We start from the raw sequence: 57,671 nt of genomic DNA, 5'->3' as shown, positions 1-57,671 counted from the left end.
CTCCTCAGCCCCGGTATACAAAGGCTAGGTTGTTAAACATCATTTGTGATCACCACCCCTCCGCCCCGCCTCAAGGCGGGGAACGCAGGGTGTTTTCATCCCCCTGCACCCCCTAAAGTGCAATTTGTGGAGTTAAACTTGGTATCATTGCAAATATCAAATTCTTGGAGAGGTCTATACTTATGTCAAATAATTTATCAGTAACTATGTTAAAACGTCGTTTAAATTCAGCATTACGTCTTTTAGTTAAAGAAGACCTTTATTTATTTAACCAAGGACTTCATGAACGGACAATTGTGCATAAATTTGCTACATATCTACAAATTAAATTTTCTAAGTGGGATGTTGATGTAGAATATAATCGAAATATTACTGATATTAAAGAAATTGTTACGGATTCAGAGGAGAAAAAAAGAATTATTCCTGATATTATCATTCATCATCGTGGAATGTCTGAGAATTTACTTGCAATTGAAGTTAAATCATTACAAAAACCTAATCGTAAATCTATAGAGAAAGATAAGATAAAACTTAATCGCTATAAAGAGCAATTAGGCTATCGTTATGCTTGTTTTATCTTATTTATCATAAAAAATCCAATGAATCATGACCCTTATAGGCTTGAAACGAACCCTGAGCCTTATAAGATTGAATGGATCTAATCATCCAGCACCTTGCGGACTGTTTGCGCCAAGGTTGCTAATGAAAATGGCTTGCTTAGCAACAAAGGCTGCTGATTTAATTGCTGATGTTGGGCCAAGCTATGCTCGGAATAGCCTGAGATAAACAAAATTTTAAGCTGGGGATCAAGCTCGCCAACCCGCTGGCTCAGCTCAAAACCACCCATTTGCGGCATAACCATATCGCTAATTAAGAGCTGAATTGTGCCAGTGGCCTGGGATTGTAGCAAGGCTAAGGCCTCGGAGCCATGCGCTGCTTCGAGCACGCTATAGCCCAAACCTTGAAGCATCCGCACCAAAACCGCCCGCACCTGCGGCTCATCCTCGCTCACCAAAATCGTTTCAGTGCCACGTGGTAAAGTTTGAATGAGGATTGAAGCCTCAGCAACCAGCGCTTGCTCTGAGCGTGGCAAATAAATTTTAATCGTTGTGCCATGATTAACTTCACTATACAAACCAATGTGGCCGCCATGTTGCTTGATAATGCCATAACAGGTCGCTAAGCCCAAACCAGTGCCTTCGTGATCGCTTTTAGTGGTAAAAAATGGCTCAAATGCTCGACTTTGGACTTCTTGGGTCATACCAACGCCAGTATCGCTCACCGCAAATAAAACATAATTACCAATTGGCACATCAACATGAGTTCGCGTATAATTTGCATCGACTAAAATATTATTTGTTTCAACTAATAAATTTCCACCATTGGGCATAGCATCACGTGCATTGACCACTAAATTCAATAATACTTGCTCAATCTGGCCAATATCAGCCAAAATCAAATCAATCTCAGCATTAAGCACAGTTCGCCATTGAATTGATTCTGGTAAAACGCGTTTAATCAATTTCTCCATCGACATAATTAAATCATTGATATTGACAATTTTTGGTTGTAGTTGCTGCTTACGAGCAAAGGTTAATAATTGACTAGTCAGCAATGCCGCCCGATCAGTGGCATGCTGAATTTCGGTTAATTCTTCAATCACCGGAAAGCCTTGCTGAGCACTATCAATCGCCAAGGTGGTATAGCCACTAATTGCAGTTAACAAGTTATTGAAATCGTGGGCTACCCCACCAGCCAAACGCCCGATACTTTCCATTTTCTGCGCACGAATTAATTGCATTTGCAACTGATTGCGATCAGTTCGATCTTCGGTATGCACCATAATTAAATCTGGCTCGATAAACACATAGCTTACATATAAATCCTTAACTTGACTGATAAATTTAAATTCATAGCGGGTTTCTTGATGAATTGTCGTTTTCTCACGTTGACAACGCTCAAAATGGCGTAAAATCTCTGGCTCGCTACGATACACAATTCGAGCTGATTGATTGACAAGTTTCGTAATTTGCCCTTGGGTAATCAGCATTGCCGCATCGTTAAAACCTTCAAGAATAAAATCATCGTTTACACAGCGCCATGTATAAGTTGGAATTGGAATGCCACGATATTGTGCCCGAAATTGTTTTTCACTGGCAGCCAATTGCGCCACCGCCAAGCGCTGCAAGCCCAACAAGCGATAGACAACTCCAGCAATAATCACCAAGAAAATTAGCCAACCAACCAACATCAACGAATAGCGCTCGGCTTGCCGCTTGATCGATAGTTCTAAATCAAGATATAAACGATTCTCCAACTGCTCAGCCTCGGATTCCAACTCCGAGAAGGCAATTCGACGATCAATCGTGGTTTGGGCTTGATCTTGCGGGCGATTGAGATGTTGCAGCAATAAAGCCCGAAAGCTGACTAAATGCTGGCGATAATCAGTGAGCGCTTGCTGCATTGGTGGTGTTGGCGGCAACAATTGATCAAACGCCACAACCGGATTTTTACCTTGCTGCCAGTCATCAACCGCCAAAATCGCCCGATCAAGATAGGCAATCGCATCTTGGGGCAGCAGGGTTTGGTTGCCATTCAGCACTTGTTCGACAATCAAATAGCCACGTTTCATATTCAAACGGGCTTGAGTCATCCCATTAAATGCCGTGATTTGCGATTGAATCATCGAGCGCATTTGGTAATAATTCCATTGCAACAGGGCAATCGAAACCAACGCCACGCTCAACAAAGCGATTAATGGGCGTAATTCTTTGCGCCGCAACCAAGCAAAACGCTTCATGAGTCATTCTCACAACCTTGGAGCAAACTAGCAGTCGAACGATTGGGCAATTGCTCGCGCGAGAAACCAAAGGGCGCAATTAAGCCATAATGTTCGTCACTGCCAATAAATCCAATCAACTGCTGATCAATTGCTATGCGCAAATGTGCATCTTCATGACGCATCGCAAAGGCTCCATAGCCAATACTTAAATTTCCATCAATAATTGGTGGCACAAACGGGATGGCTCGTTCAACCTGATCTGGCGCTTGCTGCACCAACAAATCAATGCTGATATCGGTCAAGGCTAAGGCATCAGCGCGGCCAGCTAGCACTGCGGCTAGTCCAGTTTGCACATCGGGCACAAATAATAATTGTTCTGGAACAATCCCAAGGGCTTGGGCAATTTCGGCTTCACGGGCACCGCGCATTACTGCCAAACGCCGATCGGGTCGCCGAAAATCAGCAAAACTACGAATTTGCAGTGGGTTGGTTTTTGCAACAAGCATGGCTGGGCTAAGGGCAAAGGTTGGTTGACTAAACGCTAGCAGTTCGGCTCGCTCGCAGGTAATAAACATTCCGCTGGCAATCAAATCAAAACGTCCAGCCTGTAAGCCAGGAATTAAATCGGCCCATTCGGTTTGCACCCATTCAAGCTGAGAAACTCCTAGGCGCTGCATAACCCACGTAATTACCGCCGCCTCTTCGCCAACTACCTTGCCAGTTGGATCACGATAGGAGAAAGGCGCTTCGGGGGCGTAGCCAATGCGGATCATGCGAGTGCGTTGGGCACGTTCTAAGGTTGTTTCAAGCGGTTTTGCGAGCCACCAAATCAAAGCCGTGATCATTCCAATCAGGGCTAAGCCAGCGACACCCCACCAAACACGACGCATGCCAGTACCTCCGTTGGAAGAGGTTGTACAAAGCTAGCCAATCGGCTTTATTGTTCTAAGAATCAGGCTAAAAAGTGTTAAATGGTATGGGCTATAGTATAACGCAGCTAATCGAGGATAGCACTAGTACTACGCCGTGATCCGTACTAAAGAACTAGCCTGAGGTTGGGAGGATCATAAAAAAACCGCCGCTCTTTAGAAAGAGCGGCGGTTTTGCTTATAAGAATGAGGATTGATTCCCCAAGAATCTTACCAGCGGTTCGAGCGTGATGATGATTGTTGGCTTTGGAAACAGTCGCGGCAGTAGACTGGTTTGTCGCCACGTGGTACGAATGGCACTTGTGCAGGGCCACCACATGATGAACAGGTAGTGGTGTGCATTTCGCGTTGACCACGATCTGAACTGTAACCACCACGATCTGAACTGTAACCGCCACGATCTGAGCTATAGCTGTTGCGGCTATAACCACCACCGCCACCGCCACGGCTTGAGCTTTCGTAGCCACCGCCACCGCGATTTTGTTTGCGGGCTTGGCGGCAGTTTGAACAGCGAGTTGGCTCGTTGTCAAAGCCTTTTTGTGAGTAAAATTCTTGTTCGCCAGCAGTAAATACGAACTCGTTGCCACAATCGCGGCAGTTCAACGTCTTGTCGGTAAAGCTCATTAGCTTGTTTCTCCAACTATGGTAATGTATCCAATTGTTTCAGGTTGGAGTCACGAAGCTCAGGGAAGAGATTGCATATCCACTCAGTCCGAGGTAATGTGAGGAACCAAACCATGTCAACGCATCTATTGTACCAAAACAATTCACGAGTTACAAGAGGCAAAATCGACTTTTTGCCCATGAATTTAATCGTGAGTAGTAGTAATGGGTGAAAAAGTGGTTAAACCAAAGGTGCAAAGGGTAGGTAGCTAGTTAGCCCACCCTACCCCTTAACCAAAATGGTTTAACTACCGAAGATTTTGCTCCAGAAGCCGCGTTCTTTTTGCTCAAAATGGTCCATACCCATAGTTTCGCCTAGTTTTTGAAAAAGTTCGCGTTGCTCATCATTAAGTTTGGTTGGGACACGCACTTTAACCACAACCATTTGATCACCACGGCGACCTAAATTACGCCCCGCTGAATCAATATAGGGCACGCCTTTGCCACGCAAGGTAAAGACTGTCCCATCCTGCGTGCCTGCTGGCACATTCAACGGCTCATCGCCATCAACAGTCGGCACATTCAATTGTGCACCCAACGCTGCTTGCACCAGATTAATCGGCAGTTGTAACAAGATATTGTTATCTTCGCGCACAAAGAAATCGTGTGGTTGCACACGTAAGTTGACATACAGATCACCAGCTGAACCACCACTTGGCCCGCTATCGCCAGCGCCGCCAATCCGAATCCGCATGCCATCGTCTACGCCCGCTGGTACGGTTAGTTTGCGCTTGACGGTTTCACGAACACGGCCTTCGCCACGGCAGGTTTTACAGGGAATCGGAATAATCACGCCGCGACCGTTACATTGATCACAGGTGGTTACCGTAACCATATTGAGGAAAGTCCGAACGCGCATTTCGCCCGAACCTTGGCATTTGGGACAACGAGTTGGTTCAGTGCCAGGCTCTGCACCATTGCCACCACAAGGCCCACACGATTCGAGCCGACGATAATCAAGCTCTTTTTCGGTACCGAAAATTGCCTCTTCAAAACTAATGACTAAATCGGCGCGTAAATCGGCTCCTTGGCGTGTGCCACCACGGCTACCACCGCGTGCACCTTGGCCAAAAAAGGCATCGAAGATTGTACTGAATGGATCGCCGCCAGCACCGCCAAAGCCCGCAAATGGGTCGAAGCCTTGGCCGCTGCTACCTGCATGGCCAAATTGATCGTACATGCGGCGCTTTTGATCGTTGGAAAGCACTTCGTAGGCTTCAGTCGCCTCTTTGAATTTATTCTCGGCTTCGACGTTGCCTGGGTTGCGGTCGGGGTGATATTGCATGGCCAACTTGCGGTAGGCCTTCTTGATCTCATCAGGTGAGGCACTTTTGCCCACACCCAAAACCTCGTAGTAATCGCGCTTTGCCTCGGTTGCCATACATATCCCTTATGTAGAAGGATGAAGGATGAGGGATGAATTATGAAATTATCCCTCATTCATTCACGCCTTAGGTTTGTAATGTAAGTTCTGCTATTAATGTCTAAAATAGATATTCAATGATGAAGAATCAAACTACCTTGCTAATTAATAATTCGTATGTTTCATCCCTCATAATTCATCCTTCATCCTTCTATTACAGTTCCACCTCGTCGGCAGAGCCGTGTTCTTGGCTGGGCGTTTCTGGCTCGATGCCAAAATCGGGCGCTGGCTTGAGCCGTTGCATTGCCACGCTCAATTCAGCAGTGCGATTGTTGATCGTTTCCATATCATCGCCATCAAGCACCGCCCGTAGCGCCGCAATCCGATCTTCGACCGTATTGCGAGCAGTGTAATCAACATTATCATCAGCTTCGCGCAACATGCGATCGGCAGCGTAGATCACGCCATCGGCTTTGTTGCGAGTCGCAATTTGATCACGACGGCGGGCATCACTATCGGCATGATCTTCGGCATCGCGAATCATCGATGCAATTTCATCATCATTCAAACCCGATGAAGGCGTGATCGTGATTTTTTGCTCTTTGTTAGTGGCTTTATCGGTTGCGCTGACGTTAACAATCCCATTGGCATCAATATCAAAAATAACTTCAATTTGTGGCACACCACGCGGCGCAGCTGGAATGCCATCGAGGGTAAAACGCGCCAAGGATTTGTTATGTCGAGCTTCAGCCCGTTCGCCTTGCAACACATGAATTTCAACGCTATTTTGGTTGTCGCTAGCAGTTGAGAAAATTTGCGAGCGCTTGGTTGGAATCGTGGTGTTGCGATCAATCAACGGTGTCATCACGCCGCCATAAGTTTCGATGCCCAAGGTTAATGGCGTTACGTCAAGCAACAACACATCGGTCACATCGCCAGCCAACACGCCAGCCTGAATTGCCGCGCCAATCGCTACCACTTCATCGGGGTTTACGCCCTTATGTGGCTCTTTGCCAAAGAATTTTTTGACTGCGGCCTGAACAGCGGGCATACGGGTTTGGCCGCCAACCAAAATCACTTCATCAACTTCGCCTGGCTTCAAACCAGCATCTTGCAACGCCAGTTTGATTGGTTTGAGCGTGCGTTCGACCAAATCGGCGGTCAATTGCTCAAGTTTGGCACGGGTCAAGGTAGTATTCAAGTGTTTGGGGCCACTGGCATCGGCACTGATAAATGGCAGCGAAATATCGGTTTGCAGCACGCTCGAAAGTTCTTGTTTGGCTTTTTCCGAAGCTTCTTTCAAACGTTGCAAGGCCATGCGGTCACTACGCAAATCGATATTATTTTCGCGTTGAAACTCGCTTGCCAGCCAGTCGATAATTTTTTGATCAAAATCATCGCCGCCGAGGTGGGTATCGCCGTTGGTGGCCCGAACCTCAAACACGCCATCGCCAAGCTCTAAAATTGAAACGTCGAAGGTGCCACCACCCAGGTCATAGACGACGATTAATTCGTTTGTGTTGCGATCTAAGCCATAGGCCAAGGCGCTGGCGGTTGGCTCGTTGATAATCCGCAATACTTCGAGGCCAGCAATTTTGCCAGCATCTTTAGTTGCTTGGCGCTGCGAATCATCAAAATAGGCCGGAACCGTAATCACCGCTTGCGTAACCGGCTCGCCCAAATAGGCTTCGGCATCGGCTTTGAGTTTTTGCAAAATCATGGCCGAAACTTCTTGCGGCGAATAATCACGACCACCCATCAAGACCCGCGCATCGCCATTGGGAGCGCTAGTCATGCGGTAGGGAATCAGATCTTTATCACGTTGGACGCTGGGATGATCCAATTTACGGCCAATAAAACGCTTGACCGAATAAATTGTATTTTCGGGATTGGTGACCGATTGGCGCTTGGCCACCAAGCCAACCGTGCGTTCACCGTTTTTGCTCAAGGCAACAATTGAAGGAGTGGTGCGAGCGCCTTCGGCGTTGGGAATTACTACCGCCTCGCCACCTTCCATGACCGCAACCACTGAATTGGTTGTTCCAAGGTCAATACCGATCACTTTACCCATATAGCTCGTGCTCCACAGACAGCGACAAAGCATCGCTAAGCGACGGCCAATCACGGCAGCAATGCCACTTAAAACGATGCTTTGATCTAGTTGCTCCTACTTGCCGACTTTGACGACCGTTGGACGCAAGACCCGTTCGCCAAGCTTATAGCCACGGCGTAATTCGGCCACAACTTTGTTTGATTGGGCTTCGTCGCCCTCTTCAAACATAATTGCTTCGTGAACATTCGGATCAAATTCTTCATCAACGGCGGGAATTGGTTGCAGGCCAGCGCCTTCAAGCACCGTTTCAAATTTACGTTGTACTTGTTTAACGCCGCCAATCCACTGATTGTTTTCAATTTCAGCGGGAATTTGACCCATCGCCAAGAGCAGGTCATCGAGCACTGGAAGCAATTTCAACATCAAACCAGCGCTAGCATTGCGAATCAACTCCTCGCGTTCGCTTTCGGTGCGGCGTTTGTAATTTTTGAAATCAGCAATTGCTCGCATCCAGTTGGTTTTGTGTTCTTCAACTTCGCGTTCGAGCGTGGCGATCCGTTCGTTCAGGCTTTCGGTTTCGCCTTGAGGATTGGTATCGTCAGTTGATTGTGCTTGCACTTCTTCCGTCATGAGAACTCCGTACCTCCGTAAAGATCAAACTTGTATGATCACAGAATTAGGTTCCCTCACCCCCAACCCCTCTCCCACTGTGGCGGGCGAGGGGAGTTTAGGTTTCTCGCGTAAACAGGGTAGCAGGTGAAATCCTATTCTGATGGTTCTATTTTGCGTTCGCCGTATAAATCGCCCATCAAATCGCTCATCACCCCAGCGATATAACGCACGCTAGAGATTGAACGAGGATAGGCCATACGGCGCGGCCCTAAAACCCCAACCACCCCAGCAACATCGCCATTAACTCCGTAGCGCGACAAAATCACGCTATAGTCGCGCAGTTCATCGCGGCTATGTTCACCACCAATGATCACCTGCACACCATCCGAAGCCAAGGCTTGGGGAATCAACGATTCAAGCATGGTGCCGCCTTCGAGAATCGAAAGCACCTCACGCACGCGGGTCACCTGGCCAAACTCTGGCTGATGCAACATCTCCAGCAGGCCATCGTGATGAATTAATTCGTTGACATGCTCCTCGAATTGTTGCATTGCCCGCGCCACGCTCTCGATCACCAGCACTTCAAAATTGCTGAGTGGCTGCTGGTTGGCAGGCTGGTTGTGGGCGATGGTGGCAATAGCCTTGGCCGAGGCTTCATGACATAGCTCATTAATTCGTCCGGCGATACGGCTTAGTTGCTCTTGGGTTGTATTGGGGTCGGCGGGGAGGGTTTGCTGCTTGACCGAGCCTTCATGCAACACCAACACCAACAAGACCAAGGCATCGTTGATTGAAATTAACTCGATATGTTTGAAGCGGCTCTCATAGGCTCGCGGCGGCGTAACCACCGCCGCAGTTTGGGCAGTTCGTGCCAAAACCGCTGCTGCCAAATGAATCCATTGGTTCAATTCGGAGCGGATTTGATAAAACTGATGTTGGATCATGCGCTGTTCTTGAGTTGAAAGCGCTGCCCGATCCATCAGATTTTCGACAAAAAAGCGATAGCCAGCATCAGTTGGCAAACGCCCAGCCGAGGTATGCAAATGCGTCAACAGGCCAGCATCTTCTAACGCCGCCATTTCGTTGCGGACAGTCGCTGAGCTAACTCCCAAACTCCTAGCAAGGTCTTGCGAGGCTACTGGCGTTGCCGTATCGATGTATTGTTGAATAACCGCCTTAAGAACCCGTCGTCGCCGCTCATTGAGTTCGAGATTCATCGCTCACCTCGCTTTAGCACTCTTGGCCGATGAGTGCTAACTCGGTAAGTTATAAGATTGGCGTGCTCGCCGCACGCCGCTGAATATTGTAACACGCCGCGATAGAGCAAGCAACGGGGCAGCGCTAGCTCTTATATCGCTCTAACATTTAGCCAAATCAGCAACTAATTGCGACTAAATCTCAAAAAATGGGCTAATTTTGGCGGTAACTCGATCTTAAGATCTATGCACATTTTTGCCAGAATGCGCTATAATCGCCAAACGCTATTGCAGATATGATCATCTAGTGCTCTTGGGAGGTTGACAAAACGGGTCGGAGAGAAACTCTGGTGAGCGAGGATGAAGTAGCATCGGGAGGGGTCTGGCAACTCTTCCTTATAGCGTGATGCTGAGCGTTATTCGTTTAGTGTGTAAGGAAAGATTTATGCGTTCAATGCGAATGCTGCGTTTGCTAGCAGCATTAATTGTTGTGAGCATGCTGCCGTTAAGCCGGAGCAATGCCCAAACACCCACCACCAATTCACCAATCAATCGCTTGCTCAGCCAAGGAGCCAATGTTGCCCGCCACAGCCAAACTGGCTATGTGCGCTGGATTGGCGCAGCCGCTGGCACAACCCTCGATCAGCCAGTTGGCTTGAATCGGGCTGATACGCTGAACATTGCCAACACCTATTTGGCTGAATATGGCAATTTGTTTGGCTTAGCTCAAGCCAGCGATGCCACGATTGCCAAAACCAGCACCACCCAAGATGGTCGCCAGGTTGTGCGCTATCAACAGCGCTACCAAGGCGTACCAGTCATTGCTGGTGAATTGCAAGTTCAAGTCAATCAAACTGGCGAATTGCTAAGCATCAACGGCGAAGTGCTGCCAAATCTCAATTTGAGCACCAACGCCAACATTAGCCAAGCCAAGGCAATTAACACTGCCCAAAACTTGGTTGCCACCAAATACGATGTCAATTTGGCAGCGTTGAACGTGAGCAAAAGCGAATTGGCAATTTATAACCCAGCTTTGTTGGGCGGCACAGGCCTGCAAAAGAGCAGCTTGGTTTGGTTTGTGACGGTTGAATCAACCGGCAGCGAACCGATTCGCGAATATGTATTTGTGAATGCTCAATCGGGCGACGTAAGTTTAAGCTTCAATCAAATTGGCTTTGCCAAAAATCGCTTCGTTTGTAACGATAACAACGTTGTCGATAACGACGATAATCCCAATAACAACTGTGATCAACCAAGCGAATATGTACGCACCGAAGGTTCGGCTGCTAGTGGCGATGCCGATATCGATGCCGCCTACGATTATTCGGGCGATACCTACGATTTCTTCAACTTGTTCTTTGGCCGTAACAGTATCGACAACAACGGCATGAACTTGATCTCACTGGTCAAGCACTGCCCACCTGGTGCGGGCTGCCCGTATGGCAACGCCTTCTGGAATGGTCGCCAAATGACCTACGGCCAAGGTTTTGCTGCTGCCGACGACGTAGTAGCCCACGAATTGTCGCACGGGGTAACTGAATATACCTCGAACCTGTTCTACTACTTCCAATCAGGCGCGATCAACGAAGCCATGTCGGATATCTTCGGCGAGTTCATGGATCAAACCAATGGTAGCGCCGACGATGATGAAACCACGCGCTGGATTATGGGCGAAGATTTGGGCGGGATTCGCAATATGCAAGACCCAACCCAAGGCGATCAGCCTGACCGCATGTTGAGCGAATTGTATGTGCTCGACCCTAATTTGCTTGATAGCGGTGGAGTCCATAGCAACAGCGGTGTCGCTAATAAAGCTGCCTATCTTTTGACCGATGGTGATACATTCAATGGCCAAACGATTGCTTCAATTGGCATCACCAAAACTGCCCATTTATTCTACGAAACCCAAATTAGCTCGTTGACCTCGGGCAGCGATTATGCCGACCTTGCTTCGGCCATGCGCCAAGCTTGTACCAGCCTGACGGGCAGTCATGGGATTACCGCCGCCGATTGTGTTGAAGTCAATAAAACCATTTTGGCAACCGAAATGGATCTTCAGCCAACCAACGCGCCAGCCCCTGACATGAAAGCTTGTAGCCCTGGTCAAACCCAAGTTAATGCCTTCCAAGACGATTTTGAGGCTTTGCCCAATAACAACTGGACGGCAAGTGCCTTGAGTGGCAGCGCCGAAACTTGGACGACCAATCCAGCGCCAATCGTTGGGGCATATGCAACTAGCGGTAGTGGCTCAGCAACCAACTATAACGGTGTGTATGGGTGGAATCAAGCAGTTGAAGAATCGGCCTTTACCCAAAATGCGAGTGTCACGGTTCCTGCCAATGGCTTTGCCTACTTCCGCCATGCCTATGATTTCTATGCGCCAATCGATGCAGGTGTCGTGGAATATAGCACCAACAATGGTAGTACATGGCAGTCAGCTGCTGGTTTGTTTAGCTTCAACGGCCCAACCAATATCGCCGAAGATGGCGCGTTTGGGGGCGAACAAGCGTATGTTGGCAATAGCAATGGCTACAACGCCAGCCGCTTGAACTTAGCAAGTTTAGCTGGGCAATCAATCCGCTTTCGCTTCAAGGTCGCGCTTGGCGATACCCCAACGCCAAATCGCTCAGCCACTTGGTCAATTGACGATTTTGCGATTTACAGCTGTAATGGCCCAACTACCCCAGCTGCACCAAGTCTGTTCCTCACCAGCGATGTGTTGGTACAACAAGGCAAGCCAACCAGCGCCACGATCGGCACGGCCTCGGACGATCTTGATTTGGCGGGTGCGTTGACTGTTAGCACTGCTGGTGCACCAGTTGGCTTAAACGTAAGCATCAGCAACCAAGCTGGGATTTTGAAGGCTAATGTCAATTGTGCTTGTAGCAACGCAGTTGGCACATACCCGATCACCGTAACCGTGCGTGATAGCGGCAACCTAACGGCCAGCCAAGTATTTAATATCGAGGTTGAGCCAGCCGGCCAAAGCATTGTCGATGGTGGTTTTGAGCGTGGCCTGAATTGGCAAGCCTTCTCAAATTCATTTAGTGATGTTTCGCCACCATTGTGCTACACCTCAAGTTGTGCTGGTACGCCCCGTACTGGTACAAGTTGGTTGCGGTTTGGCGCACGTGCAGGCACAACTGAAACAGCTTATGCCCAACAAACCTTCACCACAACCGCTGGCGATGCGACGCTTGAGTTCTACCTCTCGATTTACGCTCACAACGGGCGTGGAACCCAAGATTACGTCAAATTCAGCCTTGATGGTGAGGAAATTTTCCGAGCTAGCGATGCCAACACCGAATATGACAATGGCTATGCCAAGGTCACGATTCCATTGACCGATTTGAGTGCAGGTGAGCATGTTTTGCGGATTGATTCGGTCAGCAATTCGACTGCTAATATTGTGCGCTTTAGCATTGATGACATCAGCTTCATGGCTGAAAATAACCAATGCCGTGGCTCAAATATCTATCTACCAATGATTACCAAGTAGATATTTAAACATTCGCCCCACCTTGGTGCTGCCAAGGTGGGGCATTTATTTTAGCTATTCAGGGTAGAAACCCGTAGAGCAATCCTCACGAGCCAGTGCTGCCATAATGTTTGAGGCCAAACACCCAAAAGCGATAGGCGATTGTTATACAGACTAATGCCACCAACGGAGCCAGCCATGCCATCCAGCCAATCGAGTGGCCTAGCAAATAGCTAGCTGGATAATACGAGGCAAAGCCATATGGTAGCAACCATGTCAATAAAATACCGACCGATCGATGATAAAAGGTTAGCGGATATTGCGCAAATTCATTGGTGCTGAACACCAGATTGGTCACCGGAATTGAATCCATAATCCAAAAAGCGGTTGCCGCAGTGATTAAATTCAGAGCAATAAAAATAATGCCACCACTAATGACCATTAATATAATAAAACCAATGCTTGCCAAAGTTATTGGTAATTGCAACTTGACCATTGCATAACCAACTAAGCTAAAACCGACAATAAAATCACCAATCGCATCATGACAAATTCGATCAGCTAATAGATGGAATAATGGATTAATTGGGCGCACTAAGAAACGATCAAATTGACCTGGCCGAATATAATCGCGCCCAATCACCCAAAGATTATCGGCAAAAATATGATTAATGCCTTTGGATAAGGTTAGTAAGCCGTAAATTAATAGAATTTGTTCAAGTGTCCAGCCTTGAATACTCGGAACTTGGCGCAAGACTGCCCACAATGCCACAATGCTCGCAGCTTGAAACAGTATAGTTGAAATCGAACCAATAAAAAAATTCAGCCGATATTCCATCAAAATCTTGAAACGTTGAATGACGAAATACCAATAGAGTTTGCTATAACGTCGCATTATTAGCCACCTTGTACCGTGATTTTGCGCACACTGAATTGAAACATCAAGCGTGAAAGCATTAACATTGCCGCTAACCAAGCCAATTGTTGCAACCAAATTGATCCAAGCTGATCCAATGGCGTGATCCCGCTCAATAACGATACAGGAATCGAAACACTTTGGGCAAAGGGCATCCATTGGGCAACTGTTTGTAAGGATGAAGGTAGCATGGTTAATGGCAAAAGCACGCCACTAAATAGCATTAAAATTGAGCCTCGAACCACTTGTAAACCCCAAACTTCAGTTGAATAAAAAGCGACACAACCAAAGATCCAATCGAAGCAAAACAAAATACTACAACCAAGTAACAACGAAATTAAGAAGCTTAGCCAAATTAATGGATCAGTTGGTAAACGAATATCAAACACTAAAACTGCAAAACTCCCAGTTACTAAAAGTTGTTGGGCCAATGCAATAAATGTTCTGGTAAGATGCCCAACAAAAATTCGTTCTTGAAAATCAACTGGTCGCAATAATTCGCTAGAAATGGTGCCTTCACGAATCCAATAGCCAAATTCTTGGGTATAGCCCCATTGCACCAATGGCGCAATCATACGGGCCAAGATGATATACGTGAGGGTTTGTTGCATAGTTAAGCCAGCAATTGTTTCACGTTCGCTATACAGCGCCTTCCAAAACGAAACATACACAATTGTGAGGAAGAGATGCGCTCCAAGTTGCGACCAAAACCATAAATTATAGGCTAGCATTTCTTTAATATTCATGCCAACCACACTGCGATAGGTGCGCAAACGGTAAGCAAGTTTATTCATTAACCGCCACCTCGTTATAGGCCGTGGGATTTTGGTATAAATGCTTGATGATGCTCTCAAGATCAGGCTCGTTGAGCGTAAAATCGGCCACATCAAGCTGTTGCATCAAGGCTGTGGCTACTTGGCTGGCACTTAATTGGGTGCGATCAAACTTCAATTCAAGGCTATATTCGCTCAAACTTAATTGCTCACAGGCTGGTGGTAATTGCACATTGGTTATTGGTTGGTTGGTTTCAAACGTAATTGTGCGATATTTGCCAAATTGTTGCTTGATTGCATGCAACGGCCCATCGTAGACTTTGCTGCCTGCATCAATGATGATCACCCGCGAACAAAGCTGCTCAATATCGCCTAAATCGTGGGTTGTAAGCATCACTGTGGTATTATGAGTTTGGTTGTAATCTTTAATAAATTCGCGAATCCGCTGTTTAACCATGACATCAAGCCCGATCGTCGGCTCATCAAGGTATACAATTTTGGGTTCGTGAATGAAGGCTGCCGCTAGTTCGGCCCGCATTTTCTGGCCGAGTGACATCGAGCGAATCGGTGTTTTCAAAATTTCATCAAGCTCTAAAACTTCACTGAAATGGCTGAGCAATTGCTTGTAGCGGCTTGGCTCAACTTCATAAATATTGGCAACCAAATTGAGCGATTCGATCAGCGCTAAATCCCACCATAACTGGCTGCGCTGCCCAAACACAACCCCAATATTGCGAGCATTGGCCACGCGCTCACGCTGCGGATCGTGACCCAATACTGAAACTGAGCCAGTCGTAGGGTAGAGAATCCCGGTCAACATTTTGATTGTGGTCGATTTGCCAGCGCCATTGACTCCGATATAGCCCACAATCTCGCCAGCATCGATCTGAAAATTTAAATCGTGAACTGCTACTTTTTCGCGATATTGAGGCCGAAAGAGCGCCTTGACTGCCCCTTTGACCCCACCTTCTTTTTCAATTGTGCGGTAGGTTTTGCCCAAATTACGAACATCAATAACTGACACCGTGGTCTCCTCGTTGGCATGGATGTGAGTACAGGCTCAGTTTAAGCCGCTTGGCCCCAAAGCTAGCCCATCGCATGACTGAGTAAGCATCAGCCCCAAGACTGATTGGGTGCACACAACTTGCATTGGCTGAATCCAAGGATTGTGAACTGAAGGAAGGAGCATTATCATGGATTTAAGCAATACAGTGGCATTAATAACGGGGGCTGGTTCAGGTATTGGTAAAGCCGCAGCCTTGTATTTGGCAGCCAATGGCGCAAAAATCGCTGCGCTTGGCCGCACCGAGGATGAACTTAGCCAAACCGTCGATACAATTAAACGGGCTGGGGGTAAAGCTTTGGCGTTAATTGCCGATATTACTCAGCCTGACGAAATGCAACAAGCAGTCGATCAAACACTTAAGACATGGGGTAAGCTTAATTGTGTTTTTGCCAATGCTGGGATTAACGGGGTTTGGGCACCGATTGAGCAATTGACCCTCGAAGAATGGCAAAATACATTAAACATCAATTTAACTGGCACTTTTTTGACCTTGCAAAAAACTGTACCAGCCCTCAAAAAACAGGGTGGCGCAATTATCATTACCTCATCGATCAATGGCACTCGTACTTTTAGCAATGCTGGGGCAACTGCCTATTCAACCACTAAGGCAGGCCAAGTGGCTATGGCCAAAATGCTGGCCTTGGAGTTGGGTCAATTTAACATTCGGGTCAATGTGATTTGCCCCGGAGCGATTGAAACCAGCATCGAAGCCAGTACCGAAAAACGGGCAATTGAAACGGTGGCCGTGCCCGCCGAATTTCCTGAGGGCGATATTCCTTTAACCCACGGTCAACCTGGTACAGCTGAACAAGTTGCCCAATTGGTTGGTTTTTTGGCTTCCGAAGCGGCCAGCCATATCACAGGCACCGAAATTTGGATCGATGGTGGCCAATCATTATTGCGGGGCTAGCTGAAGTGCATGCCTTCACCCCCTTCCCATCATGACGGTTGGAACTCCCATCGCTCGCCGCAGTGGGAGAGGGGGCAGGGGTGAGGGCATGAAATCAACAATGAATCCAACCCTATCGTTGTTAAAAACCTATCTTTGTAAGTGAAAAGGTTGGGAATGCGGGCATAAACCAATTAGATCGCTTGCAGTAAATATTGTTCGCTATTATCTTCATTAGAGCGAAAAGCCCAAACCCGCCCCGCTTCGACGTTGCCTGCTAAATAATCAAGCAAGGGCAGGCGGGTGCTGGGCCAGCGCAGCGATTGCACCATCTTGGGAATATCGTGCAGATCAAACCAAGCACACTCTTCGATCTCATTATCGGGGTCGTTGATCGCGATTTCGCCTTCGGTTGTACCTTCAAAGGCACAAAAAACCACAGTTTGCTCTTTGCCGACCAAATAGACTTGTGACATATAGGCCAAGGTGCTAGCAGCCGCAACCAAGCCAGTTTCCTCGCGCACCTCACGTGCAAAGGCTTCGAGCCAATGTTCGCCAAGCTCAACTTTGCCCCCAGGAATGCCCCAATAACTGCCATTTTGGCCCTGTTGACGCACCAATAACACCTGATTTTCACGCCGCAGCAGCGCTAAAACAATATGTACAATCGATTCCATAATTCCTCCGTGGGCTAGCGCAACGCCTGCCATAACCCGCGTACCGAAAATTTACTGCCGCGTAACAAAATAGTGGCACGAAATAAACGGGCAGTTAAACTGAGGGTTGCCACGACGGCTAACGCTAGCAAACCAATACTTAATCCTATTTGCCAAGGTGGGACAACCGTCATCACTGAACGAAGCATCATCGTTGATGGGGCGGTAAAAGGGATAACGCTCAGGGTGAGAGCTAAAGCGCCGTTGGGTTTGCTCAGCAACGAGGTAATAAACATCAGCGGAATCATCGCTGGCACACTCACCAGAATAATTAATTGCGATAATTCGCGCATTGATGGACTAATTGCCCCGATGCCCGCAGTTAAGCTAGCATAAAAAAGGTAGCCCAACAGAAAAAAGATTCCCAACAGCAGCCAAGTCATTGGGTCAATTTGCACTTGATTGAGCGCATTGCGAATGGCTTGGCCGCGCAAAACCCCAAGCGCGAGAATTGCCCAAAATCCCAATTGAATAAAGGCCACAATGCCTAAACCAAGCATTTTGCCCGTCAGCAATTGGCGTGGTGAGATCGAGGTCAGCAACACTTCGAGCGTGCGATTTTCTTTCTCCTCTAAAATTCCCTGCATCAACAAACTTGCGCCCATAAAAATTGAGATATAGATCGCCATTGCAAAGCCAATTGGCACCATTGAGCCTGCAAAATTTTGATTTAAATTGCCAGCAACCCGCACATTTTGGCCAATTGCCTCAGCTTTGCTCAGGCTAATTGGTTCAAATAATAGTGGTACAAAATCGATATGTGGTGAACGTAGTTGATTCACCGCCAACAATGTGCGCAAGGCATTCGTATCTGCCTGATCGAAAATGCTGGCCGTCCGAGTGGTGCGGGTTACAACCCCCGATTGATGATAATCTGCTGGAATGATAAACAGGGTTTCAATCGTTGATTGGCGCAAAGCCTCCTCAGCGACGGCTCGATTATCAAATTGCAGCACTGTTGTTGGCGAAACAACCTCGAAATGTTGTTTGAGCACCGCTGCTTGGTCAACCACACCAATACTATGATCGCGGGTGCTGCTTGGGATAAACAGATTGGCGGTGGTTTGGCCCGACGGATCGCCGCCAAACACTTGGGCAAACAGATAAATCGCGCCAATTAGCAAGGGCACACCCAAGGTTGACCAATAAAAGTCTTTTTTGCGCAGGTGATAGAGCAGATCGCGCCGAGCAACAAACCAAATTTTAGCCACGCCCTACCTCCGTTCGCTCAAGATGATTGACATGAATGCGAAAAGAACTTGACTGAGGAAAGCGCCAAACGCCCAAAACTTTCCAAAGATCGTTGGTGGTTAACCCAAGATTGACCGCCCCCCACAAGGCCAAGTAGGCCGAAAGTGGCTCAATTAGCAAACCAAACAGCAACAAGCCATTCAAGGCTAAAGGTGCTAATAAATAGCCAATAACCTGGCGACGAGTAAGCGCTTGGCTGGGGCGAACGCGTGGATAGATTAAACGGCGCTGAAGTTGCCATGGTTGTTGTTGCACGATTAAGCCCAAGCTATGGCTTAGTGTGTGGCCTAATGGTGCGATAATCAGCACAATAATTGCATCAATAATTAACCAAGCCTGAACCCCTTCAAAATCCAGTTGCTGAGCACTCGCATGGAATATATACCGAATCCGCATCAATAAGACCAAGCTAAAAAAACCAACTAATCCACCAATCAAAAATGGTAAACGCCCAGTTAATCCTTCAACAATGCGGGATTGAGATTGCGCTTCGTTTGACATGCTGATCCCCATCTGGCAGCGACACAGCGAACAAACTACCACGCTGCGTCGTTTTAATTAATGCTAGCTTATTATAATCAGTTCCTTGCAAAATTGGCAGGCAGCCAAAAGCGCCGTTAATCAGCATGACGGCGCTTTTCGCAGAATGGGTGATTTAAGCTAAACGTTGGAGTTTGGCTTGAGCTAAAATAGTTTGAACAGTTCGCCCAAAATAGCTAAGCCAAAAGACAATCCCAACAAATTTGAGGCTATCTTCAGTAAAGGTGGCTAACTCATGAAATGGCATAATTACATCGAAAATCATCGATAAAGCCATAAAGCCAACTGCAAACATAAACAATCCATAATCTGTGCTTAACATTCGTGGCAAAAAATAAAAAAGATAGGCCATCCCCAAGCCTAAATAGCCCGCCAACACCAGATTTTCGGGAATATGCAGATGCTTCGGAAAAACCCGTTCGTGTAGCAAAATGGCATCATCAAGCGCCAAAAGCAACGATAAGAGTGCTGATGCCCCTAAAAAGCGTCGCTGTTGATGGCTGGGTTCCAGCAACAACCAACCAACCCCACAAATCCCAGTCGTAGCCGACCACAGCATTACCCCCAAGGTCGAGAGGATGCCAAAATAGAACGGCATGCCCGTAATATCGGCAGGATCACGGGTGAGCGTGCTCAGCGGAATATGATCGAGTTGGCTAAAACTATAAAGAATCAGCAACAAACAAACTACAAACAGGCCGATCCAGCCGATCATGCGGCGGGTTAATGAGTGATGCTGCGGTGCATCGCTATGCAGTTGTTGGCTGCCAAACGCAAAAAATCGTGGCTTCATGCGGAAACCCTTTCTTGAGGCAAGTTGCTTTTGGCGAAATCTACTCTTGAGTATACGCAATCGCCTAGTAGCTGCCAAGGGTGAATTAATCGGCCACGAACCAATTGAAGGTATTGCAAATTGAGGACTATTGGTGCAATTGAGCGCCAACAAGCCTTGCTGCAAGGTACAACCCTCACAGCAAGGCTTGGTTAATGTTTTGGCCAGAGCAATGCGCCCAGTGCGGCAAATGCTGCCACAACGCTAACCAATTGGGCTACATCGCGCCCAAGCACAACCAAAACTGTCACAGTGATACACATAATCACCATTGTTAGCATAAACATCAGCCGCAATGGCCGATTCTGCTGCTGTTGATCAGGTTGTTGACTCATTCGCAATACCTCCTTCATCCAAAACTTGCATTTGATATAGAACACAAGTTCTGTTTAACTATAGCGGATACTGCGGCTGGCTGTCAATCAACGACATTAAATAGTTTTAATTCTCTCATTTTAGCCACTTATTGAGATGGCTGATCCCACACGCGGCTGGCGTTTTTGCGTAATTTGGCTCGCACTGCTTCAACCAAATTGACGTTGGTGGTATCAGCTAATTGCACCAAATAGAGCAATACATCGGCCAACTCGCCCTGCCATTCAGTTTGATCGACAATTTCTTCACGCCATTGCAGGTGTTCAAGCACTTCAGCCGCTTCAAGCGTCAACGAAATTGCTAAATTACGCGGAGTTTGTGGGCGTTTTGAATTGGCCTCGTACCAACCCTTGGAGCGCACAAAGCTATGCATCTCTTGGGTTAACGTAGCCACACTGGCATCAGCGGGGTGTTGGAGTTGGGCTAAAACCAAGGCATCGTGGTTGAAAGCCAGTGGTGGTAGTTGATCGAGTGCGAAAAATTGGGCCAAATCAGCATCGCCACCTGCTTGCAAATTACCGCCGCTGACCGTTGCCCGTAGCCAAACACCAAGCGGGTAGGGCGGCTCGCGATCAAGATTGGAATGAACAGCGATCACTTCGCCAATCTCGGCTTGCAAACCAGTTTCTTCAAGCACCTCACGGGCTAAGCCTTGACGCATTTCTTCATCATGCTCAAGGTAACCACAAGGCAAACACCATAAACCTGCCCGAAATGAGCCAGCTCGGCGAACCAACAGCACTTCACCAAAATCATTTTGAATAACGGCGGCCACTCCAGCCGGAGCACTGGTAAAATGCACCCAACCACATTCAGGGCAGGTCAAGCGCTCGCGGCCACCACGTAAACGCAGCTCCAAACGTTGCCGACAGTGTAAACAATACATCCCAACGTGCTCCTAAACTAGAACAAGTACCATCTTCAGTGTGGGCCATTCTAGGGCTACAGCCCGATTGTCAATTTACCAAAACCATGTATACTACAGCGTAACACATGGCAGCGTGGCCATACGACAGGGCAATGATCGCCTACTCCTCTAACCGGGGGTGGGATTTTTTAATTCCGCCACTTCCGGACACACCACCCACACAAGGAGGCCCGTCATGGAAAATCGTTCGCTCGAAGAACGCCGCTGCCCCGATTGCGGTGCTCGATTGGAACTTGTTGATGATGGCTCGTATCGCTGCGTCGCAGATGAAAGTGTTTGGATGGCTTATGGTCCTAAGCTGTTGCTCAAGCCTGCTTTAATCACCGCCCCCCGTTTAGCTCTTGAGTTGCCTTGGGAATCGCATAAGGTCGCTGCTTAACTTAAAAAGCCCATGGTTACCGCTGCGGGAGCAGAAACCATGGGCTTTGTCATGCGAGTTCACTTCGGCGGGTTATACCGCGCATAGCGTTCAAACAGCCAAATTCCAACTGCTGCAATCCCAATCAACAACGCCGCCAAGGCATAGGCTTCTTGTACATCGGCTTTGCTCAACATGGTCGCGGTAATGCCACAGCCAACGCCTAGCATATAGCAAATCAAGACTGCTTCGCGCCGCGACGAACCCAGCGCCACAAATCGATGCGAAATGTGGTCTTTGCCTGGGGTATTGAAGGGATTGACGCGCCGCCGCAAACGGGCCACGATCACCATCGATGTATCAAAAATTGGCACGCCCAAGACCACAATCGGAATCATCCATGTGACGATGATGCTATTGCTCGGAAAGCGCAGTTTGATGCCGAGCACCGCCAAAATAAAGCCTAAAAACAGGCTGCCAGTGTCGCCCATAAAGATTTTGGTAGGCACAAAGTTATGGCGTAAAAAGCCGATACACGCACCCATTGTTGCTGCCGACAAGGCCGCAACCAAAAACTGACCATTCAAAACGGCTAGTTGCAAAAAGAAGGCTGAGGCAACCGCAGTCAAACCAGCCGACAAGCCATCCATGTTATCCAAGAAATTAATCGCATTCGAGATACCCGCCACCCAAGCAATCGTGATTAGGGCGTTGAGCCATGGCGAGGCAAATAATTGCACCTGAATGCCAGCGTAAATCAGCACAAAGCAGGCGATAATTTGGCCTAACAATTTCAATGAGGCCGATAAGCCCCATTTATCGTCGAGCATGCCACACACAACCACAATCGTCGCGCCGCCCAAAATCGCCGCCAATTCACGCAGAATAAATTGGTCATCCCAAATCAGCAGCGTAACCACGACCCCGCCATAAATTGCCAAGCCACCCAGCAACGGCACAGGGTTAGTATGCACTTTGCGGGCATTTGGTTGATCAATAATCCCAACCGCGATCGCCAAACGGCGAACTAAGGGCGTGCTGACAATCGACATGGTTAGCGCCGAAAGAAAGATTAGAAAGATTTGGGCTAGCGAAACACTCATAAGGATTCTCTTGATGAAAATTAAGGATGGACTAAGTGCCCTCACCCCCGACCCCTCTCCCACAGAGGCGGGCGAGGGGAGTTCCAACCGTCATGGTGGGCTGATTCCCCCTCGCTCGCTAGGCGGGCGAGGGGGCTAGGGGGTGAGGGCACTTAATTATGGTTTACTTTGGCCAAGTTGGCTCTGAAAAAAGCTGACCAGCTTTTCAAAGGCCGTTCGGGTATCAGCATAGGTGGTGTTGAACGTCGGATCAACTGCACCCATTTTGTCCATTTCAGCCAAGGCTAGTTGGGCTTGGGTCAAGCCAGCATCATAGCGTTGGCTATCGCTCAGCACTTGGGTATAAATCTGGCGATACGACATATCACCTGGTTTGCTGGCAATCGCTCGCTCGAAGCCTGTCAAGAAGCTATCAAACACCACAGGATCGCTTTGCATCGAGGCAAAGGTTGCTTGTACCCGTGCAGTGCGTTCAGCTGGCAATTCAGCTACGTCAACCAAGCCACTGCTGCTGAGCGCTCGTGGATCAAGCGCCAAGGCATTGGCAAAGGCTAAAGCTGCATTGGGCAAATCGCCCTTGCGGCGGTAGGCCTCGCCCAAGCGAATGAAATTGAGCGACCATAATGGATCAAGTGTGGTCGCTTTGGTTAATTCGGCAATCGCTGTATCGTATTCTTGGCGATACAAATACAACATGGCCCATTGACCAGTCAATTCAACATCCTGGGGCGCGACCGTGTGCGCTTGTTTGTAGGCCTCAATCGCTGCATCAAGGTGCATCCGTGCGCCTTCAGAGTCGCTTTGCTCGGTGTTGCGGAACCACGATGAATGCAAGCGGCCTAAATTAGCCGGATGATCTTTGTTCTGGGGATTGAGCCGCTGGGCTTCTTCCAAGGCCAAGCGTGCGTAATCCAACACTTGCAATGGCCCAAACTTGGTCAAGAAATCGCGGGCAACGGTTTGCAACCCAGCCACGCTATATTCAGCGTCGGGCAAATCGGCTAGCTCAGCATCAGGCCGTGGACGGCTATTCAGCACTTGGGCGATCGCTGCATTTTGATTTTCGCTGACCAACTTGTTTTGCTCAATGCTCAAATCGGTGGCCAAAGTCATCAAGGCTCGCCCATACATCAAGAAATACAAATCTTCGTTGGGTGCATGTTCGACCGCATCCTGAATCGCAGCAAAGCCCAAAAGATGTTGATCAAGGCCTTGGCCTTGGTCGATAAATTGTTTGCCTTGCAAATAGCGCATATCAGCAAAAATATTATCGAGGTTGAGAAACCAAACCAACAGCAAGACAATTGGCACAACGACTGCATACAAAATCCGTGCAGGAGCCGCGCCAGTTACGCCGCTGCTGGTGCGGCCACCACGGCCAGCAGGGTTACGGCGAGCATTTTGGGCAGCTTGGCGTTTGGTGCCAGCTTTGGCTGGGGTTGATTCGGCGGCTTCTTCAGCGACTGGTGCAGCCACAACCGCTGGCTTTGTGCCAAGTTGATAGGCTCCAGCGTGTGCCCCAGCAAGTACGCCAACCGCCATAATCACCCAGGTATAGAGCAACGACGAAACAATTGGAATCCCAAACAGGTTTTCGACAAAATTGGCCGCAACTGCCGAAAGCACCGTAATAATCAGTAATTGCCACGTAAAGCTCAGCGATGCTTCGAGCGGCTTGGCATAGCCCAACCATGTGGCGAGGCCAACTACCAACAAGCCCACGCCGCCAGCGATCAAGCCAAGTGCGAGGCTCTTCAAAAACACTGCGAAGAAGATGCCAATTCCCAGCATAAAGAGCGTGGTTAGGCCTAAATTGATCAGCCGTGGAATGCGTAGCAGCCGCAGCATAATAATTAAGAATGAGCCAAATAAGAACAAATGGCTAAACAAGCCAATCGCGCCTTTGGTGACCAATTCGTCCAACAAGGCTTGGTGCGAACGGTCAGGCGAAGCCCCGCGCGATTCATAATTAGCCAAACGCGGTGGGTAAAATGGGTTGTAGGCCACAAACATCGATTCTGGCCCCCACCCAATTACCGTGCGCAACGGATCGCTCAAGGCCAAACCAACTGCGCCTTGGGTATGCTCATCGCCGCGCCAAATCAACACCCGCACCAAACCAGTCCCGCCCTCAGTTTCAAGCAAGTTGCCCAAACGATTGATATAACGGTTACTTTGGCGTAGCCCACTAAAACTGCTTGGATCAGTGTTGAGCACAACTAAGAAGGCGGCTCCAGCCAGCGAAAGTACAACCCATGCACTCAGCGCCGCGCCAAAAATTCGTTTGAAGTTGGTGCTACGGAGGCCTTGCAATAAAAAGAGGGTGAAGAAGACGAAGATGCTGACGAACATGCCGATTTGCGGGCCACGGCTTTGGGTAAAGAAGATAATTACCACAGTGAAGAGGCTTAGTCCAGCATAGATTGCTGCACTGAACCATTGCACAATTGCATGAGCAACAGCTTCGCTGCGGCGTGGCAAGGCTACCACCAAGCCATAGAAGCCAAAATAGGCCGCCATCGCCAACAAGAACCATGTACGGAAGTCGCTAGCACGCTCAGCGGTTGCCATATCAAGGTTATAGCAGGTTTGGTTGATTTGACCTTGGCATTGATCGGCAGTTAAATAACCACCCAACACCAAACTCAGCATATACAGCAAAATCAAGCCACCAGGCAGATATAAGCGCCAATCGGTGCGGCTACGCGTGCTAGTTACCCACGAAATTAATGGCAACGTACTACCAGCAACAATCACCGACATTGGGAAAATCCACCAATGGCCGATACCCAGCAAGGGTGCTTGTAGTAATGCTCCCAACTTGAGTGTGGCATACAAAAGGCTTAATTGACCAAGCGGAATCAAGCCCAAGGTGACAAACCAAGCAGCATCTAAACCAACTGAGTTTGAGCCATCACCATCAGCCCGTTTGGTCGCCATCAAACTAGTAATTAAGCGATACAACATAAAGGGCAGGGTTAAAATCAAATAAGCAGCCACGAAAATCGAGTTGCCCATGCTTGAGGCCACCCGTGCTGCGGTATCGCCAGCCCATGGCAAGGGGTCGCTACGCTGATATTGCACCCAACCATAGCCCAAGGTTGGCAAGGTCGTGGCAATAATCACGGTAATGATCCGCTCAAGTTGCTCGCGGCGGCGCACATGAGCCAACATCGCCCCAAAGACAACGACATACGAGAAATTGGTGTAAAAGCCTTGAAGTCGATTATAGCCCCCAAAAAAGCTGGTAAACACCAATACCGAGGTGAGCGTGGTAAAGAAAAAGACCCCAACATAAACGATAGCCGGAGCAACCAACGGCGAGCGCCACCAATCGCGCCAACGCGGCCACGAACGAAAAACTTGGCCGCGTTCAAGCCAATTGATAATCCACGCACCGCCAAGGATCATCACGATTGAGCGCAAGGCCACCGCTTTATCTGGCTCAAAGTGGCGGTCACTGAGCAAACTAAAATAGACCGGGATCATTGCTAAAGCCAATAGCCAGCAGGCTTCCATCACCCGCCGCGACCATAGGCTGATCGTTGTCTCGCGTGAATCCAAGGCAGACTCCTTCAAAGGCATGGGTATCTGAATTTCAAGTTATGGGTTGCTGGTTGCCAGTTTGTAGTTGGCAGCCCGTTCGAGCATGGCGCTGGCCGAGCGACGGCTGGCTTCGCTCACAGGTGTTCCATCAAGCATCGCCGCTAGTTCTTCGATGCGTTCTTGTTCGCTGAGTGGTTGCACAAAGGTTTGGGTGCGTTGGTTGATAACTTGTTTGGCAATCGCAAAATGGCAATCACCAAAAGCAGCAACTTGAGGCAAGTGGGTAATACACAATACTTGATGGGCATCGCTAATGCCCCATAATTTTTCGCCGACCACATGGCCAGCCCGTCCCCCAACTCCCACATCAACTTCATCAAAAACCAAGGTTGGCACACTATCAACTGCTGAAAGAATCGATTTCATCGCCAAGAGCAAGCGTGCCGATTCACCACCAGAGGCGATTTTAGCCAATGGTTTGAGCGGCTCACCAGGATTGGGGCTGAGTAAAAACTCAATCTGATCAATCCCCGTGCGATCAAAGGCGAGATATTGATCATCAATTAATACGCCTTGTGGATCGCTGCGCTGTGATAATTGAACATGAAATTTAACATGCGGCATGGCCAAATCGCTCATAGCAGCGGCAATCCGCTCAGCCAATTCATCGCCTGCTTGGCGACGGCGGCGGCTCAGTTCAGCAGCGGCCAGTCCAATGCTTGCCAGCAATTGCTGTTCTTGTTGCACCAATTCGGCAATATGTTCAGCGCTGTAGTGCAAGGTTTCGAGTTCGTCGCTGGCACTGGTCAAGCGTTCGAGCAATTCGGCAGCATCAGCAGCGCGATATTTTTTAGCCAAATCGCGCAACTCAGCCAAACGATCTTCGATCACTTCGAGGCGGCCTGGCTCAAACTCCAGCCGATCGCGATAAACCCGAACGCCTTCAATCACATCGTCAAGCCGATAGCGCACTTCAAGGATTTGCTCGTTCAATCCAGCCAAACTTGGGTCTAACCGCAGCAATTCGCTCAACAGATTGGCGACATCATCAAGGCTATCGACGATTGAGCGGGTGGCTGAACGCCGTTCGCTGGCTGGTGTGCCAGTTCGCAACAAACGATAGATCGTATCAACCGTGCCCGTGATTTTAGCACTATTTTGTAATAAGCCGCGTTCGTTAGTTAAAGTGGCCTCTTCGCCAGCGATCAACTTGGCGTTGGTCAATTCCTCAACCAAAAAGGTCAATTCTTCGATCCGTTCAAGGCGACGCGCTTCGGCGTTACGTAAGGTGCTAATTTGGCTGCGCACTGCTTCAATTGCGATCACCAGTTGACTAAGCTGTTCGCGATCAGCAACAACTCCAGCATAGCGATCGAGCAACTCAGCGTGCATGCGCACATTGAACAAAGTTTGGCTATCGTTTTGGCCGTGAATATCGACTAAGCGCCCACCAATATCGCGCAGCACGGCACTACTCACGGCGCGGCCATTAATCCGGGCAACGCTACGCCCGCTGGCTCCATGAATTTCACGGGTCAGAATAATCTGATCATCGTCAGCACCATCAAGGCCATATTCGGCTAAAATAGGTAGAATATCAGGGCGATCAGCCAGTGTGAAGATGCCTTCAACCCGGGCTTGATTGCTTCCAGCTCGCACAAAACTGGGATCGCTTCGTTCGCCCCGTAACATGCCGAGTGCATCAATCATAATTGACTTACCGGCTCCGGTTTCACCCGTCAGCACATTAAAGGCAGGGGTAAAGTGCAGGCGTACTTGGTCAATAATTGCGAAATCGGCAATAAATAATTCTAGCAGCATAGACTCTCGTGTTTGCCCTAAAAAAAACAGCCGTTTGCGAACACCACAACGAGCTGCATGTAGATCAATTGTACCATATTCGCTTTGGATAGCCCATTTGATTCAATTGCCAACCTTGGCTAATCAGTCGAGATTTGCTGGTCACGAACCTGCTGTAGATATTTGATGTTGCTTTCTCTGGTACAATGCCAAGGTTGTGAGTGCCTTGAGCAATTGCAACCACATCCTTATTATTAATATGCTTATTCGAGATTAGATGATATGACTGATCAATTACCACCAGCACAGCCACGCCAACCCCAACCATCACAGGCGCGGCCCGAAGCAGCCCCACCACAGGTTGCCGATGCCCAATTACGTCAATTGGTCGTAGCTTTAGATAACACCAACGATCCCAATCATGAACGGGCTGAGGATGATCTGATTCGTTTAGGTGCGCAGGCTGTGCCATTGCTGATCGATGCGCTTGATCCACGCTATCCATGGTTGCGGGCGTATCGAGCTGCTGAAGCCCTCGGCCAAATTGGCGATGGCCGCGCAAGTCGTCCCTTGAGCCAAGCCTTAAATCACCCCAACAGCAATGTGCGCTGGGCTGCGGTACGAGCGTTGGGCAAAGTTGGCGATGGTCGAGCCTTGTTGGCCTTACGCCGCACTGCCCGCGACGATCGCAGCCGTACCAGTTGGGGTGAGCCTGTGGCTGCTAGTGCCGCCGCAACGTTGCGCGAAATGCAACGGACGAGCACAATCCTGCGACTTTCCGACCCAATCCGAATTGCCTTGTTGGTTGCAGTAGCCTTCTTTGCCTTATTTTGGGCAAATGATCGAATTACCACCGTGCGCGGTGCCATCAACGAGTCAAATCATGCAGTTTGGGGCACTGCCGTCACGCCAATTTTGCCAACCGCAACCCCAGTCAGCGAAGATCTCAGCAGCGAAGACGATCCTGAAGAGGATTTGGTTGAGGAAACGCCCACGCTTGATCCTGCGGCGACCCCAACCTTGGCTCCGGCAACTGCCACTGTGGTTGCCCCAACCGCCAATGTTCGGCCAGCGCCAAACACCAACAATGACCCAATCGCCCAGTTGAAGGCTGGCGATAATGTGCAAGTGCTTGGTCAATCTGGCGACTGGTATGAAATTCAGTTGCCCGATGGGACTGGTCGTGGTTGGGTTGCCTCAAGTGTGCTCGGCCCACCAAGCGGTCCTGTGCCAACGGTTACCAATTAAGGAGCATAGAACATATGGATCGGGCTTGCGATAGCTCGATCCTCATTTGTTAACCCAGCGACGCAGAGTATTCGAGGGATCAGGATTCAGGGGCTAGGGGTCAGGCAAAATAGCGAGAATCCAATTACCACATTAGGTCTAGCAAAATTAAGCTAATCATAGCAATCGGTGCTTATTTGTGGCTAGCATAATCATCATCCGTGCGCTTCGTCCAATTCGTGGCTAAAAAACGCTCTTCGCAGTTTCAGCCCTTCATGGTTTCATGTAAACTTGCCAACTTCGAGTATGATAGCCTTATGCTGATCAACATTGATCTGTATGTTCTATGTTCTATGTTCTAAATCTATGACACAACCCTATTTTTCAACCACACCCATCCACGATCCGCGCGACTTTGTTGGGCGCGAACGTGAGATTGTTCAAATTAACGAAGCGCTGGCGGCTGGTCGCTCATGTGCAGTGATCGGCCCGTCAGGCAGCGGCAAAACCTCGTTGCTGCATCATATTGGCCAAGCTGTGGCCATGGTGCTCGACGAACCACCTCAAGTGGTTTTCTTGAGCCTTGCCCGAGTTAACGAGGCGCGTGATTTGTATTCGCCAATGCTGCGGGCGTTGCGAGCCAATGGCGATGATGAACTCAGCCTAACTCAAGCCTTTCACGAAGCGACAACGCCACCGATGTTGCTGCTACTCGACGATTTAGAATCGGCAGGCATGGGCTGGATTGGAGTAGTTCGTAGTGCGCTACGTGGTTGGGTTAACGAGGGCTTTTTGCAAATTGTCGCTGCTAGCAGCCAACCGCTTGATCGAATTGCCACTGATTTACAAAGCACGCTCAGCCAAATTACCCTAGCGCCTATGCCCGAACGCGAAGTCCGCAGTTTGATCACAACCCTGACCCAAGGTGCTAACTTGAATCCAGATCCTATCACCATCAGCCAAGTGATCAAATTGGCAGGCGGGTATCCAGCAGCAATCAAATTAGCGTTGGAGCTTTGGGCGCATTCGCAAGCCACCACTCAATTTGATTGGCAACAGCTGTTTCGTGAGCGACAACAAGCCGCCCATGCTGGCAGTTCGGTTGCTGGCTATAGCACCGCGATCGAAAGCGAAGCGTTGCCAACCACGGTTAAGCAACATCCAATGCAGCCGAGCAAGCCGGCTGCCAAGCCCGAAGAACCCCAACGACCGCGCAGTTACAAAGCCGACGATCCTAGTGAATTTTTGATTATGCTGATTTTATTGTCGTTGGCAGTGTTGGTTGGCTATTTGGTTGGCTCATGGCTAGGTTGGCTTGTGGGTGGCTTGATTTTGGGCATTTGGGTTGGCTTGGCTCATGCGATGGTGCGCTGGCGTGGCAACGGAGCACTCAGCCATATCTATGTGCGAGCTACGCGCTGGTTGCCCGTGGTTGGTCGCTTTGCCCCCAAATAATTCCCACGTATGCTGATTGGCACTAGGACTAAGAACCTACTACGTTCTGATGAAAAACTATGGTATTATCAGCCGCAGTTAGGCGAACCAAAGGCTCACACGCTTAATTCAACATCCTACAAATTTGATTGTGTTCGTTAGCAAGCATCATTTGCTGCCGACTTTGCGAAATATGGTACAATCGCATTTTTAGAATAATCGTAAAGCTCGCAAGCGATGATATTGCACAACAAGGAGGTTGGCATGAAGCTGGAGCGTAATTTGGGGTTTGATCTCCAACGGGCAACCGAAGCGGCTGCGTTACGTTCAGCCCGCTGGATGGGTCGGGGCGATAAGAACGAAGCTGATGGTGCGGCGGTCGATGCCATGCGGTTTGCCCTCAATGCCACCGATATGGATGGGATTGTGGTGATCGGCGAAGGCGAAAAAGACGAAGCACCCATGCTCTACATTGGCGAGCAGATCGGCAACGGCAACGAACCACGGGTCGATATTGCGGTTGATCCAGTTGAAGGCACAACCTTGCTGGCCCAAGGCATGCCGGGGGCAATTGCGGTCGTCGCAGCAGCCGAACGTGGCAGTCTATTCAACCCACCAGGGATCGTCTACATGGATAAAATTGCCGTTGGCGAATCGGCCAAGGGCAGTATCGATATCAACGCTTCGGTTGAAGACAACATCCGCAGCGTTGCCAAAGCACTTAAAAAACGGGTCGAAGATGTAACCGTCATTGTGCTTGATCGGCCTCGCCATCACGATGTTATTGCGCGGATTCGTGAAATGGGAGCGCGGATTAAACTGATTTTGCATGGTGACGTTGCAGCCAGCCTCATGCCGAGCATGCTTGAGGCTCCCGCAGATATTCTCATGGGCATTGGCGGAGCACCCGAGTCGGTGATTTCGGCCTGCGCCATGAAGTGTACTGGTGGCGAGATCCAGTGTAAGCTCTGGCCGCGTAATGACCGTGAGCGTGACCTAGCCCGTCAGAACGGCTTGAATCTCGACAAAGTGTACACGACCAACGATTTGGTACAAGGAGACAATATTTTTTGGGCGGCGACGGGAATTACGACCGGGGATTTTCTCAAGGGCGTACAATTTTTTGGGTGGGGTGCTACCACTCACTCGTTGGTAATGCGTTCGGCCTCTGGCACAGTGCGCTACATCGAGTCTCGTCACCGTTGGGATAAATTGATGCGGATTTCAGATTTGCCGTTTGCCGAGCACTAAATATACCGTCACTGCTTGACTTAGAAATTGCTTAAAATCGAGCAACGTCATGATTAAAAATGGCGTTGCTTGCTTTTGTCAGTCGTGGTATACTGCGTGCGACGCATTTGGGAATCCCCTTCCAGCGTCACATTCACACATCTCCAAACAGCAGCCAACTTTTTAAAACGCAACTGATTAGTTACATCCCCTCACAAGATCGCTTCCCATTGTGGGCACGTCCGTGAACGCATGGTTGTGCGGCATATTGGCTGAACTATGCTATTAGTTCGCCACGCAACGCCATTGATTTTTTGAAGAGGTCGGATGATGCACGCCCGCTGTAAGAATTCATCGTAGGAGGATAGCACGGTGGTCAACCTTGCTGATTTAGAAAACAAAACGTTGAGCGACCTCCAAGAAATGGCTCGGGAGCTAGATATCTCTGGCTATAGTCGCCTCAAGAAACAAGACCTCATTTACAAATTAATTCAGGCTCAAACTGAACAAGCAGGCAATATTTTCAACACCGGGATTCTCGATATCGTTTCTGACGGTTTCGGGTTTCTACGCAGCGACCGCATGTTGCCTGGCCCCGATGATGTGTATGTCTCGCAAACTCAAATTCGCCGCTTTGGCCTCCGTACTGGCGACCGCATCTCCGGCCAGATTCGTCCTCCCAAAGAAAGTGAACGCTATTATAGTTTGCTGCGGGTTGAATTAGTTAATGGTATGGACCCTGAGCAAGCTCGTAAGCGCCCCCATTTTGAAAAATTGACCCCGATTTTTCCCAATGAACGCTTTATTTTGGAGACTGAGCCGCAAATTCTTTCAACTCGTTTGGTTGATTTGATTGCACCAATCGGTCGTGGTCAGCGTGGGCTGCTGGTTTCGCCACCCAAAGCTGGTAAAACGATGTTGATGAAGGCGATTGCCAATGGTATTACCACCAATTATCAAGATGCCCATCTGATGGTCTTGTTGATTGGTGAGCGCCCTGAAGAAGTCACCGATATGCGCCGCTCAGTCCGCGGCGAAGTGATTGCCTCAACCTTCGATGAGCCAGTTGAAGATCATACCAAGGTTTCTGAAATGACCCTCGAACGAGCCAAACGCTTGGTCGAAGGCGGCCAAGATGTGGTGATTTTGATGGACTCGATCACCCGTTTGGCGCGGGCTTACAACTTGGATATGCCGCCATCAGGCCGAACCTTGACTGGTGGGATCGACCCAGTGGCCTTGTACCCTCCAAAACGCTTCTTTGGTGCTGCTCGTAACATCGAAGGCGGCGGCTCGTTGACAATTATCGCTACCTGTTTGGTCGATACTGGTAGCCGCATGGACGACGTGATTTACGAAGAATTCAAGGGTACTGGCAACATGGAATTGCACTTGGATCGGCGCTTGGCTGAACGCCGCACCTATCCGGCAGTCGATATTGCACGCTCTTCAACCCGGCGCGATGAATTGTTGCTCTTGCCTGAGCAATTGCGCCAAGTTTGGACATTGCGCCGTATGGTCAGTATGTTGGGCGAAAACGAAGGCACTGAATTGGTGCTGACGCGGATGTCCAAAACCCGTACCAACGATGAGTTCTTGCTGACCCTCAACAAGAGCCTCTAAAACTTCGTAACTGCGATGTTTCCCTGTTCTCAGTCATTGAGGGCAGGGAAGCATTTTTTAAAGGATGAGGGATGAAGGATGAAGCGTGCGAAGGTTAAGGTTTAGCCACGAATTACACGAATTACACGAATTACACGAATGACTCTTCTCTAATGTTATGTTCTTTGCTCTATGTTCTATGTTCTTTGTATGCACATTATATTTCCACTGCCCATTCTAACCCCTGAATCCTGATCCCTCGCCATTACTATTTTGCCTTTTGATTTTACGTTGCTCGTTCTTTTGTCTGATGTTGGGGAGTTACCACCCATGCTAAGCTTGAACTATTGATTGTTTTAGGGAGTTCTACCAATGAAAATCAACCGTTTGATGATCGGAAACCAAGCTTTAGAACCCATCCAACAATTTAGGAGATCATCGAACCTATGTTATTGCAGATCAACAACCTCAACAAAGCCTATGGCCCACATCAAATCCTCAGCGATATCGGGTTAATCCTCAATCGTGGCGAACGAATTGGCCTCGTCGGCGCGAATGGCGTTGGTAAATCGACCTTATTGCGCTTAATTATTGGCCAAGAGCCAGCCGATACTGGTACAATTCGCTGGGGCGAGGGCTGTGAATATGGCTATTTAACCCAGCAATTAATCACCCCTAGCGATCTAAATATTGAGCAATTACTGGCCGCCAGCCAACAACAGCTCAGCCAACTCCGCCAACAGCTTGAGCAATTAAGCAGCCAAATGGCCCATGCCGACCCCGATCAACTTGCCGATCTTTTAGAACGATATGGCGATGTGGCCGAGCGCTTTGAGTTGCGTGGTGGCTATGAGCTTGATCATCGGATTGATCAGGTGTTGGGGGGCTTGGGATTAAGCCACCTGCCACGGGATCGCTCAGTCCAAGCGCTATCGGGCGGCGAGAAAACCCGACTTGGTTTAGCCGCGCTCCTGATTAGCAACCCCGATTTGTTATTATTGGATGAACCAACCAATCACCTCGACCATCAGGCTAGCGCATGGCTTGAAACTTGGCTCCAAGCCCATAGTGGGGCAATTTTGGTAGTTTCGCACGATCGGGCTTTTCTTGATCAAGTGGCAACCACAATTATTGAGCTTGATGAACATACGCATCAACTCAAAACGTACCCTGGCAACTACAGCGCCTATTTTGCCGCCAAGCAAGCTGAACGCGAACGCTGGGAAGCTGATTATCAACGTCAGCAAGCCGAAATTCGCCAATTGCAAATGCGAGCCAAAGCCCAAAATCAGCAAGTTGCCCATAATCGAGCGCCACGCGACAACGATGGTTTTATTTATCACTCCAAGGGCGAAAATGTGGCAGCGGCTGTTTCACGCAATCTGCGTTCAGCTCAACAAGCGCTTGAGCGTATTTTGGCTGATCCGATTCCCGAGCCACCCAAACCACTCGCAATCAACCCAACCTTTAATCCCAACCCCGATGGCAGTCAACAAATGCTATCGATCGAAAACCTAAGCTATCAGCGCGAGCAACACAGCATCCTCGAACAGATCAATTTAGAACTACGGCCACGTCAACGGATTCTGATCACAGGAGCCAATGGCAGCGGCAAAACCAGCTTGCTTGACCTGATTGCTGGCGATTTGCAACCAAGCACAGGCCAGATTCGCTATGGCCCGAACTTGCAAATTGGCTATTTACGCCAAGAATATCAGCGGCCCAAGCCTGAGCAAAGCCTATTTGAAGCCTATCGCGAAGGTTTGCTGGGCTTTAACAAAGATTTGATCAATGAGCTAGTTTGGTCGGGCTTATTTCGCTATGCCGAAGTAAATCGGGCGGTTGGCAGCATTAGCACAGGTCAGTTGCATAAGTTACAATTAGCCCGACTGATTGCCGCCCGCGCCAATTTGTTATTGCTCGATGAACCAACCAACCATCTAAGTTTTGATGTTTTAGAGCAATTTGAGGCTGCGCTCAATCAGTTTACTGGGCCAATCATTGCGGTTTCGCATGATCGGCGCTTTATTCAGCAGTTTGCTGGCGAGATTTGGCATTTACAACAGGGACGGTTAACGCGCCTATGCTAACATCATTTGAACAAACAATTATCGAACCAGCCCGTTATCAGCTAGAAACTTTGATTATTGGTCAAGAGTTGCTTGGCCTCGAACAAACTGCCTCAACCAACAGCCTAATTCGCGAACGCGCTTTTGCTGGAGTATCCGAAGGCTTGGTGATTGTCGCTAACGAACAAACCGCTGGCCGTGGACGACGTGGACGCAGTTGGAGCGCTCCGGCTGGCAGCAGTTTGTTGCTTTCGCTACTACTGCGTCCAACCTGGCTCTTGCCAAGCGAAAGCTTTTTATTAACTATGTTGGCTTCGGTGGCGATTAGCGAAGCAATCGAACGCGAAACTAACTGCAAGGTTGAGCTAAAATGGCCCAACGATCTATTAATTAATGGGCGTAAATTGGCAGGCATTTTGGTTGAGCTAGAAACTGCTGGCCCCGAACGGCTACGCTGGGCCGTGATTGGGAGCGGTATCAACGTCAATTGGCAGCCAACCCAAGATCCAAGCATCAACCAAGCTGCCACATCGTTGGCCGTGGAATGTGGCAAGGATGTTGATCGGGCGGCCTTGTTACGGGCAATTTTGCAAAGCTACGATCGCCAGTATCTCAGTTTGCGCAGTGGCCGCCGCGAAGCCTTACGTCAAGCATGGCTTAGCCGTTTAACCACGCTCGGCCAAACTGTCGAAGTTGAGTTGAGCAGCCACAATTTTAGCGGCGTGGCCGAATCGGTTGATCAGCATGGTGGCTTGCAAGTGCGCAGCAGCGATGGTCAACTGCACACCGTCTATGCTGGCGATGTTAAAGTTCGCCCAATCGCGCAAGCCTAATTTGGCAGCACATTCGATAGCCTAGCGTTGCTCAAGTCCCAAGGTTTGACAGCGTTTTAGGCTATTGTTATACTCGCCACGTTGTGACACCTGTCACATGAATTAAAGGCCACAATGCATGCAGATCGATTCCCTTGCGGCAAATCAACTACCAACCTCGCGCTGGCAGCGTTTCCAACCTTGGCTTAATCTGCTTGGGGTTATTTTTTTCATGCTGGTCGCCTTGGCAAGTTTTGGTTTAGGCCAGAGCTTGGTTTGGCTGACAACCCATACGCTTGAAATTGGCGCAAGCCTTAGTTTTATGCTTGGGGGATTGTTGCTGCCTGGCTGGGCCGTGATCCGCTGGTGTAGCCCAAGTGGCCGCTTCGATCGGCTTGAACGTTGGGCGTTAAGTTGGAGTATTGGGATTGCCCTGCCACCAATCTTGCTCCAACTCGCCGATCTAGTTGGCTTACCAATTAATCGTTGGCTAGTATTTGGCTATGGTGGGTTGGCTTTGCTGGCAGCAATCTGGCCCAAAAAATCCAGCACTTGGCCTGATCGCCTAACCGAGCTAAAACGGATTCGGCCATCGAGCCATGCTTGGTTGCTCATTGGATTAACCAGCGTAATTGTGTTGCAACGCTTGCTGGTCGTGCGCGATTTGGCGGTGGCACAATGGGGCGATTCGTATCATCACTCGATGATCACCCAACTATTACTTGATCATGGTGGTTTGTTTGAAACATGGCATCCCTATGCCGATTTAACTACATTTAGCTATCATTATGGGTTTCATGCCAATAGCGCTTTTTTGGCATGGTGGGGTCAATTATCGGCCACCAGTGCTGTACTATATATGGGCCAAATGATCAATATTGCAGTTGGCCCGTTGGCCTATCTTTTAACTCGCCGTTTGAGCGGCAACAAAGCTGCTGGCATCATCGCGCTCGTATTCACCTGTTTTTACAACACCATGCCCAGTTTCTATGTCAACTGGGGACGTTTTACCCAACTAACTGGCCAAGTTATTCTGGTTGGGGTTATCGTAGCATGGTTGGCTTTACTCGATTACAAAGCCTTTAATTGGCAATTAGTGGGTTTAGCGGTTATTTTGACCACAGGCTTGGTGCTGACCCATTATTTAGTCACAATCTTCGCTGTGATTATTTTGATGCTGATGGTGCTGGCTTTAGTAGCTCAACATCCACGTTTCGATTATGCCAAACAGGTGCTTTGGCGAGGCGGCGCAGTTGGTTTGATCAGCGCCGTGTTGGCCGCGCCATGGCTCTACACGATTGTGCAAAGCAAGCTCACAGCGATTGCCCGCAACTATGTCACTGGCTACAGTCAAAGCTATGCTAGCAGTGTAGCCACCTTGGTGGCAATCGTGCCATTTTATATCAAAGCTCCCTTGATGATCTTAATTGGGCTGGGATTGTGGCTGGCTTGTGCTCAGCGCAATTGGCGCATGCTTTGGCTCGCCATCTGGAGCCTTGGGCTAGAATTGATTGCCGTGCCCTATGTGCTGAATTTGCCTTTAAGTGGCATTATCACAGGCTTTGCAGTAGCAATTATGCTCTATCTGCCACTGATTCCGTTGGCGGCCTATCCCCTCGGCTGGCTCTACCAACGCTGGCAACATTGGCCCTGGCTGCGTGGTGTAAGCATGGTTTTGCTATTACTGACGATTGCATGGTCTATGCCATGGCAAAGTACCTTGGCCACCGACCAATATCGCATGTTTTTCGCAGGCGATCAACAAGCGCTGAATTGGATTGAGCAAGCTACTGCTGCTGATGCCAAATTTTTGATTAATGGCATTATGAGCTATGGCGATGCGCTGGTGGTTGGCGAAGATGGAGGGGTTTGGATTCCGCTGCTGACGAAGCGCCAAACAACGATTCCCCCGCTAACCTATGGCTCGGAGAAAGCCAGCGATCCCAAGTTTGATTACAATGTGTATTTATTGTATGAAGCGCTGCGCACAACCCCCTTGGCAAGTGCCGAAGGCCGCCAATTATTGCAGGCCCAAGGCATCGATTATATTTATAGTGGCGTGCGGTTGAGTCAAAATAATCCCAAATTTCAACAAGATATTCAAGCACTCCGTTATCTGCCAGAGCAATTTCCAATTGTTTACGAGCGTGATGGAGTGGTGATTTTTGCAGTAAAGGCGCAACAATGAAACTATGTGTGGTTGGACCAACCTATCCCTACCGTGGGGGGATTGCTCATTACACCACGCTGTTGGTCAAACATTTGCGCGAAGTTGGCCATCATGTGCGATTTTATTCGTATACTCGCCAATATCCGCGCTGGCTCTTCCCGGGCAAAACCGATAAAGACCCCAGTGCTACACCATTGCGGGTCGAATGTGAATATGTGCTTGATCCCACCAACCCAATTACCTGGTGGCGCTTATGTCGCAAAATTCGCGCCGATCAGCCGGATTTGGTAGTATTGCAATGGTGGGTTCCCTACTGGACACCCTCGCTAAGCTATATTTCGCGCTGGCTGAAAAAGCACACCAAAGCCAAAGTTGTCTATATTTGTCACAATGTAATGCCCCACGATGGTGGTGGCTTTTTGGATCGGCGTATGGCTTCGACGGTGCTCAAACAGGGCGATGCCTTGATTGTGCATAGCGACCAAGATTTGCATCGTGCCCAAGCGCTGTTGCCGCAAGCTGCCGTGCTGAAATCGCAACTGCCAACCTTCGAAGAGGTCGCCAAGCACACCGATGCGGCGGCGATTGAGCGCTTGCGTGGGCAACTTGGCATCGCCAGCGATCACGATATTTTGCTATTTTTTGGCTTTGTACGCCCTTACAAAGGCCTAGAATATTTGATTCAAGCTTTGCCGTTGGTGGTGCAAGAACGGCCTGTACATTTGCTGGTCGTTGGCGAGTTTTGGGCTTCGCCAGAATTTTATCAGCGCTATACCCGCGAATATGGGGTTGAAGCCAATGTGACCTTTATCAATCGCTATGTGCCCAATGAGGAACTTGGTCCCTACTTTGATGTGGCCGATGTGGTCGTGCTACCCTATATTTCGGCGACCCAAAGCGCGGTCGTCCAATTGGCCTTTGGGCTTGGCAAGCCCGTCATCACCACGCGAGTTGGCGGTTTGCACGAAGTTGTGCGCGATGGCGTAAATGGCTTAGTCGTGCCACCACAGGATGAAGTTGCTCTAGCCAAGGCGATTCTGCGCTATTTTCAGGCTGAATTAAAAGCCCCGATGACCGCCGCCGTCCAAGCTGAACGTGGTCAACAACTGCATGGCTGGGAAAATCTGATCAACTGCCTTGAACGAATTGGGGCCAAATAATGCGGCGGATCGTTTTTCTGATCACGATGGGCATTGAACGGCCTTCAGGTCAACGCTACTTTAATCTGGCCAAGGAATTGGTGCGCCAAGGCGATCAAATACGCATCTTGGCTTTGCACCCCGATTTGGCACAATGCCAGCAACGTCGCTTTGTACAGGACGGGGTGGAAATTTGGTATGTTGGCCAGATGCACTCGCGCAAACGTCATGGCGAGGTACTGCCATTTTCGCCCTTGCAATTGTTATGGGTCTTGATTACTGCGACCTTGGGTATGCTTTGGGCCATTCTCTGTTCGCCCGCTGAGATTTACCACCTTGGCAAACCGCAGCCAGTCAATGGCTTGGCGGCGATCTTGGGTGTGTTGTTGGGGCGAGGTCAACGCTTTTGGGTCGATTGCGATGATGATGAAGTTGGTAGCAATCGTTTGACCAACCAAGCGCAGCGCATGGTTTTTAGCTTTTGGCAATGGCTCTTGCCGCGTTTGGCTAAAGGCGTAACCGTCAATACCCAAGCCTTGGCGGCGCGGATGCTCACAGCACGGGTTGCCAAAATTGTCTATGTGCCCAACGGTGTTGATCTGAGCCTCTTCCAAACGCCAGATTCAGCAATTTTGGCAGGCTTGCGCACAAGTTTGGGCTTGGATGGAATGCAGGTGATCGCCTATGTTGGCACAATTGCCTTACACAACCACCCGATCAACCTCCTGCTCGATGCTTTTGATCAGCAATTAAAGCATGATCCACTAATTCGGCTGGTGTTAATTGGTGGCGGCGAAGATCTTGGCTATGTGCAGAATTGGATTCGTGAACATAGCTATACTGAGCGGATCTTGTGTCTTGGACATCAAGATCGGCGCACGATTCCTCTGTGGATGGCGCTTGCCAACGTCACGGTTGATCCAGTGTATGATGATATGGTGGCACAAGCCCGCTCGCCCTTGAAGCTATTTGAAAGCTTGGCCTTGGGAATTCCCCCAGTTACTGGCGATGTCGGCGATCGGCGGCTTGTGCTGAATTTTGCTGCTGATCGGTTGATCGCTCCTGCTGGCGATGCACTAGCTTTGGCCCAAACTCTGCAAGCAGTGCTCGCAACCTGGAGCGAAGCTGATCGCCAAGCCTGCTTTGAACGAGCGGCTGACTATGCCTGGTCGGCGTTGGCGCTACGTTGGCGAGTAGGCTACGAGGAATCTTATGCGAACCATCCACTTGGCCCGGCCTCAACCAAATAGCGAGTTGGGCAATGATTAAGGAATCTACGCCAACTCAAGCCAGTGTGGCCGAAGCCCCTGCCCCAGCCAAATTGCCACGCGCTCGGCTTTTTCAGATCAGCTTTGGGGTTGGCGGAGTGATGCTGGCGCGGGTGTTGGGAATTTTTACCCAAATTATTTTGGCACGGCGCTTGGGGGCTGAGCAATATGGCTTGTTCAACTCGCTGTACGCCTTGCTCAACCCACTGATTATTCTGGCCAATTTGGGGTTGGATAATTGGCTGTTGCGCCAAAGCACTGATCGAGTGAAACTCAATAAATCGGTAAGTCGGGTATTTGCCTTGCGTGGATTTGTGTTAGCAGGCCTGTTATTGGCCGCCGCACCGTTTGTCAGCATGCGTAGCCCAGAATTTACCCCGCACCTGATTGCCTTGGCCTGCGCTGGAATTATTGGCGATTTATTGGTTGGCACTGCTGATACCGCTTTGCGAGCATCGATTCAGGTACTCAAAGCCTCAAGTTTGCAAATTCTGGTTGCATTTAGTTTGTTTGTGCCAATTTGGTTTACCCCCAGCTTGCCATTTTCCACGGTGGTGATCTATCGCTGTATTGCGGTAGCCTTGGGCTTTGGCCTGAGCGTCTACTATTTGCATGGCATTTTGCGCTGGGTTTGGCAACCACGCCAATGGATCAATACAATCGGCGAGGCCCGTTTCTACTTTGTCTCCGAGGTAATGGCCTATTTGACCTTGCGGGTTGATCTCTTTTTGGTCGCCTTGCTGCTGCCAACGATTAATTCAGGCATTTACGCACCGCCACTAGCGATTATCAACAACACCTTTTTAGTGCCTAGCATTACCGCCCAAATTTTGCTGCCAATGATCGTCAAGCATCCACCGCGCTCGCCACTCTATCGCCGCGTGATTAGCTTGGCAATTGGCTTGAGCATCCTCTACGGCTTGGCATGGTTCGCGCTGCTTACCTGGTATTCCGATTGGATTATCAACCTGATGTATGGGTCGCAATATGCCGCTGCAATTCCGTTGTTGCAAATTATGGCGATTATTCCGTTGCTCAAAAGCCTGAATTTCTGCTGGGCGACTTTTATGGTTTCCAACGATCAGCAGCCATTGCGGGTCAAGTTGCAAACAATCGGGGCCACAATTAGCATTCTCGGCAATTTTGTCGTGATTCCGTTATATGGATTGCATGGCGTAGCAATTATCAACATGATCACCGAAATTGCCCTGTTTATCTCGTATGGCTATGGTGCATGGCTGACCTATAAGAAAGTGATGCGATGAAGGTTTTATTATTAAATGCGCATTCGCCGCAAAATGCTGGCGATTTGGCCTTACTTGAGCAATCGTTGGCCCATTTACGGGCAGCGTTTCCCCATGCCGATCTGAGTTATGTGATCAATCAGCCTGATCCGCCCGAATGGCTACCCGCTGATGTAGCCTATATTCGGTCGATCCATGAACATAAAACCAATTTGATCAAAGATGCGCCCAAGCCACGGCGTAAATGGCTGATGCTGGGGCTAGCAATGTGGTTGGTCAGCATCAGCCTAATCTATCGCTGGACACGCATCAAACTCAAGCCCGCCAAAACCAGTGCTTGGCGTGAACTACTCGACCACTATTTTGAAGCTGATGTTACGGCGGCGATTGGTGGCGGCTATTTGTATGCGACCAAAGCCTTCGACCTAAACTATATTTGGGTTTGGTTGGGTGTGGCCTTGCCAGTGCTGATGAGCAAGCCGCTTGTGATGTTGCCGCAATCGTTTGGCCCGGTCACTGGCAAAATCAACCAAATGCTCTTGGCGTGGTTGGTCAATCGCTCGGTATTAGCCTATGCTCGCGAAGAACGTTCGCAACACTATCTCTACAGCATTGGGATTAATCAGCCAGTGCCTGTTGTGCCCGATGTGGCCTTCAACTGCCCAACCGTCGAGCCAACCCAAGCCGAGCACTATTTGGCGCGTTGGTGGCAACCAGCCAAACGCCCTGCTTTAGTCGTTGGCATCACAGCAATGGATTTTGGGATTCAGCACCCAGGCTCGGGGTTTAGCCATGGCCAGCGTTATGAGCAAGCCTTGCTTGATTTGATTCAGCACATCGGCCAGCATGATGATGTGCATATCTTGCTGTTTGCCCAATGTGTTGGAGCCAGCCAGGCTGAGGATGATCGGGTGGTAGCGCGACGCTTGATCGCCCAATTACCAGCCGATACCCCAATCACCTTTATTGATGATCGCTTGCAACCAGCCATGCTCAAGCAACTGTATAGCCAGCTTGATTTGCTGATTGCAACCCGTTTGCATTCGGCGATTTTTGCCTTGAGCACCACCACTCCTAGCTTTGTAATTGGCTATTTGCACAAATCGGCAGGCGTGATGCAAATGCTAGGCTTGGCCGATTATCAAATTCCGATCGAATCGATCGATAGTGCGAACCTTATTCGTGCCTTTGAACAAACCTTGGCTGCCCAAGGCCCAATTAAAACTATCTTGCACAGCAGCATTCCAGCACTGCAAAGCCAACTTGAAGGCCTACCCAGCCAAATTCGGGCGGCGGTTGGCGATTGGTTACGAGGAGCAAAGTAGCAACCTATATGCGTAAAATAACTGTCGCCCATATTATTACCGGTTTCGCCAGTGCTGAAGGCGCAGGCGGCTCAGCCCTGTTTGGCATTGAAGTAGCGCGAGCTTTAGATAAAAACCGTTTTCGGCCAATTTTGTGTGGCATTCATCGTTTTGATGCACCTTCGGAGCAGCGTTGGCTCAAAACCTTGGCCGATGAAGGCATTGAAACGCGGATTATGGTGCATGAACGTAGCAAATTACGCTACGATATGGTGCGATTCAGTACCTTACTGAATTATCTGATTCGTGAACAAGCGGTTGATATTATTCATACTCACGTTGAGCGAGTGGAATTTTTCATTAGCTTGCAAAAATTACTGCACCCTAGCTACTATCCTAAACTTGTTCGAACCCTGCATGTTAATTCAATGTGGGTAACCCGCCCGATGGTTCGGCGCTTGATGAATATTGTTTACACCCAACTATTTAGTCAAGAAATTGCGATCTCCCAAGCAACCAAAACCATGCTTGATCAGCGCAAAGCGGCTCGGCTATTTGGGCGTTCAGCGACCGTGATTCAAAATAGCTTACCCTCGGCTCGCTTGCAACAATTTAATCGGCCCAAACAACATATGCCATTTAGCCCACCACGATTTTTATTGATTGGGCGCTTAGAAATTCAAAAAGCCCAAGATATTTTTATTCAGGCGGCGGCTTTAGTGTTACAACAATACCCTGAGGCTGAGTTTTGGTTGGCAGGCGAAGGCACACAAGAGGCCAATTTTCGCCAACTAACGGCTAATTTAGCGATCGAGCATGCAATCAAATTCCTTGGCCCGCGTGGTGATATTCCCGAAGTACTCAGCCAAGTTGATGTGCTGGTTTCAACTTCACGCTGGGAAGGCTTTGCCACAGTGATTTTAGAGGCAATGGCGGCGCGAACACCAGTGATTGCCACTAATATTGGCGGTAATAACGAGCAAGTGGTTGATCGCGAAACTGGGCTTTTAGTTGAGGTTGACAACCCAAGTGCCATAGCTGAGGCCATGATTTGGATGCTTGAACATCCAACAGAAACGGCGCTGATGGCTCAGCGCGGCTACGAATGGGGGCAGCAGTTCACTATGGAAGGTACTGCCGCCCAGTATGGCGAAATCTACGAGCGCTTGCTTAGGGAGCAAAAATATCAACCTTAAGTGGGCCTAAATCGAGCTTTTGATCAACTTTCGCATCAATCACGAGCGTTACTTGATCAGGGCCGAGCAAAATTTTGTAATTGCTATAGACATCACCAACCACCACCACATAGCGATGAGGTGGGATGTTTTCAAACACAAAATCGCCCTGATCGTCGGCAAAGGTGATTGGGCTTTGAGCAGTGTTGAGCACAAAATTGGTTTCGCCGATTTCGTTATCATAGGCTTCGGCCAATTGGACCTGAACCTGGCTATAAGGTTGGTTGTTGGTTGGGTTACTAACATTGCCAAAAACTGTTGCTCGGCCACTTTCAGGATCTTTAATTTGAGTCAGATCAATATCTTGCCCAAAGTCGCTACGAGTGGGGGTAGGTGGGACTACAGCGGTTGGCAATGTACTATTAACGGTAGGGGGAATACTCGTATCGCTACAACCAACTAAAGCCCCGATTAGTAGCCCTACTAAAATTATTTTGCGCATCGAAAAACTCCCTCATATAAGATTAATTTAGCGGCGTGTAATATGCAAACGACTTTTATGCTCAAAGCGAAACTCAGCTTGGTGCTCGCGGAAGAAATCGTCAACAGCTTGGCGACAGCCCGACCAACTTGTATAGTCGTCGATCACCAAGATTCCACCTTGAACGAGGTGGGGCACAATCCGCTCAAGACAAACCATCACCGAATCATACCAATCACAATCGATGTGAGCCAAAGCCACAGGCTGATCGATCTGCAAGCTATCTTCGTATAAGCCCTTCACCAAACTTACCTGATGCTGCTCAATTGGGTAGCCAGCTTCAGCAAAGGCCGCAATCACCTTTTGATCAAGCGCCTCTTCGTAGCCATAATAGCGTCGATTGCCGATACCTGGTGATTTCCCAGTGCTAATCACTTCATAGCGTCGATGGACATCCTGACCATCACGTTCTGAAGGTGGTGGAATCATGCCAAACACATCATAAATCGCAAATGGGCGTGATTTGGCTTTTACACTGGTAATCACGATTGCTGAGCCACCTGCTGCACAGCCTAATTCAAGCATTTGGCCAGCGATTGCTTGCTGTTCGAGTTGAGCAACCGCCAGCCCAAGATCGATCAAGGCTTGGGTATCAAGATAGGTTAAATGGTGGTGCTGAACATGAGTAATTGTGGTTACCAGCTTTGGCTGAACTCGATTGAGCCTACTCAATTGCCAGCGATCGATGATCGTTGACTTAAATTTCTTGACTGATGTTTTGATTCCCAAAATACGACTACTCCTACTGATTGATTTTAAATTAACCCCTCTAAACAAGGCTTAAACAGCCTGATTAACCCAAAAGGATTAGTGGAGATTTAGCTACTTTTACGGGCGATTAGGGCATAATTTTTGCACATTCCGGCAGCAGTGTATTTATATTGGAGGTCAAGGCGACTAAATAATAATGATGTAACCACCAACAATGGCCGGAGCAATAGCGCAGCAAAACTCCCGCCAATACCAGCCCAACCACCGCCATACAAGCGTGGATTCAACGGCAAGCTTCGTACTGCTAAATCCGCCTGATAGGCTAGTGTGCCGTAATAGCCCTCAAGCCATTGGGTTTGATCAACCTGAAAGCCAGCCTGAGTTAGTTGATGCTTGAAGCCAAACTGGGTATAACGATAGAAATCGAAAGGCACCTCATGCTCTTCATAAAACAACGGAGCCGAGAGCCAGAGCGTGCCATTGGGCTTGAGCAGCCGCAGCATCTCAGTTAATACCAGTTGCGGATTGGGCAAATGCTCCAAAACCTGAGTCAGCAAAATCAAATCGTAGCGTTCAGCTTCAACCGGAACTGCCGCCAGATCACAGACATAGGTCATGGGCGCATAAGCCTTATCAACTTGGCAAAAATCGGCTGATTCATAGGTGACATGGCTAAAAAAGCGTTGATATGCCCCATCGCCAGCCCCGGCATCGAGCATGCGTTGACCAGGTTGCAAGCTTTGCGCGGCCTGTTGCACAAACTGCTCAAGATAGACGCGCGACGAATTTTTGGCATATCGACGCAAAATTTTTGGCAAAATTGCCATAATAACTTCCTAAAACAATAGTTAACGAACCGCTGCCAAGCATACCATGCTGTTAATTCATCAGCAAACCAGTGCAATAACCACTAAACCGATCAATAATCCCCCGATTAGCCAAGATGGAGTATTGCGATGAGCCTAGGATCTTGTGATACTATAGCCAGCATAACAAGGGAATACCTAAAAGCGTTTAGGTAAATTAGCGGTCTTATCAAAGGAGTTTATCAATGACGTTTGCGAAGCTACGTGTACGGGCAATGATGGTTGCCTTGTTGCTTTCAATCTTTGCAGTAGGCGGTCGGGGCGTATCAGCTCAAACCAACGCCTATGCAACCGCCTTCACCACCTCGATCACCTACCAAAACATTGGTACGGGCACTGCTAACATCAACTTGACCGTTTACAGCTCAAGTGGTACACCATCAGCCATCCCAGCCTCAACCTTGGCTCAGAATGGTGCTGGCTCGTACTTCGTTGGCTCAGTCAGCGGCTTGGGAACCACCTTCAATGGTTCAGCCGTGATCTCAGCTGACCAACCAATTGCAGCGACCTTGGTGCAAATTCCAGCCGCAGCTTCACAAGTCAAGAACCGCCCATTGTCAAATGGTTTCTCAAGCGGATCAGACGTTGTGTTGATTCCAACCGTTTTGAAGTCATTTGCTAACTACACCAGCAAGTTTGTCATTCAAAACACCGATTCAGTTGCCAACGACTTCACCGTTCAATTTATTAACCCAGCCAATGGCGCAGTGGTTCACACCGCTAACCCAGCCAACGTATTGCCAAATACCTCAGTCTACTACGATGCTGGCACGATTGCAGCTCTTACCGGAACCTTCAACGGTTCAGTCAAGGTAACCGCTGTCAAGACTGGCACCACCAATCCTGGTAGCGCTGTTGGTACGGCGCTTGAATTGCAAACCAACGGGGTTGGGGCTTATGCTTCACAAGCATTCCCAGCAAGCGCTGCTGCAACCAAAGTGTTCATGGCAACATCGCTTTGTAACTTGGTTATTCCAAGTGGTGCAACCACTACGTTCTATGCAGTTCAAAATGCTGGTACTGCTTCAGCAAGCGTCACCGTTACTTACGTTGGTACCGCTGGTAGCACTCCAGTCAACGTAACGTCAACTGCAACCACGATTGCTGCTGGCGCTAAGGCTAGCTTCAACCCATGTGGTTTGGCACCAAATGGCTTCAGTGGTTCAGCAACTATCAACTCAACCCAACCAATCTTGGCGATTGGCAAGGTTAGCGGTGCTGGCTTGTACACTGCATTCGAAGGTGCAACCGCTGGTAGCGCTAAGACTGCATTGCCATATGTTCGCTGGTTGGCTCCAGCTCAAGGTGGTCAACAAACCTTCATCGCTATCCAAAATGTTGGTACGACTGCTGCAACCAATGTAACCGTCAAATACTACAGCGGTTCAGGCACGTTGCTCGGTACCCACACCATCCCAAGCATCGCTGCTGGCGCTAAGGCTAGCTCAAACCCAACATCAGCCAGCCCAAGCGCTGCTGGTATGGGTGTTGGTGGCGGTTCAGCCGTGGTTGAAGGTACTGGTGCTCAATTGATCGTGGTTACTCGCGTAACGTCACCTGTTACCGGCGGTACCACTGGTGAAGACTACAACGGTATTCCTTTCAACTAGGCTTAAAAGCTTCAAGTATTCCCTTGGGCCTGCTCCAGCAATGGGGCAGGCTTTTTTGATCCAATAAAAAACGCCAGTTTGCTTGAACTGGCGTTTGAGTTGCTGAGAAGATTTAGGCTAGGACTGAGCTATAGACTGGGCTGCACCATTCACGCCGCTTAGGATCTTGGCCATGGGTCACAGCATAATACAAACTGCGAATTTGGCTGAAGATTGGGCCAATCTGGCCATTCCCAACTGCTCGATGATCAACCTCGACCACCGGAGTAACTTCAACTCCCGTGCCACAGAAGAAGATTTCATCAGCAACATAGAGTTCGGTACGATCAATTGAACGTTCAACAACTTGCAAGCCCAATTCTTCAGTTGCCAGTTGTTTGATCACATGGCGGGTGATGCCTTCAAGAATGTTATCAGTAATGCCTGGGGTATACAGCACACCATTGCGCACCACATAGATATTTTCGGCACTACCTTCGCAAACATGGCCATCTTGGGTCAAGACAATGCCTTCATCAAAGCCATTTTGCATGGCTTCACTCTTGACCAAAGCCGAATTCACGTAGGAGCCAGTTGCTTTCAAACGCGCTGGAATCGCGTTATCGTCGATCCGTCGCCATGAACTGATGCCAACTTTCAAGCCAGCTTCTTTTTCGATGTATTTGCCAAAGGGAATTGCCCAAATTGTAAAATCGTCGCTAATATCATGCAAGCGCACGCCAATGCCTTCGAATGATTTGTAGGCCAGCGGACGAATATAGACATCGCTGCGAAATTCTTCACGGCGCAATAGTTCAAGCGTGGTCTCAACCAATTGCTCAACGCTGTAGGGTAGGCGAATTTGCAGCACTTTGCAGGAACGCAACAAACGTTCGTAGTGGGCTTGCAAATGAAACACATACAATTGCTCGTCGGCTTCGTTCCAATAGGCTCGAATGCCTTCAAAGCAGCCTGTGCCATAATTCAAGGCATGGTTCATCACGCTGACTTTGGCATCAGCAATCGGCACAATTTCCCCTTTGAAAAAGGCAAAACGATTGGTGGACATAGATACTCCTTAAACTAGGCAACAACGAATTAGCTGCTGGACGCAGCAACGGTCTGACGACGAAATGGCCATTTGCCATTGACAATGATCACGCCCAGCAAAATCAAACATAGGCCAATCAGCATATCGCTGCGAATGGCTTCATTCAAAAACAGCCAGCCCCAAAAAATCGCAAAGATTGGCAAAATATAGGTGACTTGGGCAGTTCGCGCTGCGCCAACCTGCTTCACCAACCAAAAGTAGAGAATTTGGGCGATGCCTGTGCCTAAAATGGCCAAACCAAACAGCGAGCCAAGCGAAACCAAACTTGGCATTTGCCAGCTATTATGATCGACCACGAGCGCGATTGGCAAAAGCATAATCGCGCCACTTGCCATTTGACCAAAGGCTGGAATCAGTGCTGGCAAACTGCCAAAGTTGCGCCGCACATACAACGTGCCAATCCCATACATCGATGAGGCAATGATACAGGCAATTTGCCCCCAAGTATCCAAACTATTGATATTGCCAATCGAACGCGAAAAGAGATAGACCACACCCGCAAAGCCCAGCACAATGCCAAAGGTACGAACGCCCGTCAAACGCTCGGAACGCACAAAGGCAAAGGCCAAAATCACTGTCCACAAGGGTGTAGTCGCATTATAGATCGAAGCCAAGCCGCTGGCGTTAGCGCCCATTTTGTGCTCGCCCCACGCAAACAGACAATAGGGCAAGGCCGCATTAATCAACCCCACGAAACCGAGTGAATACCAAAGTTTGCGCTCACGTGGTAACTGAACTTTTTGCCAGCGCAGCACAGCATAAATCAACACCGCAGCAATCGCCAAGCGCAGAAAAACAAAGGTAATTGGTGGAATGGTTTCTACGCCCAGCCGAATGAATAAAAATGATGCTCCCCAAACTAAGGCCAAAATCAAAAGTACCCCCGTTTGCCGCAGTGTCATACCTACATTCCCTTCCTTGAAAGCCAGCAATCTATCGATGAACCGAGGCGGAGCAGCGCTGTTACGGCCTTGTTTTGGAATTCACCAAATTACATCAGTGGAGTGGTTTCGCGCCAAGCACGGGCAGCAAGTTGACCACAACGCAAGACATGACGCGTCAGCACATCGCCAAGGATGCGAATTCCACGATCAATTAATTCTGGTGATTGAGTGGCAAAACATAGCCGTAAGTGGGCGTTGCGCGGCGGTTGCGGAAAAAAGACATTGCCAAGGGTTACCCCAACGCCTGCTTCAATCGCCTCGGTATAAATATCGGTACCATTTAATCCAGCGGGCAAAGTTAGCCAGTAGCACAACCCGCCACGTGGATGCGTCCATTGAATATCACGGGGACAATAACGGTTCAACGCTCGTTCCATGGCATCACGGCGCTCACGATATAGTTCGCGCACATAGCGCAAATGCGCCGCCAATTGGCCACGCCCAAGGTAATCGGCCAAAGCCCGTTGCAACAATGGCGAGCAATGCAGATCGTTGCCACGTTTAGCAGTCAGCAAGGGGTGCAAAAGTTCATCACGGGCAACCAAATAACCCAAACGTAAGCCTGGAGTTAGAATTTTGGAAAAACTACCAAGATAGACCACCCGCCCATTGGGATCACGGGCTTTGATTGGGTGTGGTGCTTGAGCATCGTAGCTGAGCGGCCCATACACATCATCTTCTAAAATAATTAGGTTGTGTTCTTGGGCTAATTGCAATAAGGCTTCTTGGCGTTCAGCCGAAAGGCAAACGCCGGTTGGATTGTGAAAGGTTGGCACGGTATAAAGCAAACGTGGTTTGTATTCGCATAATACCCGTTGCAAAATATCCAGTCGCAAGCCTTGATCATCCAATGGAATGCCGATTAAGCGCACACCCAAGGCCGTGGCTTGTTCGATAAAGCCCAAGTAGGTTGGCTCCTCGACCAACACTACATCACCTTGGCGCACAAAGGCCTTTAATGCCAAGGCTACGCCTTGCTGAGCACCAGTTGTCACCAACACATGGTCGGGCGAGGTAACAACATTACGGTCAAGCAGCCATGTAGCAATTGCTTCGCGCAAGCATAATTCGCCTTGGGTTGGGCCATAGCCTAGGGCACTGGGGTCGCGCAGGGCTTGCTGAATCGCTCGGCCAATTTCGCGCACAGGAAAGGTTTCTTCGGCTGGGGCAGCTTGGGCAAAGGAGATTAAGTTTGGCTGTTGCGCCAAGCGCAGCATATCGGCCAACATGCCTTGGCTAAACCATGGAGTTTGCAATTCTTCGACCACCCGTTGGCGAATCTCATACTCCGGAATAATCGGCTTGATCCGCTCGGCGACGAAGGTGCCACGACCAACATAGGCCTCAACCCAACCACTTGCTTGCAGTTCACTATAGGCATTGTGTACCGTCAAACGGGTTAGGCCAAGTGATTCAGCTAAATCGCGCACTGGCGGCAGTTTGGTGCCAGCCGGCAACGAGCCACTCCGAATTCGATCTTGCAGTTGTTCGGATAATTGAATATAGAGTGGTTTGGCGTGCTGACGATCAAGCTGAAATTCCATGATTGGCCTTTCTCTAGCAGAATTGTCGATTAAACACAACGGCGTAGAACCCTATTGTACCAGTCCTACGCCGTTATTGTCATCTAGGCCATGACAATCGAGAGCAAAAGCATAACAATTGGTAGGACAATCAGCAGATTCAAGGGGTTTTTGATTGTCCAATGGGCTTGATCATCGATTGGCATCCATGATTGTTGGCTGGTTGGGCTAAATATATTGGCATATTGTTGCTTATTCATGTTAGTTCCTCAATAATGTATCCGGTTTGTGGAACTAAATGTACCATGCAATGCAGACATTGTAGAGGGACAATTGGTGATTGTCCCCTATGACATATTGTTTATATTCGTTAATATATGTGGGTTTTATTGAGGATTTGCAGCGTACAGCGGTAAATACACCGTAAAAAGACTGCCTTGGCCAACTTGGCTACTGACTTCGATGCTGCCACCATGCAGATCGACAATTTCTTTGACCACAAATAGGCCAATGCCCAGCCCCGCCACATGGCTACGGGCGGCGTTGCTAGCACGATAAAAACGGGTAAAGAGGTTGGGGATCGATTCTGGGGGAATGCCAATGCCATGATCGCGAATCTGGACGATCGCTTGTTGGGCATTACGATCAGCACTCACCAGCACTTCGGTTTGTTCGGGGCTATATTTCATGGCGTTGTTGATCAGATTAACAAATACTTGCTCTAAGCGAATCGGGTCACCCGCCACGTGGATGGGCTGGCTGCTCGTGCAGTGGTAACTAATCTGGTGATGATCGATCGTGATGGCCAAATCGTTGACTAAATGTTGCAAAAGCTGGGCCAAATCGATTTGATCACGCTGAATATCGAGCTGGCCTGTTTCGATGCGTGAAACATCAAGCAAGGCGGTAACCATTTTATTCATACGGCTGGCTTGAGCTTCAATCGCTTGGAGCGAACGCTGGAGGCGTTCATCGGCCAAATTCAGCCGCTCTAGGCGACGTAAACTTAATTGCGATTGACCAAGCAAGGTGGTTAATGGGTTTTTCAACTCGTGGGAGGCAATCGATAAAAAGACATCACGCAAACGCACAGCATGTTGCGCTTGCCGATAAAGATAGGCCTGCTCAATCGCCAAGACCATCCGCTGACTTAGCTCCTCGGCCAATTCAACATCAAGCTGGTCAAAGGCATGCTGATCGTGCAAAAAGACCATGGCCCCGCTCAGTTGATGTTGATCGAGAAACGGGATGACAATTGCCGATTGATACGGTTCAGGCAGGGCTTGATCAATAAGTTGGGCTTGACCGTTGGCCAGCGCGGCGGCAAAAGCTGGGTGTTGTTGCCAGTTGAGCAATGGTTCATGGGTACTGCTATAGCTGCTCAGTGGCTCTTCATCGGCATTAAGCAGTAAATACAAGCCGCAGGCAGCGCTAAAGCTGGGAGTTGGCACAGCAGTGCTCGTTTCAAGCACTTGAGCTAAATCAATCGTTGTTGCCAGTTGATTATGTAATGTTCGCAGCAAGCGTTGACCAAACTCATCGCGATAGCGCTCGCTTACATCGCGAAAGACCATCACCGCCCCAATCACCTGTTGTTCACGGTCGTAAATTGGCGCGGCACTATCTTCGATTGCCACATAGCCATTGCCTTGGCGCATCACTACTGAATTGCTCAACGTGACGATTTGATGCTGTGCTAGAGCGATATTGACCGGATGGGATAGCTCTTGCTTGGTTATTGGATCAAAAATTGCTGCCACTGTATGAATTGATTGACCAAGCGCCTGTTGCTCAGGCCAGCCCGTAATCGTGGTGGCAATATGGTTCATAAAGCTAATTTTGCCATCGATATCAGTTGTCAGCACAGCATCGCCGATACTAGCGAGGGTAACCGCAAACCATTCACGCTGGTTGCGCAACTCGTTAGCTGCCTGTTCACGGTGGCGCACATCGCGCTCGGTTAAGGCCATCGTGCCAATCACGAAGCCCGTCGCAACCAAGGTGGCAAAAGCCAAGGCAAGGCCCGCTCGCTGCACATTGAGTTTGGTTTGAGCCGCCCGTTCGAGCGCCCGCCGATTTTCGCGATCAAGCAACTGCTCAATAATTTGACGAATACGATCCATGTGCTGTTTGCCTTGATTTTCCAACACAATCGCTTGGGCGGATTCAAAGCCTTGGTTCCGCCGCAAATCGATCGTCGTGATCAGCTCTTGTTGTTGCTCAGCGATCAAGGTTTTTAGCTCAGGCAGGCGTTCGATAAACAGCGGGCGTTCGCTGCTATAGGCCTCAATTTCAGCAAGGAGGCTGGGGAGTTCGGTTTGGGCGGTTTGGTAGGGAGCTAAATATTGCTCGCTGCCAGTGATAATAAACCCACGTTGGCCAGTTTCAGCGTCTTTCAACAACGATAATAGCCGATCCAAACGATTGGTCATGGTTTCTGATTCGATGACACTGGCATTATTGGCTTGAATCGTTTGGAGATATTGCCACGAGAGGAGGCCATTGACGATAATTACAAGTGCTGCTAGCATAAACCAACGATTTAATTTATGCGCAATTAATGATTTCATCGTAGCCCATCGCAACACAATCTAACCCCAAAGTTCAATATTCCAGCAGTTCTACCGAATCATTGCCTAGCAAGCTTTGATGGTTGTCGTGAGCATCATGACAGCCAATGGCAATCAAATTGAGTGTTCGGTGTACGCGAATTGTAGCATATTCATACCACATCATTGCCACTCATTCCCAACATCCACTCATTACCGATCTGCGTAGCTTTGCTATGGCAATCACAGGAAGGAGCATTGAATGTTCAATGCCCACGAACGAACCCTTTTAGAGCAACAAGCAGTATGGATTTTTTGTCAACATGTAGACCACCTATGGCATGGGTTTATCACCCCTCAAAGCTATGGCGTGCTTGATGGCGATGCGCTGCAACCACCACAATTTCCGGCAATTCGCCGTAGCTCGCTGACAATCGAAGCCCATCCCTTGGATAGTCAGTCGTTCTTTGTTGTCTGTCAACGCCGCGATGGCATTGATGGCGATTGGCATCGATTACAACGCTTGTTTAACTACCAAATTTTGGCCAATTTGGTGCTAAGTTAAGCAACAAAACGCCAAAACAAGCCTTTAGATGCGCACAGCTTGATCAAGGTGTGCAATTTGCTATGTTTCCTTGCCAATGGATTTTAACTGGAGTACAATTTTTCCTTGGATAGAGCTTTCGTTCAGCCTTTTAAGGAGTTGAGTCGTTTTGAGTAAGAAAATTCGCGTAGCCATTATCGGCGTGGGCAACTGTGCCTCGTCGCTCGTCCAAGGGATTGAGTTTTACAAAAATGCCAACGAGGACGATCACGTACCAGGCTTGATGCACGTCAACCTTGGCGGTTATCACGTTCGCGATATCGAATTTACCGCTGGCTTCGATATTAATATTACCAAGGTAGGCAAGGATTTATCTGAGGCGATTTTTGCTGAACCCAACAACACTTATAAATTTTCCGAAGTTCCACATTTGAATGTGCCTGTCTATCGCGGCATGACTCACGATGGTTTGGGCAAATATCTTTCACAAGTGATCGAAAAAGCACCTGGCTCAACCGCTGATATTGTGAAAATTCTGCGTGACACCAAAACCGATGTCGTGATTAGCTACCTGCCAGTTGGCTCAGAAATGGCGACCAAATGGTATGTTGAGCAAATTCTCGAAGCTGGTTGTGCTTTTATCAACTGTGTACCAGTCTTTATTGCTAGCCAAGAATACTGGCGCAAACGCTTCGAAGAAAAGAACTTGCCAATTATCGGCGACGATATTAAATCGCAAGTTGGGGCAACCATCGTGCACCGCGTGCTAACCAATTTGTTCGAACAACGTGGCGTGCGCTTGGATCGTACCTATCAATTGAATTTCGGCGGTAACACCGATTTCTACAACATGCTTGAACGCGAACGCTTGGAATCGAAAAAGATCTCTAAGACCAACGCTGTTACCAGCCAATTGCCCTATGCCTTGCCCGCCGATAGCGTGCACGTTGGCCCAAGCGATTATGTGCCTTGGTTGACCGACCGCAAGTGGTGTTACATCCGTATGGAAGGTACAACCTTTGGCAATGTGCCATTGAACGCCGAAGTTAAGCTCGAAGTGTGGGATTCGCCCAACTCGGCTGGCGTGGTGATCGATGCAATTCGCTGTGCCAAATTAGCGCTTGATCGTGGTGTTGGTGGCGCATTGTACGCACCTTCATCATACTTTATGAAAACTCCACCCGAACAATACACCGATGACGAAGCCCATCGCCGCACCGAAAGCTTTATCGCTGGCGAATAGGAGTTTGTAGAACAAAGAGCATAGAACATAGAACAAATTGAGGATTTAGGGGTCAGGGGTTAGAGATCAGTACGTTTTTAGCCACAGATTGACACAGATGAACAAAATCTTTGGTAGCTCTGTACCTGACCCCTAGACCCTGACCGCTAGACCCTACTATGCTATGCTCTATGTTCTCACTAATTATGAACACACTACCACTCTTTCGTTTGGCGATGCGTTGGCTGCCGCGCCTCCCCAATTGGCTGGTCGATGCAGCCTGCGATCTTTTAGGGGTCGGCTTGCTGGCTATCCCACGCTTGCGCCATAACACCCGTTCGAACCTCAATCGCGTCGCCCCAAAAACTCAAGGCCTAGCTCGTTGGCATTTGCAATCACGCGTGTTAGCAAACTCCTTGCGCCATTATGCTGATCTGGTTCGGCTTCCAGCTTGGAGTTCTGAGCAATTACGTCAGCGTTTCGAGCATTCAGGATTAGAACACTTACGGCAGTTGGCGGAAACTGGCGGTCTGGTGATCGTCGCGCATACTGGCTCGTTTAGCACCGGCCTTTCAGTTTTAGCAGCCCATGGCTTGCCAGTTGTACTGGTAGTTGAGGCGATCGAGCCACCTGAACATTTGGAATTCGTCAAGGAATTACGCGCCGCCCATGGTGGCGAATTGATTGTGTTAGGGCCAAATGCTGGGCGTGAAGTGCTCAAGGCTTTACGTGCCAAAAAGTTGGTGGTGCTAGCAGGCGATCGCGATTTGGCGGCTCAATCAATTAAGTTACCCTTTTTTGGTGAGCTAGCTGATGTACCAATTGGCCCAGCTCGCTTGGCCTTACGTGGTTGGCCAGTAGTAGTGGGTACTTGTGGCTGGTTTGATGATCATCGTTCATTCTTTCGGGCCGAGCCAATCCAACATTTTCATGTTTTAGCCCATGAAACGCCAGACCAAGCAGCCGAACGGGTTGCCAGCGAGATGTTAGGTTACCTCGAGCAGCGGATCGCCAGTAGGCCTGCAAGTTGGGTTGTATTGCAATCAGTTTGGGACAATCGCACCAACGATTAAAATTCGTGCTACTATTGGGCCAATTGATCCAAATTTGCCGATTTGCTGAACAACTACCAAAAAGGAAGGCCAAGCACATGGCCACGCTGCCAATGAGTGAAACCTATATTCAACCAAGCGAGCCAACTCGTAGCCATCCATGGCGGGTGATTATT

49 protein-coding genes (1 of these 49 running past the window's edge) are annotated in these 57,671 nt (G+C 49.1%); 21 read left to right on the top strand and 28 right to left on the bottom strand.

Translation table 11 applies throughout. From position 1 onward, the window contains the following. Nucleotides 1-182: 182 nt before the first annotated feature. Nucleotides 183-662, top strand: coding sequence for a hypothetical protein (locus ABEB26_RS16215; RefSeq protein WP_345723091.1), 480 nt, complete (start codon nt 183-185; stop codon nt 660-662). On the opposite strand, the gene ABEB26_RS16210 is transcribed toward ABEB26_RS16215, so the two are convergent. From ABEB26_RS16210 to hrcA, 7 genes are all read right to left on the bottom strand, one after another. Next, the gene (locus ABEB26_RS16210) at nt 659-2,800 is read right to left on the bottom strand and encodes an ATP-binding protein (RefSeq protein WP_345723090.1); all 2,142 of its coding nucleotides are present in this window, start codon (nt 2,798-2,800) and stop codon (nt 659-661) included. The genes ABEB26_RS16215 and ABEB26_RS16210 overlap by 4 nt on opposite strands. Next, a complete protein-coding gene (gene ehuB / locus ABEB26_RS16205) occupies nt 2,797-3,672 on the bottom strand; it encodes an ectoine/hydroxyectoine ABC transporter substrate-binding protein EhuB (protein WP_345723089.1) in 876 nt (291 codons plus the stop codon). Before ehuB ends, ABEB26_RS16210 begins: the two co-directional genes overlap by 4 nt. A gap of 249 nt (nt 3,673-3,921) precedes the next feature. Next, nucleotides 3,922-4,335, bottom strand: coding sequence for a zinc-ribbon domain containing protein (locus ABEB26_RS16200; protein WP_345723088.1), 414 nt, complete (start codon nt 4,333-4,335; stop codon nt 3,922-3,924). Between the two features lie 283 nt (nt 4,336-4,618). Further along, nucleotides 4,619-5,755, bottom strand: a complete 1,137-nt coding sequence (dnaJ, locus tag ABEB26_RS16195; RefSeq protein ID WP_345723087.1) for a molecular chaperone DnaJ — start codon at nt 5,753-5,755, stop codon at nt 4,619-4,621. A gap of 196 nt (nt 5,756-5,951) precedes the next feature. Continuing rightward, nucleotides 5,952-7,808 (bottom strand): molecular chaperone DnaK, encoded by a 1,857-nt coding sequence (gene dnaK, locus ABEB26_RS16190; RefSeq protein ID WP_345723086.1) that lies wholly within the window; start codon nt 7,806-7,808, stop codon nt 5,952-5,954. Nucleotides 7,809-7,904: 96 nt separating this feature from the next. Next, complete coding sequence (gene grpE / locus ABEB26_RS16185; RefSeq protein WP_345723085.1) at nt 7,905-8,420, bottom strand: nucleotide exchange factor GrpE; 516 nt, start codon at nt 8,418-8,420, stop codon at nt 7,905-7,907. A gap of 134 nt (nt 8,421-8,554) precedes the next feature. Then, nucleotides 8,555-9,619 carry a heat-inducible transcriptional repressor HrcA gene (gene hrcA, locus ABEB26_RS16180; RefSeq protein WP_345723084.1) on the bottom strand — a complete coding sequence of 355 codons (1,065 nt, stop codon included), beginning with the start codon at nt 9,617-9,619 and terminating at the stop codon, nt 8,555-8,557. A 424-nt stretch (nt 9,620-10,043) separates the two neighbouring features. On the opposite strand from hrcA, the gene ABEB26_RS16175 reads away from it, so the two are divergent. Then, nucleotides 10,044-13,097, top strand: a complete 3,054-nt coding sequence (locus ABEB26_RS16175; protein ID WP_345723083.1) for a M4 family metallopeptidase — start codon at nt 10,044-10,046, stop codon at nt 13,095-13,097. Between the two features lie 85 nt (nt 13,098-13,182). Here the strand turns inward: ABEB26_RS16175 and ABEB26_RS16170 are convergent, their stop codons facing one another. The 3 genes from ABEB26_RS16170 to ABEB26_RS16160 are packed head-to-tail and all read right to left on the bottom strand — an operon-like array spanning nt 13,183 to nt 15,789. Then, entirely contained in the window at nt 13,183-13,971 is a 789-nt protein-coding gene (locus ABEB26_RS16170) for an ABC transporter permease (protein ID WP_345723082.1), read from the bottom strand. 2 nt (nt 13,972-13,973) lie between these two features. Then, nucleotides 13,974-14,786, bottom strand: coding sequence for an ABC transporter permease (locus ABEB26_RS16165; RefSeq protein WP_345723081.1), 813 nt, complete (start codon nt 14,784-14,786; stop codon nt 13,974-13,976). Next, complete coding sequence (locus ABEB26_RS16160) at nt 14,779-15,789, bottom strand: ABC transporter ATP-binding protein (RefSeq protein WP_345723080.1); 1,011 nt, start codon at nt 15,787-15,789, stop codon at nt 14,779-14,781. The genes ABEB26_RS16165 and ABEB26_RS16160 overlap by 8 nt, the downstream gene beginning before the upstream one ends. Nucleotides 15,790-15,958: 169 nt before the next feature. On the opposite strand from ABEB26_RS16160, the gene ABEB26_RS16155 reads away from it, so the two are divergent. Continuing rightward, nucleotides 15,959-16,741, top strand: coding sequence for an SDR family oxidoreductase (locus tag ABEB26_RS16155; protein ID WP_345723079.1), 783 nt, complete (start codon nt 15,959-15,961; stop codon nt 16,739-16,741). Between the two features lie 173 nt (nt 16,742-16,914). Here the strand turns inward: ABEB26_RS16155 and ABEB26_RS16150 are convergent, their stop codons facing one another. The 6 genes from ABEB26_RS16150 to ABEB26_RS16125 form a co-directional block, all read right to left on the bottom strand. Further along, entirely contained in the window at nt 16,915-17,397 is a 483-nt protein-coding gene (locus tag ABEB26_RS16150) for an NUDIX hydrolase (RefSeq protein ID WP_345723078.1), read from the bottom strand. 14 nt (nt 17,398-17,411) lie between these two features. Continuing rightward, nucleotides 17,412-18,647, bottom strand: coding sequence for an ABC transporter permease (locus tag ABEB26_RS16145; RefSeq protein WP_345723077.1), 1,236 nt, complete (start codon nt 18,645-18,647; stop codon nt 17,412-17,414). Beyond that, entirely contained in the window at nt 18,640-19,188 is a 549-nt protein-coding gene (locus ABEB26_RS16140; RefSeq protein ID WP_345723076.1) for a DUF3267 domain-containing protein, read from the bottom strand. Before ABEB26_RS16140 ends, ABEB26_RS16145 begins: the two co-directional genes overlap by 8 nt. A gap of 154 nt (nt 19,189-19,342) precedes the next feature. Then, entirely contained in the window at nt 19,343-20,020 is a 678-nt protein-coding gene (locus ABEB26_RS16135; protein ID WP_345723075.1) for a hypothetical protein, read from the bottom strand. 191 nt (nt 20,021-20,211) lie between these two features. Next, complete coding sequence (locus ABEB26_RS16130; protein WP_041304637.1) at nt 20,212-20,394, bottom strand: hypothetical protein; 183 nt, start codon at nt 20,392-20,394, stop codon at nt 20,212-20,214. Nucleotides 20,395-20,522: 128 nt separating this feature from the next. After that, on the bottom strand, nt 20,523-21,320 hold the full coding sequence (locus ABEB26_RS16125; RefSeq protein WP_345723074.1) for an NUDIX domain-containing protein: 798 nt from the start codon (nt 21,318-21,320) through the stop codon (nt 20,523-20,525). Between the two features lie 217 nt (nt 21,321-21,537). Here ABEB26_RS16125 and ABEB26_RS16120 point away from each other — a divergent pair, with 217 nt between their 5' ends. Beyond that, the gene (locus ABEB26_RS16120; RefSeq protein WP_345723073.1) at nt 21,538-21,741 is read left to right on the top strand and encodes a hypothetical protein; all 204 of its coding nucleotides are present in this window, start codon (nt 21,538-21,540) and stop codon (nt 21,739-21,741) included. Between the two features lie 59 nt (nt 21,742-21,800). On the opposite strand, the gene ABEB26_RS16115 is transcribed toward ABEB26_RS16120, so the two are convergent. From ABEB26_RS16115 to recN, 3 genes are all read right to left on the bottom strand, one after another. After that, on the bottom strand, nt 21,801-22,823 hold the full coding sequence (locus tag ABEB26_RS16115) for an MraY family glycosyltransferase (protein ID WP_345723072.1): 1,023 nt from the start codon (nt 22,821-22,823) through the stop codon (nt 21,801-21,803). A 156-nt stretch (nt 22,824-22,979) separates the two neighbouring features. Continuing rightward, the gene (locus tag ABEB26_RS16110; RefSeq protein WP_345723071.1) at nt 22,980-26,387 is read right to left on the bottom strand and encodes a tetratricopeptide repeat protein; all 3,408 of its coding nucleotides are present in this window, start codon (nt 26,385-26,387) and stop codon (nt 22,980-22,982) included. Between the two features lie 39 nt (nt 26,388-26,426). Next, a complete protein-coding gene (gene recN / locus ABEB26_RS16105; RefSeq protein WP_345723070.1) occupies nt 26,427-28,190 on the bottom strand; it encodes a DNA repair protein RecN in 1,764 nt (587 codons plus the stop codon). A gap of 261 nt (nt 28,191-28,451) precedes the next feature. Between recN and ABEB26_RS16100 the strand changes: the two genes are divergently transcribed. From ABEB26_RS16100 to ABEB26_RS16045, 12 genes are all read left to right on the top strand, one after another. Then, the gene (locus tag ABEB26_RS16100; RefSeq protein ID WP_345723069.1) at nt 28,452-29,417 is read left to right on the top strand and encodes an SH3 domain-containing protein; all 966 of its coding nucleotides are present in this window, start codon (nt 28,452-28,454) and stop codon (nt 29,415-29,417) included. A gap of 345 nt (nt 29,418-29,762) precedes the next feature. Next, complete coding sequence (locus ABEB26_RS16095) at nt 29,763-30,851, top strand: nSTAND1 domain-containing NTPase (protein ID WP_345723068.1); 1,089 nt, start codon at nt 29,763-29,765, stop codon at nt 30,849-30,851. A 243-nt stretch (nt 30,852-31,094) separates the two neighbouring features. After that, nucleotides 31,095-32,081: a class II fructose-bisphosphatase gene (gene glpX / locus ABEB26_RS16090; protein WP_345723067.1), complete on the top strand. Its 987-nt coding sequence runs from the start codon at nt 31,095-31,097 to the stop codon at nt 32,079-32,081. Between the two features lie 351 nt (nt 32,082-32,432). Beyond that, nucleotides 32,433-33,683, top strand: a complete 1,251-nt coding sequence (gene rho, locus ABEB26_RS16085) for a transcription termination factor Rho (RefSeq protein ID WP_012190910.1) — start codon at nt 32,433-32,435, stop codon at nt 33,681-33,683. 425 nt (nt 33,684-34,108) lie between these two features. Beyond that, the gene (gene abc-f / locus ABEB26_RS16080; RefSeq protein ID WP_345723066.1) at nt 34,109-35,752 is read left to right on the top strand and encodes a ribosomal protection-like ABC-F family protein; all 1,644 of its coding nucleotides are present in this window, start codon (nt 34,109-34,111) and stop codon (nt 35,750-35,752) included. Then, complete coding sequence (locus ABEB26_RS16075) at nt 35,746-36,564, top strand: biotin--[acetyl-CoA-carboxylase] ligase (protein ID WP_345723065.1); 819 nt, start codon at nt 35,746-35,748, stop codon at nt 36,562-36,564. The genes abc-f and ABEB26_RS16075 overlap by 7 nt, the downstream gene beginning before the upstream one ends. Nucleotides 36,565-36,682: 118 nt before the next feature. Then, nucleotides 36,683-38,731 carry a hypothetical protein gene (locus tag ABEB26_RS16070; RefSeq protein ID WP_345723064.1) on the top strand — a complete coding sequence of 683 codons (2,049 nt, stop codon included), beginning with the start codon at nt 36,683-36,685 and terminating at the stop codon, nt 38,729-38,731. Beyond that, entirely contained in the window at nt 38,728-39,873 is a 1,146-nt protein-coding gene (locus ABEB26_RS16065; RefSeq protein WP_345723063.1) for a glycosyltransferase, read from the top strand. Before ABEB26_RS16070 ends, ABEB26_RS16065 begins: the two co-directional genes overlap by 4 nt. Then, the gene (locus tag ABEB26_RS16060; protein ID WP_345723062.1) at nt 39,873-41,102 is read left to right on the top strand and encodes a glycosyltransferase; all 1,230 of its coding nucleotides are present in this window, start codon (nt 39,873-39,875) and stop codon (nt 41,100-41,102) included. The genes ABEB26_RS16065 and ABEB26_RS16060 overlap by 1 nt, the downstream gene beginning before the upstream one ends. 11 nt (nt 41,103-41,113) lie before the next feature. Further along, nucleotides 41,114-42,385 (top strand): lipopolysaccharide biosynthesis protein, encoded by a 1,272-nt coding sequence (locus ABEB26_RS16055; RefSeq protein ID WP_345723061.1) that lies wholly within the window; start codon nt 41,114-41,116, stop codon nt 42,383-42,385. After that, nucleotides 42,382-43,689, top strand: coding sequence for a polysaccharide pyruvyl transferase family protein (locus ABEB26_RS16050; protein ID WP_345723060.1), 1,308 nt, complete (start codon nt 42,382-42,384; stop codon nt 43,687-43,689). The genes ABEB26_RS16055 and ABEB26_RS16050 overlap by 4 nt, the downstream gene beginning before the upstream one ends. 8 nt (nt 43,690-43,697) lie before the next feature. Beyond that, on the top strand, nt 43,698-44,864 hold the full coding sequence (locus tag ABEB26_RS16045; protein ID WP_345723059.1) for a glycosyltransferase family 4 protein: 1,167 nt from the start codon (nt 43,698-43,700) through the stop codon (nt 44,862-44,864). Here the strand turns inward: ABEB26_RS16045 and ABEB26_RS16040 are convergent. The 3 genes from ABEB26_RS16040 to ABEB26_RS16030 form a co-directional block, all read right to left on the bottom strand. After that, complete coding sequence (locus ABEB26_RS16040) at nt 44,839-45,345, bottom strand: hypothetical protein (protein ID WP_345723058.1); 507 nt, start codon at nt 45,343-45,345, stop codon at nt 44,839-44,841. The two genes, ABEB26_RS16045 and ABEB26_RS16040, sit on opposite strands and share 26 nt — an antisense overlap. Nucleotides 45,346-45,372: 27 nt before the next feature. After that, nucleotides 45,373-46,113 (bottom strand): TylF/MycF/NovP-related O-methyltransferase, encoded by a 741-nt coding sequence (locus ABEB26_RS16035; RefSeq protein ID WP_345723057.1) that lies wholly within the window; start codon nt 46,111-46,113, stop codon nt 45,373-45,375. Between the two features lie 89 nt (nt 46,114-46,202). After that, complete coding sequence (locus tag ABEB26_RS16030; protein ID WP_345723056.1) at nt 46,203-46,922, bottom strand: class I SAM-dependent methyltransferase; 720 nt, start codon at nt 46,920-46,922, stop codon at nt 46,203-46,205. Between the two features lie 224 nt (nt 46,923-47,146). Here ABEB26_RS16030 and ABEB26_RS16025 point away from each other — a divergent pair, with 224 nt between their 5' ends. After that, nucleotides 47,147-48,571, top strand: coding sequence for a hypothetical protein (locus ABEB26_RS16025; protein WP_345723055.1), 1,425 nt, complete (start codon nt 47,147-47,149; stop codon nt 48,569-48,571). 112 nt (nt 48,572-48,683) lie between these two features. Here ABEB26_RS16025 and ABEB26_RS16020 read toward each other — a convergent pair whose 3' ends face one another. The 6 genes from ABEB26_RS16020 to ABEB26_RS15995 all read right to left on the bottom strand — a co-directional run bounded on the left by ABEB26_RS16020 (nt 48,684) and on the right by ABEB26_RS15995 (nt 54,864). Beyond that, nucleotides 48,684-49,619 carry a branched-chain amino acid transaminase gene (locus ABEB26_RS16020; RefSeq protein ID WP_345723054.1) on the bottom strand — a complete coding sequence of 312 codons (936 nt, stop codon included), beginning with the start codon at nt 49,617-49,619 and terminating at the stop codon, nt 48,684-48,686. A gap of 29 nt (nt 49,620-49,648) precedes the next feature. Continuing rightward, nucleotides 49,649-50,563 (bottom strand): DMT family transporter, encoded by a 915-nt coding sequence (locus ABEB26_RS16015; protein WP_345723053.1) that lies wholly within the window; start codon nt 50,561-50,563, stop codon nt 49,649-49,651. A gap of 89 nt (nt 50,564-50,652) precedes the next feature. Next, entirely contained in the window at nt 50,653-52,149 is a 1,497-nt protein-coding gene (pdxR, locus tag ABEB26_RS16010; protein ID WP_345723052.1) for a MocR-like pyridoxine biosynthesis transcription factor PdxR, read from the bottom strand. 83 nt (nt 52,150-52,232) lie between these two features. After that, entirely contained in the window at nt 52,233-52,388 is a 156-nt protein-coding gene (locus ABEB26_RS16005) for a hypothetical protein (protein ID WP_345723051.1), read from the bottom strand. A 126-nt stretch (nt 52,389-52,514) separates the two neighbouring features. Beyond that, on the bottom strand, nt 52,515-54,698 hold the full coding sequence (locus tag ABEB26_RS16000; protein WP_345723050.1) for a CHASE3 domain-containing protein: 2,184 nt from the start codon (nt 54,696-54,698) through the stop codon (nt 52,515-52,517). A 34-nt stretch (nt 54,699-54,732) separates the two neighbouring features. Further along, nucleotides 54,733-54,864: a hypothetical protein gene (locus ABEB26_RS15995; RefSeq protein ID WP_345723049.1), complete on the bottom strand. Its 132-nt coding sequence runs from the start codon at nt 54,862-54,864 to the stop codon at nt 54,733-54,735. 75 nt (nt 54,865-54,939) lie between these two features. On the opposite strand from ABEB26_RS15995, the gene ABEB26_RS15990 reads away from it, so the two are divergent. The 4 genes from ABEB26_RS15990 to ABEB26_RS15975 all read left to right on the top strand — a co-directional run. Beyond that, complete coding sequence (locus ABEB26_RS15990; RefSeq protein WP_345723048.1) at nt 54,940-55,242, top strand: hypothetical protein; 303 nt, start codon at nt 54,940-54,942, stop codon at nt 55,240-55,242. A 148-nt stretch (nt 55,243-55,390) separates the two neighbouring features. Beyond that, nucleotides 55,391-56,464, top strand: coding sequence for an inositol-3-phosphate synthase (locus ABEB26_RS15985; protein WP_041304643.1), 1,074 nt, complete (start codon nt 55,391-55,393; stop codon nt 56,462-56,464). A 185-nt stretch (nt 56,465-56,649) separates the two neighbouring features. Next, on the top strand, nt 56,650-57,516 hold the full coding sequence (locus ABEB26_RS15980) for a lysophospholipid acyltransferase family protein (protein WP_345723046.1): 867 nt from the start codon (nt 56,650-56,652) through the stop codon (nt 57,514-57,516). 77 nt (nt 57,517-57,593) lie between these two features. Further along, a protein-coding gene (locus ABEB26_RS15975; RefSeq protein WP_345723045.1) for a glycosyltransferase family 2 protein crosses the window boundary here: on the top strand, nt 57,594-57,671 show its beginning. Its footprint extends 972 nt past the window's final position; the window shows 78 of its 1,050 coding nt (coding positions 1-78); the start codon lies at nt 57,594-57,596; its stop codon lies off the right edge, out of view.

It is taken from the genome of Herpetosiphon gulosus (genome assembly GCF_039545135.1).
Classification (GTDB): Bacteria; Chloroflexota; Chloroflexia; order Chloroflexales; family Herpetosiphonaceae; genus Herpetosiphon; species Herpetosiphon gulosus.
This window is presented reverse-complemented; position numbering and strand designations above follow the sequence as displayed.

Bases quoted from the DNA above. Each gene is read 5' to 3' on its own strand.
- ABEB26_RS16045 (WP_345723059.1), top strand. From the start codon at position 43,698: ATGCGTAAAATAACTGTCGCCCATATTATTACCGGTTTCGCCAGTGCT.
- ABEB26_RS16200 (WP_345723088.1), bottom strand. From the start codon at position 4,335: ATGAGCTTTACCGACAAGACGTTGAACTGCCGCGATTGTGGCAACGAG.
- ABEB26_RS16055 (WP_345723061.1), top strand. From the start codon at position 41,114: ATGATTAAGGAATCTACGCCAACTCAAGCCAGTGTGGCCGAAGCCCCT.
- ABEB26_RS16120 (WP_345723073.1), top strand. From the start codon at position 21,538: ATGGAAAATCGTTCGCTCGAAGAACGCCGCTGCCCCGATTGCGGTGCT.
- ABEB26_RS16000 (WP_345723050.1), bottom strand. From the start codon at position 54,698: ATGAAATCATTAATTGCGCATAAATTAAATCGTTGGTTTATGCTAGCA.
- abc-f (WP_345723066.1), top strand. From the start codon at position 34,109: ATGTTATTGCAGATCAACAACCTCAACAAAGCCTATGGCCCACATCAA.
- ABEB26_RS16040 (WP_345723058.1), bottom strand. From the start codon at position 45,345: ATGCGCAAAATAATTTTAGTAGGGCTACTAATCGGGGCTTTAGTTGGT.
- ABEB26_RS16100 (WP_345723069.1), top strand. From the start codon at position 28,452: ATGACTGATCAATTACCACCAGCACAGCCACGCCAACCCCAACCATCA.
- ABEB26_RS16170 (WP_345723082.1), bottom strand. From the start codon at position 13,971: ATGCGACGTTATAGCAAACTCTATTGGTATTTCGTCATTCAACGTTTC.
- dnaJ (WP_345723087.1), bottom strand. From the start codon at position 5,755: ATGGCAACCGAGGCAAAGCGCGATTACTACGAGGTTTTGGGTGTGGGC.
- grpE (WP_345723085.1), bottom strand. From the start codon at position 8,420: ATGACGGAAGAAGTGCAAGCACAATCAACTGACGATACCAATCCTCAA.
- ABEB26_RS16005 (WP_345723051.1), bottom strand. From the start codon at position 52,388: ATGAATAAGCAACAATATGCCAATATATTTAGCCCAACCAGCCAACAA.
- ABEB26_RS16215 (WP_345723091.1), top strand. From the start codon at position 183: ATGTCAAATAATTTATCAGTAACTATGTTAAAACGTCGTTTAAATTCA.
- ABEB26_RS16155 (WP_345723079.1), top strand. From the start codon at position 15,959: ATGGATTTAAGCAATACAGTGGCATTAATAACGGGGGCTGGTTCAGGT.
- glpX (WP_345723067.1), top strand. From the start codon at position 31,095: ATGAAGCTGGAGCGTAATTTGGGGTTTGATCTCCAACGGGCAACCGAA.
- ABEB26_RS16135 (WP_345723075.1), bottom strand. From the start codon at position 20,020: ATGAAGCCACGATTTTTTGCGTTTGGCAGCCAACAACTGCATAGCGAT.
- dnaK (WP_345723086.1), bottom strand. From the start codon at position 7,808: ATGGGTAAAGTGATCGGTATTGACCTTGGAACAACCAATTCAGTGGTT.
- ehuB (WP_345723089.1), bottom strand. From the start codon at position 3,672: ATGCGTCGTGTTTGGTGGGGTGTCGCTGGCTTAGCCCTGATTGGAATG.
- ABEB26_RS16030 (WP_345723056.1), bottom strand. From the start codon at position 46,922: ATGGCAATTTTGCCAAAAATTTTGCGTCGATATGCCAAAAATTCGTCG.
- ABEB26_RS16065 (WP_345723063.1), top strand. From the start codon at position 38,728: ATGAAACTATGTGTGGTTGGACCAACCTATCCCTACCGTGGGGGGATT.
- ABEB26_RS16130 (WP_041304637.1), bottom strand. From the start codon at position 20,394: ATGAGTCAACAACCTGATCAACAGCAGCAGAATCGGCCATTGCGGCTG.
- ABEB26_RS16075 (WP_345723065.1), top strand. From the start codon at position 35,746: ATGCTAACATCATTTGAACAAACAATTATCGAACCAGCCCGTTATCAG.
- ABEB26_RS16175 (WP_345723083.1), top strand. From the start codon at position 10,044: ATGCGTTCAATGCGAATGCTGCGTTTGCTAGCAGCATTAATTGTTGTG.
- ABEB26_RS16115 (WP_345723072.1), bottom strand. From the start codon at position 22,823: ATGAGTGTTTCGCTAGCCCAAATCTTTCTAATCTTTCTTTCGGCGCTA.
- ABEB26_RS15995 (WP_345723049.1), bottom strand. From the start codon at position 54,864: ATGATGTGGTATGAATATGCTACAATTCGCGTACACCGAACACTCAAT.
- ABEB26_RS16125 (WP_345723074.1), bottom strand. From the start codon at position 21,320: ATGTATTGTTTACACTGTCGGCAACGTTTGGAGCTGCGTTTACGTGGT.
- ABEB26_RS16140 (WP_345723076.1), bottom strand. From the start codon at position 19,188: ATGTCAAACGAAGCGCAATCTCAATCCCGCATTGTTGAAGGATTAACT.
- ABEB26_RS16150 (WP_345723078.1), bottom strand. From the start codon at position 17,397: ATGGAATCGATTGTACATATTGTTTTAGCGCTGCTGCGGCGTGAAAAT.
- ABEB26_RS16020 (WP_345723054.1), bottom strand. From the start codon at position 49,619: ATGTCCACCAATCGTTTTGCCTTTTTCAAAGGGGAAATTGTGCCGATT.
- ABEB26_RS16165 (WP_345723081.1), bottom strand. From the start codon at position 14,786: ATGAATAAACTTGCTTACCGTTTGCGCACCTATCGCAGTGTGGTTGGC.
- ABEB26_RS15990 (WP_345723048.1), top strand. From the start codon at position 54,940: ATGTTCAATGCCCACGAACGAACCCTTTTAGAGCAACAAGCAGTATGG.
- pdxR (WP_345723052.1), bottom strand. From the start codon at position 52,149: ATGGAATTTCAGCTTGATCGTCAGCACGCCAAACCACTCTATATTCAA.
- ABEB26_RS16015 (WP_345723053.1), bottom strand. From the start codon at position 50,563: ATGACACTGCGGCAAACGGGGGTACTTTTGATTTTGGCCTTAGTTTGG.
- ABEB26_RS15980 (WP_345723046.1), top strand. From the start codon at position 56,650: ATGAACACACTACCACTCTTTCGTTTGGCGATGCGTTGGCTGCCGCGC.
- ABEB26_RS16070 (WP_345723064.1), top strand. From the start codon at position 36,683: ATGCAGATCGATTCCCTTGCGGCAAATCAACTACCAACCTCGCGCTGG.
- ABEB26_RS16060 (WP_345723062.1), top strand. From the start codon at position 39,873: ATGCGGCGGATCGTTTTTCTGATCACGATGGGCATTGAACGGCCTTCA.
- ABEB26_RS16025 (WP_345723055.1), top strand. From the start codon at position 47,147: ATGACGTTTGCGAAGCTACGTGTACGGGCAATGATGGTTGCCTTGTTG.
- ABEB26_RS16050 (WP_345723060.1), top strand. From the start codon at position 42,382: ATGAAGGTTTTATTATTAAATGCGCATTCGCCGCAAAATGCTGGCGAT.
- ABEB26_RS16095 (WP_345723068.1), top strand. From the start codon at position 29,763: ATGACACAACCCTATTTTTCAACCACACCCATCCACGATCCGCGCGAC.
- ABEB26_RS16210 (WP_345723090.1), bottom strand. From the start codon at position 2,800: ATGAAGCGTTTTGCTTGGTTGCGGCGCAAAGAATTACGCCCATTAATC.
- recN (WP_345723070.1), bottom strand. From the start codon at position 28,190: ATGCTGCTAGAATTATTTATTGCCGATTTCGCAATTATTGACCAAGTA.
- hrcA (WP_345723084.1), bottom strand. From the start codon at position 9,619: ATGAATCTCGAACTCAATGAGCGGCGACGACGGGTTCTTAAGGCGGTT.